General features: G+C 60.4%; 49 protein-coding genes, 1 other RNA gene and 6 pseudogenes (1 of these 56 only partly in view). 21 read left to right on the top strand and 35 right to left on the bottom strand.

Going from position 1 to position 56,109, the window contains the following annotated elements; translation table 11 throughout:
- Nucleotides 1-622: the 5' portion of a benzoate/H(+) symporter BenE family transporter gene (locus tag M1B34_RS14395; protein ID WP_268263069.1), read on the bottom strand. 569 nt of this gene lie to the left of the window's left edge; the window shows 622 of its 1,191 coding nt (coding positions 1-622); the start codon lies at nucleotides 620-622; the stop codon falls past the left edge of the window.
- Between the two features lie 316 nt (nucleotides 623-938).
- Here M1B34_RS14395 and M1B34_RS14390 point away from each other — a divergent pair, with 316 nt between their 5' ends.
- The 3 genes and pseudogenes from M1B34_RS14390 to M1B34_RS14380 all read left to right on the top strand — a co-directional run bounded on the left by M1B34_RS14390 (nucleotide 939) and on the right by M1B34_RS14380 (nucleotide 3,924).
- A complete protein-coding gene (locus tag M1B34_RS14390; RefSeq protein ID WP_268265488.1) occupies nucleotides 939-1,703 on the top strand; it encodes a GntR family transcriptional regulator in 765 nt (254 codons plus the stop codon).
- A 288-nt stretch (nucleotides 1,704-1,991) separates the two neighbouring features.
- The gene (locus tag M1B34_RS14385) at nucleotides 1,992-2,942 is read left to right on the top strand and encodes a LysR family transcriptional regulator (RefSeq protein ID WP_123330566.1); all 951 of its coding nucleotides are present in this window, start codon (nucleotides 1,992-1,994) and stop codon (nucleotides 2,940-2,942) included.
- A 147-nt stretch (nucleotides 2,943-3,089) separates the two neighbouring features.
- Nucleotides 3,090-3,924: pseudogene (locus M1B34_RS14380) on the top strand (nucleoside-binding protein).
- A gap of 94 nt (nucleotides 3,925-4,018) precedes the next feature.
- On the opposite strand, the gene guaD reads toward M1B34_RS14380, so the two are convergent.
- From guaD to xdhA, 4 genes are all read right to left on the bottom strand, one after another.
- Complete coding sequence (guaD, locus tag M1B34_RS14375) at nucleotides 4,019-5,323, bottom strand: guanine deaminase (RefSeq protein WP_123330570.1); 1,305 nt, start codon at nucleotides 5,321-5,323, stop codon at nucleotides 4,019-4,021.
- Between the two features lie 9 nt (nucleotides 5,324-5,332).
- Nucleotides 5,333-6,175, bottom strand: coding sequence for a xanthine dehydrogenase accessory protein XdhC (xdhC, locus tag M1B34_RS14370; protein ID WP_268263072.1), 843 nt, complete (start codon nucleotides 6,173-6,175; stop codon nucleotides 5,333-5,335).
- A gap of 81 nt (nucleotides 6,176-6,256) precedes the next feature.
- Entirely contained in the window at nucleotides 6,257-8,656 is a 2,400-nt protein-coding gene (gene xdhB / locus M1B34_RS14365) for a xanthine dehydrogenase molybdopterin binding subunit (RefSeq protein ID WP_123330574.1), read from the bottom strand.
- Nucleotides 8,649-10,103 carry a xanthine dehydrogenase small subunit gene (gene xdhA, locus M1B34_RS14360; protein WP_123330576.1) on the bottom strand — a complete coding sequence of 485 codons (1,455 nt, stop codon included), beginning with the start codon at nucleotides 10,101-10,103 and terminating at the stop codon, nucleotides 8,649-8,651. The genes xdhB and xdhA overlap by 8 nt, the downstream gene beginning before the upstream one ends.
- 267 nt (nucleotides 10,104-10,370) lie before the next feature.
- Here xdhA and M1B34_RS14355 point away from each other — a divergent pair, with 267 nt between their 5' ends.
- The 5 genes from M1B34_RS14355 to M1B34_RS14335 all read left to right on the top strand — a co-directional run bounded on the left by M1B34_RS14355 (nucleotide 10,371) and on the right by M1B34_RS14335 (nucleotide 19,380).
- Entirely contained in the window at nucleotides 10,371-11,030 is a 660-nt protein-coding gene (locus M1B34_RS14355; protein ID WP_268265487.1) for a GntR family transcriptional regulator, read from the top strand.
- Between the two features lie 2 nt (nucleotides 11,031-11,032).
- Nucleotides 11,033-14,521 (top strand): chromosome segregation protein SMC, encoded by a 3,489-nt coding sequence (gene smc, locus M1B34_RS14350; RefSeq protein WP_268265486.1) that lies wholly within the window; start codon nucleotides 11,033-11,035, stop codon nucleotides 14,519-14,521.
- Nucleotides 14,522-14,780: 259 nt separating this feature from the next.
- The gene (gene zipA / locus M1B34_RS14345) at nucleotides 14,781-15,629 is read left to right on the top strand and encodes a cell division protein ZipA (protein WP_123330582.1); all 849 of its coding nucleotides are present in this window, start codon (nucleotides 14,781-14,783) and stop codon (nucleotides 15,627-15,629) included.
- Nucleotides 15,630-15,736: 107 nt separating this feature from the next.
- Nucleotides 15,737-18,109 (top strand): NAD-dependent DNA ligase LigA, encoded by a 2,373-nt coding sequence (gene ligA, locus M1B34_RS14340; RefSeq protein WP_123330584.1) that lies wholly within the window; start codon nucleotides 15,737-15,739, stop codon nucleotides 18,107-18,109.
- A gap of 104 nt (nucleotides 18,110-18,213) precedes the next feature.
- Complete coding sequence (locus M1B34_RS14335) at nucleotides 18,214-19,380, top strand: zinc-binding metallopeptidase family protein (RefSeq protein WP_268265485.1); 1,167 nt, start codon at nucleotides 18,214-18,216, stop codon at nucleotides 19,378-19,380.
- 63 nt (nucleotides 19,381-19,443) lie between these two features.
- Here M1B34_RS14335 and M1B34_RS14330 read toward each other — a convergent pair whose 3' ends face one another.
- Nucleotides 19,444-19,797: a DUF6124 family protein gene (locus M1B34_RS14330; protein ID WP_268265484.1), complete on the bottom strand. Its 354-nt coding sequence runs from the start codon at nucleotides 19,795-19,797 to the stop codon at nucleotides 19,444-19,446.
- A 533-nt stretch (nucleotides 19,798-20,330) separates the two neighbouring features.
- On the opposite strand from M1B34_RS14330, the gene ffs reads away from it, so the two are divergent.
- The 3 genes from ffs to M1B34_RS14315 all read left to right on the top strand — a co-directional run bounded on the left by ffs (nucleotide 20,331) and on the right by M1B34_RS14315 (nucleotide 21,914).
- An RNA gene (gene ffs, locus M1B34_RS14325) (signal recognition particle sRNA small type) lies at nucleotides 20,331-20,427 on the top strand.
- Nucleotides 20,428-20,507: 80 nt separating this feature from the next.
- Complete coding sequence (locus M1B34_RS14320; protein WP_268265483.1) at nucleotides 20,508-21,539, top strand: DUF6538 domain-containing protein; 1,032 nt, start codon at nucleotides 20,508-20,510, stop codon at nucleotides 21,537-21,539.
- A gap of 150 nt (nucleotides 21,540-21,689) precedes the next feature.
- Nucleotides 21,690-21,914 (top strand): site-specific integrase, encoded by a 225-nt coding sequence (locus tag M1B34_RS14315; protein ID WP_425273516.1) that lies wholly within the window; start codon nucleotides 21,690-21,692, stop codon nucleotides 21,912-21,914.
- Nucleotides 21,915-21,983: 69 nt separating this feature from the next.
- Here M1B34_RS14315 and M1B34_RS14310 read toward each other — a convergent pair.
- Nucleotides 21,984-22,564 (bottom strand): annotated as a pseudogene (locus M1B34_RS14310) (IS5 family transposase); the annotation flags it as partial.
- 82 nt (nucleotides 22,565-22,646) lie between these two features.
- Between M1B34_RS14310 and tnpB (M1B34_RS14305) the strand changes: the two are divergent.
- Both tnpB (M1B34_RS14305) and tnpC (M1B34_RS14300) read left to right on the top strand, forming a co-directional pair.
- A complete protein-coding gene (gene tnpB, locus M1B34_RS14305) occupies nucleotides 22,647-23,006 on the top strand; it encodes an IS66 family insertion sequence element accessory protein TnpB (protein WP_268265481.1) in 360 nt (119 codons plus the stop codon).
- 18 nt (nucleotides 23,007-23,024) lie between these two features.
- Nucleotides 23,025-24,524, top strand: a pseudogene (tnpC, locus tag M1B34_RS14300) (IS66 family transposase).
- A gap of 160 nt (nucleotides 24,525-24,684) precedes the next feature.
- On the opposite strand, the gene M1B34_RS14295 reads toward tnpC (M1B34_RS14300), so the two are convergent.
- The 7 genes from M1B34_RS14295 to M1B34_RS14265 all read right to left on the bottom strand — a co-directional run bounded on the left by M1B34_RS14295 (nucleotide 24,685) and on the right by M1B34_RS14265 (nucleotide 29,529).
- The gene (locus M1B34_RS14295) at nucleotides 24,685-24,960 is read right to left on the bottom strand and encodes a hypothetical protein (protein ID WP_268265480.1); all 276 of its coding nucleotides are present in this window, start codon (nucleotides 24,958-24,960) and stop codon (nucleotides 24,685-24,687) included.
- 91 nt (nucleotides 24,961-25,051) lie between these two features.
- Entirely contained in the window at nucleotides 25,052-25,291 is a 240-nt protein-coding gene (locus M1B34_RS14290; RefSeq protein WP_268265479.1) for a DUF2164 domain-containing protein, read from the bottom strand.
- Nucleotides 25,284-26,195 (bottom strand): JmjC domain-containing protein, encoded by a 912-nt coding sequence (locus tag M1B34_RS14285; RefSeq protein WP_268265478.1) that lies wholly within the window; start codon nucleotides 26,193-26,195, stop codon nucleotides 25,284-25,286. Before M1B34_RS14285 ends, M1B34_RS14290 begins: the two co-directional genes overlap by 8 nt.
- Nucleotides 26,192-27,184, bottom strand: coding sequence for an ATP-binding cassette domain-containing protein (locus M1B34_RS14280; RefSeq protein ID WP_268265477.1), 993 nt, complete (start codon nucleotides 27,182-27,184; stop codon nucleotides 26,192-26,194). Before M1B34_RS14280 ends, M1B34_RS14285 begins: the two co-directional genes overlap by 4 nt.
- A 72-nt stretch (nucleotides 27,185-27,256) precedes the next feature.
- Nucleotides 27,257-27,853 carry a 6TM ABC transporter family protein gene (locus M1B34_RS14275; RefSeq protein WP_268265476.1) on the bottom strand — a complete coding sequence of 199 codons (597 nt, stop codon included), beginning with the start codon at nucleotides 27,851-27,853 and terminating at the stop codon, nucleotides 27,257-27,259.
- Between the two features lie 57 nt (nucleotides 27,854-27,910).
- Nucleotides 27,911-28,615, bottom strand: coding sequence for a glycine-rich domain-containing protein (locus M1B34_RS14270; RefSeq protein WP_268265475.1), 705 nt, complete (start codon nucleotides 28,613-28,615; stop codon nucleotides 27,911-27,913).
- 776 nt (nucleotides 28,616-29,391) lie between these two features.
- Entirely contained in the window at nucleotides 29,392-29,529 is a 138-nt protein-coding gene (locus M1B34_RS14265) for a P2 family phage major capsid protein (RefSeq protein ID WP_268265474.1), read from the bottom strand.
- Nucleotides 29,530-29,671: 142 nt separating this feature from the next.
- Here M1B34_RS14265 and M1B34_RS14260 point away from each other — a divergent pair.
- Nucleotides 29,672-30,219: pseudogene (locus M1B34_RS14260) on the top strand (IS5 family transposase); the annotation flags it as partial.
- A 48-nt stretch (nucleotides 30,220-30,267) separates the two neighbouring features.
- Here M1B34_RS14260 and tnpC (M1B34_RS14255) read toward each other — a convergent pair.
- The 5 genes and pseudogenes from tnpC (M1B34_RS14255) to M1B34_RS14235 form a co-directional block, all read right to left on the bottom strand.
- Nucleotides 30,268-31,644, bottom strand: a pseudogene (gene tnpC, locus M1B34_RS14255) (IS66 family transposase).
- Between the two features lie 18 nt (nucleotides 31,645-31,662).
- On the bottom strand, nucleotides 31,663-31,914 hold the full coding sequence (gene tnpB / locus M1B34_RS14250) for an IS66 family insertion sequence element accessory protein TnpB (protein WP_268265473.1): 252 nt from the start codon (nucleotides 31,912-31,914) through the stop codon (nucleotides 31,663-31,665).
- A 215-nt stretch (nucleotides 31,915-32,129) separates the two neighbouring features.
- Entirely contained in the window at nucleotides 32,130-32,951 is an 822-nt protein-coding gene (locus M1B34_RS14245) for a helix-turn-helix transcriptional regulator (RefSeq protein WP_268265472.1), read from the bottom strand.
- 4 nt (nucleotides 32,952-32,955) lie between these two features.
- On the bottom strand, nucleotides 32,956-33,507 hold the full coding sequence (locus tag M1B34_RS14240; RefSeq protein ID WP_268265471.1) for a kinase inhibitor: 552 nt from the start codon (nucleotides 33,505-33,507) through the stop codon (nucleotides 32,956-32,958).
- 127 nt (nucleotides 33,508-33,634) lie between these two features.
- Nucleotides 33,635-34,501, bottom strand: coding sequence for a LysR family transcriptional regulator (locus M1B34_RS14235; RefSeq protein WP_268265470.1), 867 nt, complete (start codon nucleotides 34,499-34,501; stop codon nucleotides 33,635-33,637).
- Nucleotides 34,502-34,603: 102 nt separating this feature from the next.
- Here M1B34_RS14235 and M1B34_RS14230 point away from each other — a divergent pair, with 102 nt between their 5' ends.
- Nucleotides 34,604-35,566 carry a DMT family transporter gene (locus tag M1B34_RS14230; RefSeq protein WP_268265469.1) on the top strand — a complete coding sequence of 321 codons (963 nt, stop codon included), beginning with the start codon at nucleotides 34,604-34,606 and terminating at the stop codon, nucleotides 35,564-35,566.
- 62 nt (nucleotides 35,567-35,628) lie between these two features.
- Here the strand turns inward: M1B34_RS14230 and M1B34_RS14225 are convergent, their stop codons facing one another.
- From M1B34_RS14225 to M1B34_RS14215, 3 genes are all read right to left on the bottom strand, one after another.
- Nucleotides 35,629-36,522: a DUF2167 domain-containing protein gene (locus M1B34_RS14225; protein WP_268265468.1), complete on the bottom strand. Its 894-nt coding sequence runs from the start codon at nucleotides 36,520-36,522 to the stop codon at nucleotides 35,629-35,631.
- 200 nt (nucleotides 36,523-36,722) lie between these two features.
- Nucleotides 36,723-37,094, bottom strand: coding sequence for a VOC family protein (locus M1B34_RS14220; protein WP_268265467.1), 372 nt, complete (start codon nucleotides 37,092-37,094; stop codon nucleotides 36,723-36,725).
- 99 nt (nucleotides 37,095-37,193) lie between these two features.
- Entirely contained in the window at nucleotides 37,194-37,952 is a 759-nt protein-coding gene (locus tag M1B34_RS14215; protein ID WP_268265466.1) for a substrate-binding periplasmic protein, read from the bottom strand.
- A gap of 138 nt (nucleotides 37,953-38,090) precedes the next feature.
- Here M1B34_RS14215 and dnaX point away from each other — a divergent pair, with 138 nt between their 5' ends.
- The 5 genes from dnaX to M1B34_RS14190 all read left to right on the top strand — a co-directional run bounded on the left by dnaX (nucleotide 38,091) and on the right by M1B34_RS14190 (nucleotide 43,724).
- Nucleotides 38,091-40,202, top strand: a complete 2,112-nt coding sequence (gene dnaX / locus M1B34_RS14210) for a DNA polymerase III subunit gamma/tau (RefSeq protein WP_268265465.1) — start codon at nucleotides 38,091-38,093, stop codon at nucleotides 40,200-40,202.
- A gap of 66 nt (nucleotides 40,203-40,268) precedes the next feature.
- Nucleotides 40,269-40,607, top strand: a complete 339-nt coding sequence (locus M1B34_RS14205) for a YbaB/EbfC family nucleoid-associated protein (RefSeq protein ID WP_009047931.1) — start codon at nucleotides 40,269-40,271, stop codon at nucleotides 40,605-40,607.
- A gap of 158 nt (nucleotides 40,608-40,765) precedes the next feature.
- A complete protein-coding gene (locus M1B34_RS14200; protein WP_268265464.1) occupies nucleotides 40,766-41,800 on the top strand; it encodes an NADP-dependent oxidoreductase in 1,035 nt (344 codons plus the stop codon).
- A 65-nt stretch (nucleotides 41,801-41,865) separates the two neighbouring features.
- Nucleotides 41,866-42,468 (top strand): recombination mediator RecR, encoded by a 603-nt coding sequence (gene recR, locus M1B34_RS14195; protein ID WP_268263096.1) that lies wholly within the window; start codon nucleotides 41,866-41,868, stop codon nucleotides 42,466-42,468.
- A 107-nt stretch (nucleotides 42,469-42,575) separates the two neighbouring features.
- Nucleotides 42,576-43,724 carry an acyl-CoA dehydrogenase family protein gene (locus M1B34_RS14190; protein ID WP_268265463.1) on the top strand — a complete coding sequence of 383 codons (1,149 nt, stop codon included), beginning with the start codon at nucleotides 42,576-42,578 and terminating at the stop codon, nucleotides 43,722-43,724.
- 58 nt (nucleotides 43,725-43,782) lie between these two features.
- Here the strand turns inward: M1B34_RS14190 and M1B34_RS14185 are convergent, their stop codons facing one another.
- Complete coding sequence (locus tag M1B34_RS14185; protein ID WP_123330611.1) at nucleotides 43,783-44,331, bottom strand: adenine phosphoribosyltransferase; 549 nt, start codon at nucleotides 44,329-44,331, stop codon at nucleotides 43,783-43,785.
- 82 nt (nucleotides 44,332-44,413) lie between these two features.
- The gene (gene fnr, locus M1B34_RS14180; protein WP_123330613.1) at nucleotides 44,414-45,148 is read right to left on the bottom strand and encodes a fumarate/nitrate reduction transcriptional regulator Fnr; all 735 of its coding nucleotides are present in this window, start codon (nucleotides 45,146-45,148) and stop codon (nucleotides 44,414-44,416) included.
- A gap of 153 nt (nucleotides 45,149-45,301) precedes the next feature.
- Between fnr and M1B34_RS14175 the strand changes: the two genes are divergently transcribed.
- On the top strand, nucleotides 45,302-45,781 hold the full coding sequence (locus M1B34_RS14175) for a hypothetical protein (RefSeq protein WP_268265462.1): 480 nt from the start codon (nucleotides 45,302-45,304) through the stop codon (nucleotides 45,779-45,781).
- Here the strand turns inward: M1B34_RS14175 and hemN are convergent.
- From hemN to M1B34_RS14120, 11 genes and pseudogenes are all read right to left on the bottom strand, one after another.
- Nucleotides 45,778-47,159: pseudogene (hemN, locus tag M1B34_RS14170) on the bottom strand (oxygen-independent coproporphyrinogen III oxidase). The gene M1B34_RS14175 and the pseudogene hemN overlap by 4 nt on opposite strands.
- 138 nt (nucleotides 47,160-47,297) lie before the next feature.
- Nucleotides 47,298-47,981, bottom strand: coding sequence for a sulfite exporter TauE/SafE family protein (locus M1B34_RS14165; protein ID WP_123330619.1), 684 nt, complete (start codon nucleotides 47,979-47,981; stop codon nucleotides 47,298-47,300).
- Nucleotides 47,974-48,204, bottom strand: coding sequence for a cbb3-type cytochrome oxidase assembly protein CcoS (ccoS, locus tag M1B34_RS14160; RefSeq protein WP_123330621.1), 231 nt, complete (start codon nucleotides 48,202-48,204; stop codon nucleotides 47,974-47,976). Before ccoS ends, M1B34_RS14165 begins: the two co-directional genes overlap by 8 nt.
- A gap of 61 nt (nucleotides 48,205-48,265) precedes the next feature.
- Entirely contained in the window at nucleotides 48,266-50,677 is a 2,412-nt protein-coding gene (locus M1B34_RS14155) for a heavy metal translocating P-type ATPase (RefSeq protein WP_268265461.1), read from the bottom strand.
- An 86-nt stretch (nucleotides 50,678-50,763) separates the two neighbouring features.
- Entirely contained in the window at nucleotides 50,764-51,303 is a 540-nt protein-coding gene (locus M1B34_RS14150) for a FixH family protein (RefSeq protein ID WP_123330625.1), read from the bottom strand.
- A gap of 12 nt (nucleotides 51,304-51,315) precedes the next feature.
- Nucleotides 51,316-52,731: a cytochrome c oxidase accessory protein CcoG gene (ccoG, locus tag M1B34_RS14145; protein WP_123334317.1), complete on the bottom strand. Its 1,416-nt coding sequence runs from the start codon at nucleotides 52,729-52,731 to the stop codon at nucleotides 51,316-51,318.
- Between the two features lie 205 nt (nucleotides 52,732-52,936).
- Nucleotides 52,937-53,347 carry a type II toxin-antitoxin system VapC family toxin gene (locus tag M1B34_RS14140; protein ID WP_123330627.1) on the bottom strand — a complete coding sequence of 137 codons (411 nt, stop codon included), beginning with the start codon at nucleotides 53,345-53,347 and terminating at the stop codon, nucleotides 52,937-52,939.
- Nucleotides 53,348-53,662: 315 nt separating this feature from the next.
- Complete coding sequence (gene ccoP, locus M1B34_RS14135) at nucleotides 53,663-54,640, bottom strand: cytochrome-c oxidase, cbb3-type subunit III (RefSeq protein ID WP_123330629.1); 978 nt, start codon at nucleotides 54,638-54,640, stop codon at nucleotides 53,663-53,665.
- Nucleotides 54,637-54,822 carry a CcoQ/FixQ family Cbb3-type cytochrome c oxidase assembly chaperone gene (locus M1B34_RS14130; RefSeq protein ID WP_003175465.1) on the bottom strand — a complete coding sequence of 62 codons (186 nt, stop codon included), beginning with the start codon at nucleotides 54,820-54,822 and terminating at the stop codon, nucleotides 54,637-54,639. The genes ccoP and M1B34_RS14130 overlap by 4 nt, the downstream gene beginning before the upstream one ends.
- 5 nt (nucleotides 54,823-54,827) lie before the next feature.
- Nucleotides 54,828-55,436: a cytochrome-c oxidase, cbb3-type subunit II gene (ccoO, locus tag M1B34_RS14125; protein WP_011060240.1), complete on the bottom strand. Its 609-nt coding sequence runs from the start codon at nucleotides 55,434-55,436 to the stop codon at nucleotides 54,828-54,830.
- Nucleotides 55,436-56,109, bottom strand: a 674-nt coding sequence (locus tag M1B34_RS14120) for a cbb3-type cytochrome c oxidase subunit I (protein ID WP_268265460.1), incomplete at its 5' end; no start/stop codon positions are given. The genes ccoO and M1B34_RS14120, both read right to left, overlap by 1 nt.

The following is a 56,109-nucleotide window of genomic DNA, read 5'->3' as shown; positions in this document are numbered from 1 at the left end:
GGGTCGCCACTTCCAGGTGGAAGCCGCTGAAGTCCAGCAGGCCCATCAACCCCGACAGCGCCGTGCCGATCAGCAGCGCCGCCAGCACCGCGTAACGGGGCGACAGGCGCTTGACCAGCAGGTAGGTGAAAAACATCCCCAGTACCAGGCCAGTGCGGTGTTGGGCGGCGACGAAAATCTCACTGCCGATCTTGAACAGGATCCCCGCCAGCAACGCCGCCGCCAGGGATGCCGGGATGCGCTTGACCAGGCGTTCGAAACTTCCGGTGAGCCCGCAAATCGTCACCAGCACGGCGCAGGTGATGTAGGCGCCGATGGCTTCGCCGTAACTCACGCCGGAGAGGCTGGTAATCAACAGCGCCGCGCCCGGGGTCGACCAGGCAATGGTGATGGGGGTGCGGTAACGCAGCGACAGGCCGATGCTGCAGATGGCCATGCCGATCGAAATGGCCCAGATCCACGAAGAAATCTGACCGTTGGTCAGCCCGGCGGACTGGCCGGCCTGGAACATCAGCACCAGCGAACTGGTGTAGCCGGTCATCATGGCAATGAAGCCGGCAACGATGGCGGACGGTGAGGTGTCGGCCAAGGGGCGTAACGGCAAAGGTGTAGCGTCGGACATCGGAGCGGATCCTTGTTCTTGATCAAGCGCCAGCGGGTGGCTAGCCGGTGTTGCGGGGCGGGAAAAGGCGCTGCGGTCTGCCACGGTCTTTCCCGCGCAAGCCTAAACTCAAATGGCGCTGTGCATTGCAATACAGCCAGGGCTCCATGTAGCCGTACAGTCGTTAAATAAGTGCCGGGCCATGCACACTTATTGCGAATGATCCCCAGGGGTTGTGTACAATGTGCCATTGTTTTAACGCGATACTTGCCAGCGACCTACCCGTGCGTATTAAAGTCTCCGTGAATTCGCTGCAGTCCTCCCGACCCGAGTGCCCATGAACGAACAGTTGCAACCTCTCAAGAAACAACCGCGAGCAGGCAAAGCCGGTCGCAGCGGAACCCAGGACGATATTGTCTACGCGCACATCTTTGAGGCCATCCTCGAGCAGCGTCTGGCGCCCGGCACCAAGTTGAGTGAAGAGGCGCTGGGGGAGATATTCGGAGTCAGTCGGACCATCATTCGTCGCGCCTTGTCGCGCCTGGCCCATGAAGGCGTGGTGCTGTTGCGCCCCAATCGTGGCGCTGTGGTTGCCAGCCCGAGTGTCGAGGACGCCCGCCAGGTCTTTCTCGCCCGCCGTCTGGTGGAGCGGGCGATCACCGAGTTGGCCGTCCAGCACGCAACAGCCGAGCAATTGCTCGAATTGCGGCAGATGGTCAATGAGGAGCGCGACAGCTTTTCCCGGGGCGATCGGGGCGCCGGGATTCGCTTGTCCGGGGAGTTCCACTTGAAGCTGGCCGAAGCCGCGAAAAATGCACCCTTGATCAGTTTCCAGCGCAGCCTGGTGTCCCAGACTTCGCTGATCATCGCCCAGTATGAAAGTGGCAACCGTTCCCACTGTTCCTACGACGAGCACACCCAGCTGATCGATGCCATCGAAGCCCGTGACGGCGACCTGGCAGTGACCCTGATGATGCATCACATGGATCACATCGACAGCAAGCTCAACCTCGACGAAGAAAGCGCTTCCGATGACCTGCATGCGGTGTTCTCCCACCTGCTGCAAACCAAGAAGCCGGGTCGTCCTACCCTCAAGCTGTAAGGCCGCGCCGGCGGCGTTTGCTGCCAGTTCTCCCCTTGAACATCCCCCGCCATGGCGTTTGCTGTCGCGGGGGATTGTGTTTTCAGGGGGCTGATAACGTGCCCCGCCCAGGTCGTCAGCCCCCTGAAACCCAGGCCGGCTGGGCTGTTCGGTAGGTTGTATGCATTGGCTTGCGGTTTGGTGCGGTGGATTGTATACAGTTGTCGCTTCCGGGCGCTTGACCACTCACCGGTGCTGCTCTTCAGGGCGCACCACCCTGCAGTGCGCCCTGTGCAAGGAGCGTGCGGCATGTCTAACAGAAAATTACGCATCCATTCTTCGGCCATTCATTACTTCGATATGGTTCAGCGCTGCCATTCCATTCGTGAGGCGGCGCGGCGGTTGAACGTCGCCTCTTCGGCAGTGAACCGGCAGATCCTCAAGATCGAAGACGAAATCGGCTCCTCGCTGTTCGAGCGCTTGCCCGGCGGTTTGCGCTTGACCTTGGCCGGGGAGATTTTCAGCCGCCATGTCAGCCTGGTGCTGCAGGACCTGGAGCGGGTGCGCCTGGAGTTCGATGCCTTGCAGGGGCTCAAGAGCGGGCATGTGGAGATCGCTGCCGTGGAGGGCGCGACGGTGGACCTTTTGCCATCGGTGCTCAAGCGCATGCGCGATCTCTACCCGCACGTGACCATCGGCGTCACGGTGCAGGGGTCGCAGTCGATTCCCGAGGCATTGATCAACAGCCGGGCGGACCTGGGGCTGGCCTTTGCCTTGCCGCGAGCAGTGGAGATTCGCCAGCTCAGCGTCGGTCATTTCTGCCTGGGGGCCCTGGTCAGCCCCGACCACCCGTTGGCGCAGCGAGGCAGTGTCAGCTTCGCCACCTGTGCCGAGCACGGCCTGATCCTGGCCAAGAGCGAGTTGTCGATCCATCACCTGCTGGCGCCGCTGCACCCGCGTTCGAGCCTGGTGGGCAAGCCCCCGTTGCAAAGCAACTCCCTGGAACTGGCCCGGCAAATGGCCCGGCACAACATGGGGGTGGCGTTCCAGACGCGGATCGGTGTGGAGTCCGACCTGGCCCGTGGCGAACTGGTGCACATCCCCTTGAGCGACCGGGGCGGCATCTACAGCGACCTGGGGTTATATGCCCGCAGTGGTCGAGACTTGCCCAGCGCGGTAGCGGCGCTGGCGCACTTGCTGGGTGAGGAAATCACCCTGCGTGAGCGTGCGCAACGAGGCGCCAGCCAGCCTGTGGTGTGAGTGGCTGCGCCCTTTACCCGCTGCCGTTTCGGCAGCGCCCTGGTCGATATTCTGTTCTTTGGGGCCGGTGGCGCTTGTGCCGATACTGCGTCCGGTCGGCAGCCAGCGAAGCTGCCATAAGCCACACCGCCACAGGACATAATAAAAATGAAAAAGGCATTACAAGGCGCAGCCCTGCTGATGACACTCGTGGGCGCAGGGGAGGCGGCCGCCGTGGAATGGATGAGCAACAGCGTGGGCTTCAGGTACGGCAAGGAGTTCACCAACCCGAACAACCCGGAGTTCATCAGCAAGCGCATCTACAGCTTCACCCACGCCAGTGGTTACCAGTACGGCAGCAACTACCTGCACCTCGACGTCCTGCTGTCCGACAGCGACGACCCGCGCAAAGGCACCGACCGTGGCAGCAGCGAAGTGTATGGCGTGTATCGCCATCAACTCTTCGCTTCCCGGGTGTTCGACACGCCCCTGGGCACCGGGCTGGTCAAGGATTACGCCCTGACCCTGGGGTTCGATGCCAGCCGCAACAACAACCTGGGCTCGGCAAAAAAAACGTGCTCTGGTGGTGGGGCCGACCCTGAAGTTCAACACCGTCGGCGTGCTCGACTTGAGCCTGTTGTACTACAAGGAAAGCAACCATTCCGGCATCCCCGGTGCCAAGGACCCCGACCATACCTTCGACGGCAGCTACTTGATCAACCTGGCCTGGATGCGACCGTTCGAGGTGGGCAGCCACGGTGCCAAGTTCCAGGGTTTCATCAACTACACCGGTGAAAAAGGCCACGATTACAACGACCGTGACACCGCCGCCGAAACCCTGGTGCGCACCGCGTTGATGGTTGCCGTGATGCCGGGGAAAAACGTCAAGCCCAACCTCTACCTCGGCGTGGGCTACGAGTATTGGCACAACAAGTTCGGGGTCGATGGCGGGCGAGGCACCCGTACGTCGGCGCCCACGTTGAACATGGAAGTGACCTTCTAGGCACTCGGTAGCGGCCAACGCGTTTAAACCTTGGCCCATAAAAAATCCCCCGCCCCGGGTTATCCACAGGGCGGGGGATTTTTCGTTTCAGGGCCTAGCGCTGGTGCACTTTCACGCCGGCGGCGTAGGTTTGCAGAACGCTGCGGTCGTCGCCCAGGGTCATTAGCACGAACAGGGTCTCGTCGATGCTCTTGGCCTGTTGCAGGCGGTAGCTGAGCAGCGGCGTGGCGTGGTAGTCGAGCACCAGGAAGTCGGCGTCGGTGCCCGGCTGCAGGGTGCCGACCTTGTCTTCCAGGCGCAGTGCCCGGGCGCCGCCGAGGGTGGCCAGGTACAGCGACTTGAACGGGCTCAGGCGCACGCCTTGCAACTGCATGACCTTGTACGCCTCGTTCAGGGTTTGCAGCAGCGAGAAGCTGGTGCCGCCGCCGACATCGGTGCCCAGGCCCACATTGACCTTGTGCTTTTCGGCCATGGGCAGGTTGAACAGGCCGCTGCCCAGGAAGAAGTTCGAGGTGGGGCAAAAGGCGATGGCCGAACCGGTCTCGGCGAGGCGCGCGCACTCGTCGTCACACAGGTGCACACCGTGGGCGAACACCGAGCGCTCGCCCAGCAGTTGGTAGTGGTCGTACACGTCCAGGTAGCCCTTGCGCTCCGGGAACAGCTCCTTGACCCATTCCACTTCCTGGAGGTTCTCGCTGATGTGGGTCTGCATGTACAGGTCGGGGTATTCCCCCAGCAACTGGCCGGCCAGGGTCAGTTGCTCCGGGGTGCTGGTGGGGGCGAAGCGTGGGGTCACGGCGTAATGCAGGCGGCCCTTGCCGTGCCAGCGTTCAATCAGCGCCTTGCTGTCGCGGTAGCTGGTTTCAGCGGTGTCGGTCAGGTAGTCCGGAGCGTTGCGATCCATCATCACCTTGCCGGCGATCATGCGCAGGTCGAGCTTCTCGGCGGCTTCGAAGAAGGCGTTGACCGACTGCGGGTGCACGCTGCCGAACACCAGGGCGGTGGTGGTGCCATTGCGCAGCAGTTCCTTGATGAAGATGTCTGCCACCTGCTCGGCGTGTGCCGAGTCGGCGAACTGGCTTTCGCAGGGGAAGGTGTAAGTGTTGAGCCAATCCAGCAATTGCTCGCCGTAGGCGCCGACCATGCCGGTTTGCGGCAGGTGGATATGGGTGTCGATAAAGCCCGGGGTAATCAGTGCGTCCGGGTAGTGGGTGATGTCGATGTCTGCCGGCAGGCTGGCCAGCAGTTCGCTGGCGTGGCCGAGGGCGCTGATCCGGCCGTTTTCGACCACCAGCAAGCCGTCCTCGAAATACTCATAGGAGGCGTCGATGCCCACCTCGGCGGGGTCGGCGATGCTGTGCAGAATGGCGGCGCGGTAGGCTTTGCGAGTCAAAGGCATGGGGTGTTCTCAGAGGGTGGCTTGGCTGCGGCGCGACACTGGCAGCAGCTTGGCAATGGGTTCGGCGCGGGTGCTGTTTTGGCCGAAATGGGCGTTGTAGGTGGCGATGATTTCGCCAGCGATGGAGATGGCGATTTCCACAGGCAGCTTGCCTTTGACCTCGCTCAGACCCATCGGGCAGCGCATGCGTTGCAAGGTGGCGCTGTCGAAGCCGCGATCGCGCAGGCGGTGTTCGAACTTCACCCGTTTGGTCTTGGAACCGATCAGGCCGAAGTAGGCGAAGTCGTTGCGCTTGAGGATCGCCGCGGTGAGTTCCAGGTCCAGTTGGTGATTGTGGGTCATGACGATGCAGTAGCTGCCGGGGGGCAAGTCGTCGATTTCATCCAGCGGGTCTTCGCTGACCCGCTTGCTGACGCCGTGGGGTATCTGCTCGGGGAACTCCTGCTCCCGCGAGTCGATCCAGCGCACCCGGCAGGGCAGGCTGGCCAGCAGCGGCACCAGGGCGCGGCCGACATGGCCGGCGCCGAACACGGCGATTTGCGCCTGTACCTGGCCCATGGGTTCGAACAGCAGCACCGTGGCCCCGCCGCAGCACTGGCCGAGGCTGGCGCCCAGGCTGAAGCGCTCCAGGTGAGTGTCTTGCCGGCCACTGGCGAGCATCTCGCGGGCCAGTTGCATGGCTTTGTATTCCAGGTGGCCGCCGCCGATGGTGTCGAAGGCCTGGGTGGCGCTGATGACCATCTTCGAGCCGGCGTTGCGTGGCGTGGAGCCCAGCTCTTCGATGATGGTCACCAATACGCAGGGTTCACCGCGGGTCTGCAGGTCGGCGAGGGCACTGATCCAGTTGTACATGTTCACCTCGGGATCTTGGGTGTTGATGACGGCCTGTTCGCCGGCAAGCCGGCTCCTACAGGTAGGAGCCGGCGATAGCCGTTACAGCGAAGCCAGCTCGACTTGCGTATCTGCAACCTTGGCCACCTGCAGGCGGCGCATCTGCTCACAGCCCCACAACACCCGTTCCGGTGTCGCCGGTGCATCGATCTGTGGTTGATGTCGGTAGTCGCCCAGGCTGGCCACCGCGTCCTTGATCGCACACCAGGCGGCGATGCCGAGCATAAAGGGCGGCTCACCCACGGCCTTGGAATGGAACACCGTGTCTTCCGGGTTCTTGCGGTTTTCCACCAGCTTGACGCGCAGGTCCAGGGGCATGTCCGCCACGGCCGGGATTTTGTAGCTGGCCGGACCGTTGGTCATCAGCTTGCCCTTGGCGTTCCACACCAGCTCTTCGGTGGTCAGCCAGCCCATGCCCTGGATAAACCCGCCCTCTACCTGGCCGATGTCGATGGCCGGGTTCAGCGAGGCGCCGACGTCATGCAGGATGTCGGTGCGGAGCATTTTGTATTCGCCGGTCAGGGTGTCGACGACGACCTCGGCACAGGCTGCGCCGTAGGCGAAGTAGTAGAACGGCCGACCACGGGCCTGGGAGCGGTCGTAGTAGATTTTCGGGGTTTTGTAGAAGCCGGTGCTGGACAGCGACACCTGGGCGAAATACGCCTGCTGGATCAGCGCCTCGAAGGTCAGGATCTGCTCGCGCACCCGCACATGGCCGTTGTGGAATTCGACGTCTGCCTCGCTGACGTCGTATTTGCGCGCGGCAAATTCCACCAGGCGCTGCTTGATGATTTCGGCAGCATTCTGCGCGGCCTTGCCGTTCAGGTCGGCACCGCTGGACGCCGCCGTAGGCGAGGTGTTGGGCACCTTGTCGGTGTTGGTGGCGGTGATCTGCACCCGCTCGATATCCACCTGGAACACCTCGGCCACCACCTGCGCGACCTTGACGTTCAGGCCCTGGCCCATCTCGGTGCCGCCGTGGTTCAGGTGGATGCTGCCGTCGGTGTAGATGTGGATCAGCGCCCCGGCCTGGTTGAGGAAGCTGGCGGTGAAGGAAATCCCGAACTTGACCGGCGTCAGCGCCAGGCCCTTTTTCAGGATCGGGCTGTGGGCGTTGTACAGGCGGATCGCCTCTCGGCGTTCGGCGTACTGGCTGCTGGCCTCCAGCTCGGCGGTCATTTCCTCGAGCATGTTGTGCTCCACCGTCTGGTAGTAGTGGGTAACGTTGCGCTCGGTCTTGCCGTAGTAGTTGGCCTTGCGCACCGCCAGTGGGTCGAGGTGCAGATGCCGGGCGATGGCGTCCATGACTTCCTCGATGGCGACCATGCCCTGGGGCCCGCCGAAGCCGCGATAGGCGGTGTTGGATGCGGTGTTGGTCTTGCAGCGATGGCCGTTGATGGTGGCGTCGCCCAGGTAGTAGGCGTTGTCGGCGTGAAACATCGCCCGGTCGACGATGGAGGCCGACAGGTCCGGCGAGCACCCACAGTTGCCGGCCAGTTCCAGCTGGATCCCGTGCAGGCGCCCGTTGCTGTCGAAGCCCACGTCGTACTCGATGTAGAAGGGGTGGCGCTTGCCGGTCATCAGCATGTCTTCGACCCGCGGCAGGCGCATTTTGGTCGGTTGGCCGGTGAGGCGGGCAATCACCGCGCACAGGCAGGCCGGGCTGGCGGCCTGGGTTTCCTTGCCGCCGAAACCGCCGCCCATGCGCCGCATGTCGACCACGATTTTGTTCATCGACACGTCCAGCACTTCCGCCACCAGCTTCTGCACTTCGGTGGGGTTCTGGGTCGAGCAGTAGACGATCATGCCCCCGTCTTCGGTGGGCATCACCGAGGAGATCTGCGTCTCCAGGTAGAAGTGCTCCTGGCCGCCGATGTGCAGCGTGCCCTGGAGGCGGTGTGCAGCGTTGGCCAGGGCGTTGGTGGAGTCGCCGCGCTGGTGGGTGTGGCTGTCGAGCACGAAGTGGCGCTTGCGCAGCGCTTCGACCACATCCAGCACGGGCTCCAGGTCTTCGTATTCGATGACCGCGGCCATGGCGGCCTGGCGTGCGGTGTCCAGGTCCCTGGCGGCGACGGCCAGCACCGGTTGGCCGACGAACTGCACCGTGTCGATGGCCAGCAGCGGGTCGCCGGGCAACAGCGGGCCGATGTCCTTCAGGCCGGGAATGTCCTCGTGGGTGATGACGATACGCACACCGTCGAAGGCGTAGCAGGGCGCGGTGTCGATGCTGAGGATTTTCGCGTGGGCCCGGTCCGACAAGCGCGCATACACGTGCAACTGGTTGGGGAATTCCAGGCGGTCATCGATGTACACCGCTTCGCCGGACACGTGTTTGTCGGCGCTGTCGTGCTTGACGCTGCGGCCCACGCCGGTGGTCAGGTCCTGGTGAAACAGCGCGGTCAGCTCGGCCTGGGTCTTTTCGACCTTGTGATGATTAGACATAAGCGGTCACCCGGGTCTCGATGTGCGGAGTCTGCAGTTCGATGAAGTATTTGCGCAGCAGGTTCTGGGCGCTGAGCAGGCGGTATTCCTTGCTGGCGCGGAAGTCCGACAGCGGTGTGAAGTCCTCGGCCAGGGCGGCACAGGCGCGCTCCACCGTGGCGTGGTTCCAGGGCGCGCCACGCAGCACGGCTTCGCAGGCCTGGGCACGTTTGGGGGTGGCCGCCATGCCGCCGAACGCCACCCGGGCATCGGCGATCACGCCGTCTTCGAGGCGCAGGTTAAAGGCCGCGCAGACCGCCGAAATATCATCATCCAGGCGCTTGGACACTTTGTAGGCGCGGAACAGCTGCTCGGCGCTGGCCCGGGGCACGATGATCTTCTCGATAAACTCGCTGTCTTGGCGCGCGGTCACCCGGTAGTCGATGAAATAGTCTTCCAGGGCCAGGGTGCGGCGGGTCTCGCCCTTGCACAAGACGATCTGCGCGCCGAGGGCGATCAGCAGGGGCGGCGAGTCACCGATGGGGGACGCGTTGCCGATATTGCCGCCCAGGGTGCCCTGGTTGCGGATTTGCAGCGAGGCAAAGCGTTGCAGCAGTTCGCCGAAGTCCGGGTACTCGGCCTTGAGGGCTTCGTAGCAGTCGGACAGGGCCGTGGCGGCGCCGATTTCCAGGCGGTCGTCAAAGCGTTCGACGCGCTTCATTTCTTCGATATTGCCGACGTAGATCATCACCGGCAGGGTGCGGTGGAACTGGGTGACTTCCAGGGCCAGGTCGGTGCCGCCGGCCAGCAGGCGGGCTTGGGGATAGGCGTCATACAGGTCGGCCAAGTCGGCCACGGTCAGCGGCACCAGGCAGCGCTTGTCGCCGCTGTTGAGCTCGCCGGTATCCTTGGGCGCGATGGCTTTGAGGCGGGCGATGGTCTGGGCTTCGCGGGCGTCGAACTGGTCCGGTTGCCGGCCGCAGCAGGCCTGCTCGGCGGCGTCGAGAATCGGCCGGTAGCCCGTACAACGGCAGAGGTTGCCGGCCAGGGCCTCGTGGGCTTTGTGGCGGTCCGGGGCCTCGCTGTTTTTCTGCAGGGCGAACAGCGACATGACAAAGCCCGGGGTGCAGAAGCCGCACTGCGAGCCGTGGCACTCCACCATGGCCTGCTGCACGCTGTGCAGTTGGCCCTGGTGCTTGAGGTCTTCGACACTGATCAGTTGCTTGCCATGCAAGGCCGAGACAAAGGTCAGGCATGAGTTGAGGCTGCGGTAGCGGATGTGCTCGGCGCCGTCGGCGTCCGTTTGCAGTTCGCCCACCACCACGGTGCAGGCGCCACAGTCACCGCTGGCGCAGCCTTCTTTGGTGCCGGATTTTCCCAAGTGCTCGCGCAGGTAATTGAGCACGGTCAGGTTGGGGTCCAGGGCGTGCTCGCTACGGAGTTCCTGGTTGAGTAAAAACTGGATCACGGAAGGCCTCGCAGACTCATTATTGTTGTTAACCGACTGGGGCCGAATTTAGTCAGGTCTGACTTTTCGGTCAATTGTTTTCTGACCCAAAGGTCAGGAAATTTGATTTTGTCGGTCAACGGTTCCATGCAAAGAGTATTGACCCTCTCGGGATGGAATGTTTTTGCTTATTCCATGCCAATTTACGCGCTTCGGGCACTCCGCCATCAGGTATCAATTGCGCTACACTGCGCCGCTTGTGTTGATCGAAGATTTTCAAGGAAAACCATGACGTTCAAGGCGCCGGACAGTCTCGCCGAGCAAATTGCCCACCACCTCGCCGAACGTATCATTCGTGGCGATCTCAAGCCCGGGGAGCGCATCCAGGAACAGAAGGTCACCCTGGCACTCAATGTCAGCCGCGGCTCGGTGCGTGAAGCCTTGCTGATCCTCGAGCGCCGCCATCTGATCGCCATCCTGCCGCGCCGTGGCGCCCACGTGACCGAACTCACCGAGCACAAGGTGCGCAGCCTGTGCGCGCTGATGAGCGAGCTGTACATCCTGCTGGGCAATTCGGTGGCCAGCGGCTGGGTGCAGCAGGCGGACATGACGCCGTTCCTGCAGATCCAGCAGCGCCTGATCGCGGCCTACGAGCGCCAGGATATCCGGGGGTTCGTTGAAGACAGCTTCAACGTCATGCGCGCCGCCTATCCTTTCGCCAACAACCCTTATCTGCAGGAAACCGTCGAGAACCTGCAGCCGGCCATGAGCCGTGCCTATTACCTGGCACTGGAGCAGCGCAAGGCGTCGATGAGCGAGTACCTGGCGTTGTTCGAACAGCTGCTGGCCGCGGTGATGGCCCGTGATTTGCCGCAGATCCGCCAGGTGCTCACGGCCTACGCCCAGCGCAGCTGCGACCTGGTGGTGTCTGCGTTGACGGGCGCCTAAACGTGCGGCTCAAGTGCATCAAGCTGGCGGGGTTCAAGTCCTTCGTCGACCCGACTACGGTGAACTTCCCCAGTAACATGGCGGCGGTGGTCGGGCCCAATGGTTGCGGCAAGTCGAACATCATCGACGCCGTCCGTTGGGTGATGGGCGAGAGCTCGGCCAAGAATTTGCGCGGCGAGTCGATGACCGACGTCATCTTCAATGGCTCCACCAGCCGCAAGCCGGTGAGCCAGGCCAGCATCGAGCTGGTGTTCGACAACTCCGACGGTACCCTGATCGGCGAGTACGCGGCCTACGCGGAAATCTCCATCCGCCGCAAGGTCACCCGCGACAGCCAGAACAGCTACTTCCTCAACGGCACCAAGTGCCGGCGTCGCGACATTACCGATATTTTCCTCGGCACCGGCCTGGGGCCGCGCAGCTACTCGATCATCGAGCAGGGCATGATCTCCAAGCTGATCGAAGCCAAGCCCGAGGACCTGCGCAACTTTATCGAGGAAGCCGCGGGCATCTCCAAGTACAAGGAGCGCCGCCGCGAAACCGAGAACCGTATTCGCCGCACCCATGAAAACCTGGCGCGCCTGACTGACCTGCGTGAAGAGCTGGAACGTCAGCTCGAGCGCCTGCATCGCCAGGCCCAGGCCGCCGAGAAGTACCAGGAATACAAGGGCGAGGAGCGTCAGCTCAAGGCCCAACTGTCGGCGCTGCGCTGGCAGGCGTTGAATGAACAGGTGGGGCAGCGCGAGTCGATCATCGGCAACCAGGAAGTCAGTTTCGAAGCCCTGGTGGCCGAGCAGCGCAACGCCGATGCCGCCATCGAACGCTTTCGTGACGGGCACCATGAACTGTCCGAACGCTTCAATCTGGTGCAGGGGCGCTTCTATTCGGTGGGCGGTGATATCGCCCGGGTCGAACAGAGCATCCAGCACGGCCAGCAGCGTTTGCGCCAGTTGCAGGACGACCTGCGCGAAGCCGAGCGCGCGCGCCAGGAAACCGAATCCCACCTGGGCCATGACCGTACCTTGCTGGCGACCCTGGGCGAAGAGCTGGAAATGCTCGAGCCGGAACAGGAAGTCACCAGCGCCGCAGCCGAAGAAGCCGCAGCCGCCCTGGAAGAAGCCGAAACCACCATGCACGGCTGGCAGGAGCAGTGGGACAGTTTCAACCTCAGCTCTGCCGAGCCGCAGCGCCAGGCCCAGGTACAGCAATCGCGCATCCAGCAACTGGAAGGCAGCATGGAGCGCCTGGCCGAACGCCAGCGACGTCTCGCCGAGGAGCGTGACCTACTGTCCGCCGACCCGGAAGATGCGGCGATCCTCGAACTCAATGAAGAACTGGCCGCCAGCGAGGTGACCCTGGAAGACCTGCAAGCCAGTGAAGAAGCCCAGGTCGAGCGGCTGGAACAGCTGCGTCAGGAACTGCAGCGGGCCACCCAGGCCCAGCAGCAGGCCCAGGGCGAACTGCAACGCCTCAACGGTCGCTTGGCCTCCCTTGAAGCGTTGCAGCAGGCGGCGCTCGATCCGGGCACCGGCACTGCCCAATGGTTGAAGGACCAGCAGTTGTCCGAGCGCCCGCGCCTGGCCGATGGCATGCAGGTCGAAGCCGGCTGGGAGCTGGCGGTGGAAACCGTGCTCGGTGCCGATCTGCAAGCGGTGCTGGTGGATGACTTTGCCGGGATCGACCTGGCCGGTTTCGAGCAGGGCGATCTGCGCTTGCTGACGCTGGCCGGGGAGGGCGCGCGCATCCCCGGTAGCCTGCTGGACAAGGTCGATGCGCCGGTGGACCTGGCGCCCTGGCTGGGCCAGGTCAAACCGGTGGACAGTTTGGAACAGGCCCTGGCCTTGCGCGGGCAACTGGCGGCGGGCGAGAGCCTGATCAGCCGTGATGGCTTCTGGGTCGGCCGGCACTTTTTGCGAGTGCGCCGCGCCAGTGAAGCGGAAAGCGGCGTGCTGGCCCGTGGTCAGGAAATCCAGCAACTGGGCCTGGAGCGCGATGAGCGCGAAGCCAGCGTCGAAGCCCTGGAAAGCCAATTGCAAAACCTGCGGGCGCAGCAGCGCCAGCAGGAAAATGGCCGCGAACATTTGCGCCGCCTGCTGCAGGACGAAGCCCGTCAGCAGGGTGAATTGAAGGCCAAGCTGTCCGCCGGCAAGGCCAAGGCTGAGCAACTGAGTTTGCGTCGTACCCGCCTGGATGAAGAACTCACCGAGTTGGGCGAACAGCGGGCCCTGGAACACGAACAAATAGGCGAGGCTCGGCTGCAGTTGCAGGAAGCCTTGGACAGCATGGCCCTGGACACCGAGCAGCGCGAACTGCTACTGGCCCAGCGCGACAGCCTGCGCGAGCGCCTGGACCGGGTGCGCCAGGAAGCCCGGCAACACAAGGATCACGCCCATCAACTGGCGGTGCGTTTGGGTTCGCTCAAAGCCCAGCACGACTCCACGCGCCAGGCCCTGGAACGCCTTGAACTGCAATCCGAACGCCTGACCGAGAAGCGCGAGCAGCTCAGCCTCAACCTGGAAGAGGGCGAAGCGCCCCTGGAAGAGCTGCGCCTTAAGCTGGAAGAACTGCTGGAAAAGCGCATGACGGTGGACGTCGAGCTCAAGACCGCGCAAATCGCCCTGGAAGACGCCGACCGCGAACTGCGCGACGCCGAGAAGCGCCGCAATCAGGCCGAGCAGCAGTCGCAACTGATCCGTGGCCAGCTCGAACAGCAGCGCATGGAATGGCAAGCCCTGAGCGTGCGTCGCAAGACCTTGCAGGACCAGTTGCTGGAAGACGGCTATGACCTTGAAGGCGTGCTTGCGACCCTGACCGCCGAGGCCAATGAAAAGGCCGCCGAGGAAGAACTGGAACGCATCGCTGCACGCATCCAGCGCCTGGGCGCGATCAACCTGGCGGCCATCGACGAGTATCAGCAGCAGTCCGAGCGCAAGCGCTACCTGGATGCGCAGAACGCTGACCTGGTGGAAGCCCTGGAGACCCTGGAAAACGTTATCCGCAAGATCGACAAGGAAACCCGTAATCGTTTCAAAGATACCTTTGATCAGATTAACGGCGGTTTGCAGGCGCTCTTTCCAAAAGTTTTCGGTGGTGGCAGCGCTTATTTGGAACTGACGGGCGAAGATTTACTCGATACAGGGGTAACAATCATGGCGCGTCCTCCAGGCAAGAAGAACAGCACCATTCATTTGCTCTCGGGTGGTGAAAAGGCCCTGACCGCATTGGCCCTGGTATTTGCCATCTTCAAATTGAACCCGGCGCCGTTCTGTATGCTCGACGAAGTTGACGCGCCGCTGGATGACGCTAACGTTGGACGTTATGCCCGACTGGTCAAAGAAATGTCGCAAACGGTGCAGTTCATCTATATCACCCACAACAAGATCGCCATGGAAATGGCCGATCAGTTGATGGGGGTCACGATGCACGAGCCCGGTTGTTCGCGCCTTGTAGCAGTGGATGTCGAGGAGGCGATGGCGATGGTGGACGCTTGAGTCCAAAGGGCCGGGGGAGCGAGGGGACGGTCAGCCTGGAGTTTTTACCCGCCCGGATTGCTGGCCAATCGACATATTGGCCTTAACCGTTGTGACAGACGGTGTAAAGTTGCCTTTGGTCGTGCTAGTTTAATGTCAATTTTTCCTATGCGTGGGCAAAATGCCATTCAGAACATAGAGTTGGCGCCACGTTTTAAAGCGGTTTGCAGTTTGCTAAGCCCCTTATTTATCAGCATTTTTTATAGAGGCACGGGATTACATGGAAATCGGTCTGCGCGAGTGGCTGATCGTCATCGGCATTATTGTCATTGCCGGTATTCTTTTTGATGGCTGGCGCCGTATGCGCGGCGGCAAAGGCAAGTTGAAATTCCGTCTTGACCGAAGCCTGTCCAACCTGCCGGACGAGGACACCAGCGCTGAATTGCTGGGGCCGCCTCGCGTGCTGGATACCCACAAGGAACCGCAACTCGACGAGCATGACTTGCCGTCGGTGAGCATGCCGGCCCGCGAGCCGCGTGAGTCTTCGTCCAAGCGCGGCAAGCGGGGTGGCGAGCCGCATCAGGGCGACCTGAACCTGGACCTGGATCTGGACAACGGCCCGAGCTTCAGCAGCCGTGACGATGACTTCCCGGACGAAGGCAAGGCGTCGAGCCACGCCGAGAAAGATCAGCCGCAAGCCGAAGAAGTGTTGGTGATCAGTGTGATCTGCCGCGACGCCGCCGGTTTCAAAGGCCCGGCGTTGTTGCAGAACATCCTCGAAAGCGGCCTGCGTTTTGGCGAGATGGACATCTTCCACCGTCACGAAAGCATGGCAGGCAATGGCGAAGTCCTGTTCTCCATGGCCAACGCGGTCAAGCCGGGCGTCTTCGACCTGGATGACATCGACCACTTCAGCACCCCGGCCGTGAGTTTCTTTCTCGGCCTGCCGGGCCCGCGTCACCCGAAGCAAGCCTTCGACGTGATGGTGGCCGCAGCGCGCAAGCTGTCCCAGGAACTCAATGGCGAGCTCAAGGACGACCAGCGCAGCGTGCTGACTGCGCAGACCATCGAGCATTACCGCCAGCGCATCGTCGAATTCGAGCGCCGCGCCCTGACCCAGAAGCGCTAAGCTTCCACAGCCAGCTCCTCCTGTAGGAGCTGGCTCGCCAGCGAAGCCTTTGCCCCATCTTCAAATCGAGCAGCCATGGCTGCTCTTTTGCTTTATGAGAGAACCCCATGACCGCCGCTGAAACCCGCATTCTTGAGCTGCGCGCTGAGCTGGACCAACACAACTACCGCTACCACGTGCTGGACGAGCCGAGCATTCCGGACGCCGAGTACGACCGGTTGTTCCATGAGCTCAAGGCCTTGGAGGCCGAGCACCCCGAGTTGGTCAGTAGCGATTCGCCCACCCAGCGTGTCGGCAGCGCCGCGCTTTCGGCGTTCACTCAAGTGCGCCACGAAGTGCCCATGCTCAGCCTGGGCAACGCCTTCGAAGAAGTGGACATGCGCGAGTTCGATCGCCGGGTCAACGAAGGGCTGGACCTGCCGGCGGGCGACTTGTTTGGCGGTGGCGCGGCGGTGGAATACAGCTGTGAACCCAAGCTCGATGGCCTGGCCGTGAGCTTGCTCTACCAGGACGGCGCCCTGGTGCGCGGTGCCACCCGTGGCGACGGCACCACCGGCGAAGACATCAGCGTCAACGTGCGCACAGTGCGCAACATCCCCCTCAAGCTGCAAGGCAGCGGCTGGCCAGCCACCCTGGAAGTGCGCGGCGAAGTCTATATGTCCAAGGCCGGTTTTGAGCGCCTGAACGCCTCGCAACTGGAAGTGGGCGGCAAGACCTTCGCCAACCCGCGCAACGCTGCCGCCGGTAGCCTGCGCCAGCTGGATTCAAAGATCACCGCCAGCCGTCCCCTGGAGTTCTGCTGCTACGGCCTTGGCCAGGTGTCGGCAGACATTGCCGACACCCACATCGGCAACCTGGAGCAGTTAAAGGCCTGGGGCATGCCTGTCAGCCGCGAGCTGAAGCTGGCCAAGGGCGTGGACGAGTGCCTGGATTACTACCGCGACATCGGCGAGCGGCGTAACGCGTTGCCCTATGAAATCGACGGCGTGGTGTTCAAGGTCAACAGCCTGGCATCCCAGCGGGAACTAGGCTTCCGCGCCCGCGAGCCACGTTGGGCGATTGCCCACAAATTCCCGGCCATGGAAGAAATGACCGAGTTGCTGGACGTGGAATTCCAGGTCGGGCGTACCGGCGCGGTGACCCCGGTGGCGCGCTTGAAGCCGGTCAAGGTGGCCGGCGTCACCGTTTCCAACGCCACCCTGCACAACATGGATGAAGTGGCGCGCCTGGGCCTGATGATCGGCGACACGGTGATCATCCGCCGCGCCGGCGATGTGATTCCCAAGGTGGTGCAGGTGGTGCCCGAGCGTCGTCCTGCTGACGCCCGGCCGGTCCCGACCCCGGAAACCTGCCCGGTGTGCGGCTCCCACGTCGAACGCACCCAATTGGTGAAACGCAGCAAGGGCAAGGAAACCGTCAGCGAGGGCGCCGTGTACCGCTGCGTCGGGCGCCTGGCCTGTGGTGCCCAGTTGAAGCAGGCGATCATTCACTTTGTGTCCCGGCGTGCCATGGACATCGAAGGCCTGGGCGACAAGACCATCGAGCAACTGGTGGACGAGAAGCTTATCGCCTCGCCCGCAGACCTCTACCGGCTCAAGTACGAGCAAATCATCGATCTGGAGGGCTTCGCCGAGGTCTCCAGCAACAAGCTGCTCAAGGCCATTGCCGACAGCCGCAAGCCGACCCTGGCGCGCTTTATCTACGCCTTGGGCATTCCTGATGTGGGCGAAGAAACGGCCAAGGTCCTGGCGCGCTCCCTGGCTTCGCTGGAGCGTGTGCAGCAGGCGTTGCCGGAAGTATTGACCTACCTGCCGGACGTCGGCCTGGAAGTGGCTCATGAGATCCACAGCTTCTTCGAAGACAGCCACAACCAAGAAGTGATTGGGGCTTTGCTCGACAAGGAGCAGTGCGGGCTGGAGTTGCAGGACCAGGGTGAGCTGGGCGCCGATTTTGCGGCCAGCGCCACCCTGGGCGGCATGCTCGACAAGTTGAACATTCCGTCGGTGGGCCCGGGCGCCGCCCAGAAGCTGGCGGACAAGTTCGGCACCCTGCAAGGGGTGATCGCTGCCGACTGGCTGGACATGCGCCAGACCTTGCCCGAGAAGCAGGCCAAGGCCGTGCGTGACTACTTTGACGTCGAAGCCAATGCCACCCACGCCCTGGCCATCGAGGCGCAGTTGCAGGCGTTTGGCATGCACTGGCGCAGCGAGAAAAAGGTCGTCGAAGGACTGCCGTTGGCGGGCCAGACCTGGGTGCTGACCGGCTCCCTGGAACTGATGAGCCGCGACGTGGCCAAGGACAAGCTGGAGAGTCTGGGGGCCAAGGTTGCAGGTTCGGTGTCGGCAAAAACCCATTGCGTGGTGGCTGGCCCGGGTGCCGGCTCCAAGCTGGCCAAGGCCAATGAACTGGGCCTCAAGGTCCTGGATGAAGAGGCCTTTGTCGCCTTCCTCGGCGACCACGGGATCTCACTCTCGGCGTGATCTGCTGGCAGCGGCTTGCCGGCGAAAGCTTCGCCGGCAAGCGCGATGGAACGATGAGGCAGCCGGGATGATCTAGTCTTCGCAAGCCTCAGAGAGGGATCGCCATGTACCGTTTTTTCGAGCAGCTCAGTTCCCGTATCGCCGCGCCCTTCATGGGCGAAAGTTCGCGTAACAGCAAGGTCTGGCAGTGCCGTTGTGGGCAGTCGCTGTTCTTTCGCAACAGCCAATGCCTGGCCTGTTCGGCGCTGTTGGGCTATCAGCCGGAACAAAGCCGACTGTCATCGTTGCAGCCCGGGCCCGAGGTTGCCACCTGGTGGCTGGATGCCGACCCCGAGGCCGGCCTGTTTCGCCGTTGCGCCAATCTCGATACCCCAGCCGCCTGTAATTGGTTGTTGCCGGCCCATGGCAGCGACAGCTTGTGCGTGGCGTGCAGCCTGAATCGAACCATCCCCGACCTGTCAGTGGCGGAAAACCCCGAGCGCTGGCGCAAAGTGGAAATCGCCAAGCGGCGCCTGGTGGCGCAACTGGTCAGCCTCGGCCTGCAGGTGATCCCCAAGACTCTGGATGAAGACACCGGGCTGGCCTTCGACTTTGTCGGCATCGACCTGGAAGGCAAGGCGCCCATGACCGGGCACGCCAACGGCCTGATCACCCTGGACATCAAGGAAGCCGACGACGCCCATCGCGAGCAAGTGCGGGTGGCGATGCGTGAGCCTTACCGCACACTGCTGGGGCACTTCCGGCACGAGGTCGGGCATTACTACTGGGATCGGCTGATTGCCAACGGCTATTGGCTGGAGCCCTTTCGCAACCTGTTCGGCGATGAGCGACAAAGCTACGCCGAAGCCCTGGACCGGCATTACCAACAAGGCGCGCCGAGCGATTGGCAGCAGGGCTACGTCAGTGCCTACGCCACCATGCACCCCTGGGAAGACTGGGCGGAAACCTGGGCCCACTACCTGCACATGATGGATGCGGTGGACACCGCCCTGGGCTTTGGCATGAGCGCCCGGGAAATGGACTTCGACTATCAGCCCTTTCCCTTGAGCACCCTCTACGACCCGCAGCACCCAGGCGGGCCGGCGTTCCTGTCGTTCGTCAACGCCTGGATCGAGCTGGCCGGGATGCTCAACGAGCTGTCCCGCAGCATGGGCCAGCCGGACTTTTACCCCTTTGTGCTGCCGTCGGCGGTGATCGCCAAACTGCACTTTATTCACCTGGTGATCCAGGGCGAAGGCGGCAAGGCCGATGAGGTATTGGCCCAGGTCTGAAGGTGCAGCAAAGGGGCCGGTCTGCCGGAAAGGGCAAGCCGGCCCCTGTACTGAGCGCTGCGCTTAGCAGTTGGGGCGGTTGCTGTCCAGCAAGGCATCCACCACGGCGCGGGCCATTTCCACGGAATGCACCATGGACCAGATCAGGCCGCGCTCGATGCCGCTGGCCTGCTCGGTGATTTCATCGGACACCTCCTCGGCGCACTTGAGCAGCAGCGACACGTGGGCCAAGGCATCTTCGGCACTTATGCCCGGCTGCACCGTGTACAACGCCTGGCCGTGGGCGTCACGCAGGCCAAAAGGGCGCTCGCGGGTGGCTTTGAGGGTGTGCAGCAAGATGGCATTGGCGCTGTCCAGCTCGGGGTCGCGACGATGAGCAGGGAGGGAGAAGGGTGGGTCGGGGACAAGCTTTTTCATGTGTGTCACTCACTCAGTATTAAAGGACTGCCGAGCTCACTTCCACATGAGGGGTGGCAGTTGTGCGAGGGTGTGGAAGACCGGGACTGAGTAACCCAGCACACCCGAAGGTGTCCCGCGCACAACCGCCATAAAGCGACGCTGACCAGAAATCGTCAGAGAATGCTCAAGAGCGCTCATGCTTACTCAGTTCCGAACTTCCACATCCGGGCCGCTGATTGTGCAGCGGCCCAGGGAGACTGCCTGATCGAATAGAGGGGTTCAAGGCGCTCAAAGGCGGTTTGCATTCTCTCGGAAGCGCCCTACAAAACAAAGCGAAAACTCCACCGTGCCTCAGGTGCTTTCCCTACAAGGGGGGCTGTGTCGCTACCCCTTGTCCGCTGCCATCCCCTGCATCGCGGGGTGTTCCAAGGGAAGTGGCCAAGTGCTTGACCACCCTCGGATTTTTTAATCTGCAAGCAGCGGTTGTAACTTCAACTCAGATAGGTACAATGGCGCGGCTCGCCGTCAGGCGAGCGTCGTTATGGTGACCCCATCGGTCCCCCCGCAACGATTACCCGTGAACCTGGTCAGAGCCGGAAGGCAGCAGCCACAGCGGGAACATTGTGTGCCGGGGTGTGGCTGGTGGGGTTGCCTCCAATCATCTAAGTGATTGATTCTTAACGGTTTTTCACCCTTTGCCACGCGGTGGTACAAGGAGTGATACATCCGTGTCGACCATCCCGTCCTACCTTTTACTGTCCCGCCACTCGGTCTACTACTTCCGAGTCGTGGTGCCGGATGTCATTCGCCCGTTGTTGCCCCAAAGAGAAATTCGTCGCTCCCTGCAGACACGCTGCAAGCGGGAGGCGCTGATTCGTGGGCGGGACATTCTGGCCCAGGTCCAGGGGCTGTTTACGCAAGCGTTTCAGGGTATTAGGCCGTCGCTTGAGTTCATTCGCGGGGCCTGGGAAGTGGGAGGTAAGCGTCTTGCTAGTTGGGCGTCCTGGCTGCGGCAGCAGCAGTTGATAGGTGCGGCTATGCCTGTGCCTTCACTAGCGCCAGAACGGTCCGTAGGTGCTCTTCAGCTTCCTCCTGTGGCATCTGTCGTGACAGTGCCCGCAGTTGTTCAGCAATCCCCAAGCTTTCTCGCGGTGGTCGATGAGCAGTTAGTGCAGCAGCGCCGGGAGGGCGTCGCGGTCAAGTCCCTAGACGACAAGCGTGCGGTAGCCGTGCTGTTGACCCGAATCATCGGTGACATGCCCATCGACCAGATAACCCGCAAGGACGCCCACCTATTCCGAGAGACGGCGCTGAAGCTTCCCCCGCGCCTGCATCAGTTGCCGGACCAACCACTGGAGCAGTCCATCGCTGAGGCGACCAGTACCATCAGCGTCACGACCTTTAACAACTACGTGAAGAACCTGACGGCCTTCTTTTCGTATGCGGTCAGGGAGGGCTATTGCAGTCGTAATCCGTTCGATGGTCTGCGCGTGCGCCAGCGGCGTAAGGTGAGCGAGGAGCGTAGCGCTTTCAGTGCGGAAGCCCTCAAACTGTTGTTTAACCGGGCGACATATGCTCCGGCCCATGGCCAAAAGCCGAATCAATACTGGCTGCCCCTCCTGGAACTCTACACGGGCGCCAGGCTCAACGAGCTGTGCCAGCTGTACACCGACGACGTAGTGACTATCGACAGCCATACCTGCATCCACATACGAGCTACAAGGCCGGACCAGAAGCTAAAGACGGCGTCATCCGAATGACTTGCGCCAATACATTCCAAACTCTTGGCATTGGGTTTCCTAGAGTACGTGACGAAGGTTAAAGAGGCCGGGAATGAGCGTCTGTTTTCGGAGCTGACTTGCCATAAGAAGCATGGTTACAGTGCTGCGCCATCGAAGTGGTTTACTCGGGTGCGTGAACAACTGGGATTGAGGGATGATGTCGCCAAGAAGGACTTCCACAGTTTCGGACATACATTTGCTGACCACTTGAAACAGAAGGATGTTTCAGAGGCGTTGGTCGATGGCATCCTGGGCCACCAAACAGGTGGAATAACATTTGGTCGGTATGGGAAAGACTATAAGGCGGGAGTTTTGGTAGACGTAGTTGATTCAATTAGCTTATCTGTCTTTTAACCGTAGTTAACGCGAGTAAGCATGGAGTGCAAATGAGCAAAACCGTAGGGGAGTTGGTGGGCGCTTTAGCTAGGTTTTGTACGAAAAGTATTGCCGCATACAACGTAGGCTACATGCCAGCGTGACCATGGCTGCGAAGCTCTTGGCCAGCTTGTCGTACCGAGTGCTGATTCGGCGGTTTTCTTTTAGCCAGCCAAACATCCGCTCAATAATGTTCCGCTGCCGATACTTTGGACGATCAAATAGTCGGGGCAGACCAGGTTTAGGTTTGCGCGGCATGGCGCATAGCGGGATTACTGGCTGTATTCGGTAACGATCGCAGTAGTGACGCAGGTGTTCTGCGTCATAGCATTTGTCGGCCAGCAACCAGCGACTGCGTTTGCGCGGTCGCCCCGGTTTACTGGGAACGCTTTGATCCAGCAGCGGCTGGGTGTGGGCGATATCGCTGGCGTGCCTCGGCGAAAGCATGAAGCGTAATGGCACGCCATTGGCGTCGCAGACCATGTGAATCTTGGTTGTCAGACCGCCTCGACTGCGTCCCAAGTGATGGTCTAGCGGTTCTTCAGGCCCACTTTTTTTCCGACACCTGAAGAGGCTCGGGTTGCATGTACCGCAGTGGAATCGATCATCCAGATGTCCAGATCGATCGTAACCACTCCATGAGCCTCACATTCAAAGCGCTCAGCTAATACTGGATGCTGTGCTCCCGATTCCCTCGGGAGCCCGTTCGCCATGATGCGACTCGATGCAAAAGTCGAAAAAGTCTATCTCTACCCCAAGCCCGTCGATTTTCGAAAATCCATTGACGGCCTGGCTGCGTTGGTCGAGTTGGATATCAAGGTCGCCGTCTTTGACCCAGTGCTTTTTGTTTTCCTCAACAAGCCGCGCAACCGAGTGAAGATTTTGTACTGGGAACGCAACGGCTTCTGCCTTTGGCTCAAGCGCTTGGAGTCCGAACGTTTCAAAACGTCGCCCGACGTGACGGACGAAGCGATTGTCCTGACTGTCCAGGAACTCAACTGGATGCTCGACGGTTTTGACCTCTGGCGTAAGCGTCCTCATCAGGTTTTGACGCCGCGATTCGTGGCCTGATTCGGTATAATCCAAGGCATGAATTCTGTGCCCGAAAACCTCCCTGACGATCTTCAACTACTTAAGCAGATGCTTGCGAAGATGCAGTCGCGGATCGGTTTTCTTGAAGAGGAAAATGCGCTGCTGCGTCAGCGCTTGCTCGGACGTAAGTCCGAGCAGACAGCTGATCCTACTACGCCTCAGCTAGCCCTTTTCAATGAAGCAGAAAGCATCGCCGACGTTGCCGACGAAGACACGGAAGAAGAGGTCGTCGCACCCACCAAGCGCCGTGGCAAGTGCAAGCCACTGCCTGCTGCTCTACCGCGCATCGAAGTCATCCACGAACTGCCCGAGCATGAGCTGACCTGCGTCTGCGGTTGCCGCAAACACGCCATTGGCGAGGAAATCAGCGAGCAACTTGAAATCGTCCCGATGCAGATACGGGTGATCAAACACATTCGTAAAGTTTACAGTTGCCGCGACCGCGAAACGGCACCCGTCACAGCAGGCAAGCCAGCTCAACTGATTGAAAAGAGCATGGCCAGCCCCAGCGTTCTTACAATGCTGCTGACCACTAAATATGTGGACGGTTTACCGCTACACCGCTTTGAAAAAGTGCTGGGTCGCCACGGCGTTGATATCTTGCGCCAAACCTTGGCTCGCTGGGTTATCCAGTGCGGCGAGCACTTTCAGCCGTTGTTGAATTTAATGCGTTACATCCTATTGGTCAGCCGGGTCATCCATTGCGATGAAACGCGGATGCAGGTGTTGAAAGAGCCTGACCGTGAGCCGAGCAGCCAGTCATTGATGTGGGTGCAAACCGGCGCCCGCCGGATAAGCCGGTGATCTTTTTGACTACTCCACCAGCCGAGCGCAGGAGGTGTCTACGCGCCTGCTCGATGGCTATCGCGGTTACGTCATGACCGATGATTATGCTGGTTACAACGCACTGGGCGCCCAGGCTGGAGTTGAGCGTTTAGGATGCTGGGCCCATGCGCGTCGCAAATTCGTTGAAGCATAGAAAGTGCAGCCCAAAGGTAAAACGGGGCGCGCGGATATCGCGCTGAATCTGATCAACAAGCTTTACGGCATCGAACGCGATCTAAAAGCTTGCGGCGACGCTGAATGTAAGATCGGTCGTCACGAACAAAGTCTGCCCGTACTGGCTCAGTTGAAAAGCTGGATTGAAAAGACGCAGCCACAGGTCACTGCTCAGAATGCCCTGAGCAAAGCCATCAGTTACCTCGCAAGTAACTGGAGCAATACGTGGAGGAAGGCTACCTGCCGCTCGGCAACAACGCCGCTGAACGCGCGATCGGCCCCTTCGTGATCGGAAGAAAGAACTGGCTGTTCAGCGACACGCCCAAGGGCGCGACGGCCAGTGCTCAACTTTACAGACTGGTCGAGACTGCCAAAGCCAACGGCCAAGAGCCCTATGCGTGGCTGCGCCACGCACTCGAACGCCTGCCAACGGCGACATCGGTTGAAGATTCCGAAGCCCTGCTGCCGTGGAACTGCTCACCCGCATCGCCTAGCTGAGCGCGTCGCCCATTTAAAGCTGGTGGGGTTTATGGAGCGTTTACGATATTTTGAACAAGATACAGCGAGTCCGAGAGGCAATGGCCTCACAGGCCTGATGAACTTTATGTGTGAGACAGAACACTAGCGGCGAGCGGAGTACATTTCTGTGGAAAGCAATTTACTCCTCACCATCGAAAGTCAGAAACTGCAACTTCCAGAAATCATTGATTTTGATCCAGCTTTCTATGAAATTTATATATTTTTCGCCTTCTGGACTGGTAATGCTCGCTGATCCGGAGACTGACGCAAGATTCCCGAGTTCTCGGACTTCTAAGCCCGTTTCAGTTCGCCGGTAAGCAGAAAAGGCACTACGATTTTTAGCTCGCAACACAGAAAGCTTATGGAGTTGTTTTTCTTGTACATAAACTTTATGCCATTGGTAGAGAAAAACCACTCCGTCTCTAGGAAATCGAGCTGCTCAATATTCAAAGTATAAAAAGCGCTATGCCACTCTTTACGCATCAACGAAAGATTTGATGAGATTTTCAAATTATCCTCTTTGGTTCCATTTCTTCCTGAACACGCTCACTATAACTTGCGTAAGTTTTGATGGCTTCATCAATACCGTTATTATAAAGTGCTGGGCCGCAGGTTTTTTCGATAAAGTCCAGGAGAAACTCTACCTCAAACTGCCCAAGGTGCAAGTCGAAGTTGGTCAGAAAATATTGTTTGAGCTGATCGGTGATAGCCTTTCTTTCTGGCTGGGGAATTTCTGCTTTAGGCATCTCGAGTTCTTATCTCTGGTAAGTTGAAGGTGATATTTCTTGTATTCATGCAGTCTTCTATAATGGCAGATTCCCATTGATCAATATCAACATTGGCAAGATAGGAATACAAAATACCACTTAACTTTGCATTCTCAGCAATATCCTTAGAGTAGGCGATAGGATGGCGCATCTCTGGCGAATCTTCCAGATGGCTTAGGATGGAGCGTATTACATCGATCTTACGCGGCCTAACCAAGGGAAAAGAGAGATGCATGGAGCGCTCGGACTCGGTAAACACGTTATGCCAGTATCCGGCTGGAAGGTAGATAGCTTGACCTGGACTTACCGTGTAAGTCGCGATGGGGCTTCCGGTCGGAGGCGTGTGGTCAAAGCTTTTTTCGGACAGCAGCGGATAATGGCGGGTGGGTGCGTAAATATCCCATTTTTTGACCCCTTCGATTTGAACAGCGATCACATCATTATTGTCAAAATGGACGCCAAAACTGGGTGTGGCGCTCCATGCGCAGTAAAGGTTTGCACTTGATCGACAGCGCAATCTCTCATTGAGATATTGCGTAGCATGGAGGGCACCTTCAAAAAAAGCCTGGCAGCGGTCGACGATCAGTGTGCTTCCGCCTTGAAGGCTTTTGAGTAAGTTATACCTATTTATATGGGGAGATGTCTCGCCTGTCACCGTCAGCGAATAATTAACAAAACCTTTGTATCCCCGGATTGATGGATTGTTGTCGTTGGCCAAACGAACTCTAGGAAAATCGAGAATATCCTTCTCTAACAGCCGATTAATCGCTTGCCAGTCCACCATCTCATAGCCATCTATCGACTGAAACATAAAAGGTTTCTTCTGGAAGAAGTCTTGGATAAAAATATCTATTTCTGGCAGGCGAAAGCTGATATTTTTCATTGAAATTCCTTTTGAATGGTATGAAATTTCACGACTCTGCCCTCAGTTACGTCGTAAATTGGTGCGTCTTCGAACTGGTCGAGAAATCCCTTGTCGTGAGTGATGATAAGAACTTTAATAAGTGTTGAATACTCCTCTATAAGGCGCTTAAGTTGCTCACCACTGAAGGAGTCTAGGTTGACAGTAGGCTCATCCAGAATGAGCAGTTGCGGACGCTTTAGAAGCGCCAAGAGAATGCAGAGCTTCTGACGCTCACCAGCCGAAAGGTTTCGCCCTTGATCGCCAACTTCGTAGTGCAGTGGTTTTTCGAATGACAGTCGATGCGCGAACTGATGGTAACCTTCCAAGTCGACATCTTTCAGAAAGAGTTCGAGGTTTTCCCCGATCGTACCGTTGATGAATACAATCGATTGGCTGGAGAGCGCCACCCACTCGGGCAGCAAACCGTAGCTGTCCAGCGAGCGGGCGGTGTTATTGTAGTAAAGTGCACCTTGGTCTGGCTTATCGATCCCGCTGATCAGTCTTGCGAGTGTACTTTTCCCACTGCCGTTGTTTCCAGTGATCAAGGTAGGCAGACCTGGGGCAAACTCGATGACGGCCTGTAGGTTTTCGAAAATGCACTTATCGTATTTTTTCTTGTAAACTCCATCTAAACTGATGGCTAGACGCGCAAAGTCGAAAGGTGGTGGCGAAGCGAGCACTGTATAGCGTTCATACTTCTCCAGAGCCTCTTCTAGCAGGGCGAAATCAATGCGCAATTTGTTAAGCGTGCGCCATAGCATTCCTATTCGATTTAACGGGAGAAATACCTGAAAAAGGAAGGTGGCGAGCATGATCAGGCTGCCTAATGTCATGTTGTCTTTTGTGAAATCAAAGGTGGCACAGGCCAACACCAGCATGCTGCCAATAACGGAGATAACGGTAGTAAGCACTCCAAACTTGAAGAACACAAGACGCACGCTTTGCTGGGCTCGCAGGTAAAGATTCACAATGTTTTGATACTTCTATTGAACCTTCCGGCTGAAGCGTATGCTTTTTCTGTGAAGCCTGCCGCTAACAGGCTATGGACCATGCCATTCATTTTTTTTTTGAGATTGCGCTACGCGTTTCATCAACGGGAAACGGGCATTCGTCATGATAATAACAAAAAATATGTAAACCACGATCGTAATTGAAAAGACCACCGCCACATCCCAGCTCAGATATACCGAAACCGAACCTAGAATAAACAGAGTCTGAAATATAACCGGCAGCGTCTCAGCCCAGACTGTTCTCACATAGCTGCCGACTGAGGACATGGCGGATTCGTAAATAGCAACAAACTCGTTCTTCCAAGCGCCCTCCAATCGCTCAATGTAAATACGATTAATCTGGTCAAAGTAGAAAGATCGTAGTGCAGACTCGAGCGTCATGTAGTGATCGTGAGTGAGTGACTCGATCACCGAATAGGAGAGGGGCATTGCCAACCTGATTCCTATAAAAATAGTACAGAAGATAGTGACGCCAGTCATACTTTTAACAAAGTCTGGATGATCGACGACATAACGTACAAGCAGGCCGAAGGATACAAACAGCAAAGATGCTATCAACGTTAACGACACGATGCTTAGCTGTCTAGTCAAGCCGCTTTTGAATATAAATACTTCAATTTTGCTCACGGCAACGTTCCCTTAATTGAGCAAAATAAAAGGCCCGCCCTAAAGCGGGCGCGTAATCTACATATGTGGCGAGTTGCAATAGCAACCTGCACCACAGCCTTTTCCAGAACACCCGCAAACGGAGTTAAAAATAGGTTTTCTGTCCAGAATGAATTGAAGTACTTTTTCTTTAGGCAATGCCAGTATTTCAGGGGTTACCAGGCTCTCAATATTGAGTTGGGTGCTATCGAACTCAATCGGCTTGCGCAATGCATTAAGCTGGCTGACGTTGTATCGATGAGCGTACTCGCCATACCACTTTATGAGGGTATCATCACCCAGCAAATCCTTGGTTTTCGCAAGTTGCCGAGCAAAGGTTTCTTGTTTGTAGGATGCAAACGTCTGCTGGGTGCGTGCCAGAAGCTTCATTTGCTCTCTGAGCAGGCTTCGAGAAAACGGGAAGTGGTGGAGAAATCCGCCCAGATAAGCTTCACAGAAATCAGCATACTGGTCAGTAAACTGAAGGAACGAGTGCCACATTTCGTCTATGATCTGGAATTGATGGTAGATCGAGGCACTGAAACAATCAGCTTTGCAGTGCGCCGCGAGGTAAAGAAATTTCTTTGTATCTTCGAAAATATCTTCAGCTTCAGTTTGACTAACGTCCCACTCCTTGCAAAACTTCAGCACCACATCTTCATTTTTATATTTTAATAGTGCCGGCAATTCGGCAATACGTGGCGTTGTCGAGATATCGCCGCTTCTAATCCTCACCTGTTGCATACGCCTTCCCTTGTCGTAAAAAATTAATAGATTTTAAATGCACACTTGCTCGTGCTGATCGCCATCAGTTTATGTACCTTCCATCGCTGGGGAATACAGTGGCTAGTTATGTGGATTCCGATTTTTCACTTGAATGTATAATGAGCATAAACTATCCAACTATACTTCTCGGGACGCTCATGCCTTACAACTACAGCCGGGGAATAGGCTGGCAATTTCTTCCTACTAAGAAAACCTTTGGTAGAAGCTAAAAGATAATGAAGCAAGAGCATTACTTGTAACGCTCAATCCAATCTATGCGTCATCCACCTAACGACACCCTGCTACAACAAGATAAATAAAAGATAATTGCAAATTCAACTATCGACGCAGCCTTGAGATCATCCTTCACTTACTATCGCCGATCCAAGCCTGAATTATTTAATTTTTACCGCGCACAAATTTATATTTTTCCGAGCTCCCTCCTCAATACTTCCTCCGCCCGCTATCAGCGGCTATTGCTGGTAACTTATTTTGACATGCTTCCCCAAGCTTTCAGTGTATTTGCAACTGCTAGGAAATTTGGCGTCTTCACATGTAAGCTAACCCGCAGGATTGCAATCTGCAACCGCCTTTCGCTAGATTGAGAATAATCTGAAGTAGTCATATATTTCTATCTAACTTCGGTCACCAACGTTTTTGAAAGTACTGAGTAAATCCAAAACACTGAGATCACTCACTCATCCCAATTTTTTTAGCCACCGCGAGAACATCGTGAACACCACGGAAGCGCGTCTTTACCTAGCTTCTTGCCAGTAGATCGACAGGTCATCGAGGCGGGTCACCAACAGGCCATTGGCCGTGAAGCACAGGACCCAAACAGCCTGCAGGTTGCTCAGGCGTTTCTGGCTGGTGACGATGTTGGTCCTTAGCATCTCAGTCGGTGCCCGCTTCTTGTTGATAACTTGTCGACCAGCAAATGGCGATCGCAGATCACCGCCAGCTCAGTGTCTTCCTAGGTTTTGTACGAAAAGTCGGTACGGGTAGAATTGCCGCCATGATTGGCTGGAGGTCCGCATGGCAAAGCGTTATGAACATCTCCGATGTATCGTGGGAATTGATCAAAGATCTGGTTTCTCCCGAGCAGAAAATGGGTCGACCACGCAGTGATGATCGTCTGGTACTTCATGGAATCTTTTGGATCCTGTGTTCGGGCGCTGCCTTGCGTGACCTGCCTGAACGATTTGGGCCTTGGTCGACGGTGTACCAGCGTTTTTGTGACTGGCGCGATGACGGTACGTTCGACCAGATACTTGAGTGCTTGCACATCAGATTGAATCAGGAAGGACTGATCGATCTGGGCACTTGGATGATCGATTCCACTGCGGTACGTGCAATCCGAGCCTCTTCAGGTGTCGGAAAAAAGGGGGCCTGAAGAACCGCTAGACCATGCCTTGGGACGCAGTCGAGGCGGTCTGACAACCAAGATTCACATGGTCTGCGACGCCAATGGTGTGCCATTACGCTTCATGCTTTCGCCGGGGCACGCCAGCGATATCGCCCACGCCCAGCCGCTGCTGGATCAGGTACGCGTTCCTGGTAAACCGGGGCGACCTCGCAAACGCAGTGTATGCGATCCATAAACCCCACCTACCCAGTGGTGGGGCAACGGTCTACCGTGGCATCTGCGGCGAGCAGTTCCACGGCAGTAACGCTTCGTAGTCTTCGGCCGACGAAGCATGCGGCAACCGCTCCAGTACGTGGCGCAGCCACGTATAGGGCTCTTGGCTGTTGACCTTGGCGGTCTCGACCAGACTGTAGATCTTTGCGTTGGCAGTGGCGCCGTTGACGGTATCGCTGAACAACCAGGCCTTGAGTCCGATGACAAACGGCTTGATCGCTCTTTCGGCCGCGTTGTTGTCGATGGGCAAATAACCCGCTTCGAGATAGCGCTCCAGTCGGCTCCAGTTATTCGCCAGATAATGCACCGCCTTGCCTAATGCACTTTGCGGCGTAACCTAGGATTGGGTTTTATCCACCCAGACTTTCAGCTGCCCCAAGATCGGCAGGCTCTTTTCCTGGCAAGCGATAAACCGCTGTTCATCGTCGGCTTCCTTAAGTTCACGCTCGATCCCGTACAGCTTGTTGATCATCGTCAGTGCAATATCGGCCCGCCCGGTCTTGCCCTTGGGCTGAACCTTCTGCGCGTCCACAAATTTGCGGCGCGCATGGGCCATGCACGCCAGGCGCTCCACACCCGATTGCAACGCCAAGGCGTTATAGCCGGCGTAATCATCGGTCATGACATAACCGCGATAACTTTCCAGCAGGCGTAACGGCACCTCCTGCGCACGGCTGGTCGGGTCTCGATCCGGTTCCTTGAGGACCTGAACGCGAGTTTCATCGCAGTGGATCACCGCACTTTCTAGCAGCCGGTCACGCATCAAATTCAGCAGCGGCTGAAAGTGTTCGCAGCACTGGATGATCCAGCGCGCCAGCGTCTGACGAGGAATATCAACGCCATGTCGGCTCAGTACCGTTTCAAACCGGTGTAACGGCAAGCCATCGACGTACTTGATGGTCAGCAGCATGGCAAGAACACTCGGGCTGGCCATACTCTTTTCGATCAATTACGCCGGTTTGTCAGCGGTGACCGGTGCACTTTCACAAGCACGGCAACCGCAGGCATAGGTCAGTTCGTGTTCGGGCAGTTCGTGGATGACTTCGATACGCGGCAGATCAGCCGACAGTGGCTTGCGTTTGCCTCGGCGCGGTATCGCGGCAAAAACTTCTTCATCAGCGTCGCCAACCAACGGCATGGGTTCGCTTTCAGGCTCGTTGAACAAGGCCTATTGTGGCGTGTTGGGCTCGATGGTTTGCTCGGACTTACGCCCGAACAGACAGTCGCGCAACAGCTTGATCTGTTCTTTCAGGTCGACGATGTGGGTCTGATAAGCCTGGGCCGATTCCTCTTGGCGACTAAGTGCCTCAAGCAGCAGTTGCTTGAGCAAAACAGGATCATCAGGAAGGTCATCGGGAAGAGAAATCATGGCCCGGATTATACCGGGTCACGCCACGTAGCGCGGCGTCAAAATCTGATGAGGGCGGTTGCGCCAGAGGTCGAAACCGTCGAGCAGCCAGTTCAGTTCCTGGACGCTCAACACAATGGCCTCGTCGGTGACATCTGGAGATGTTTTGAAGCGCTCGGACTCCAGGCGCTTGAGCCAAAGACAGAAGCTGTTGCGCTCCCAATACAAAATCTTCACCCGGTTGCGGGACTTGTTGAAAAAAACAAAAAGCACCGGATCAAATACCGCCACCTTTATATCTAGCTCGACCAACGCGGCGAGACCGTCGATGGGTTTCGGAAGTCCACGGGTTTGGGGTAGAGGTACACTTTTTCGACTTTAGCATCGGGTCGCATCATGGCGGGCAAGCTCCTGAGAAAATCGGGAGCACAGCATCCGGGGTTAGCTAAGTACTTTGAATGTGAGGTTCATGGAGCGCTTACGTTCGAACCTCGCAGCCCACCGCCTTAAAGCGCTGCCCGCAACTCCCGTGGCGACAGTCCGTAATGCTTGCGAAAACGCACGGCAAACCTCGACGCCGAGGCGTAGCCACTGGCGGCGGCGATGTCGCCGATGGGGCGTGGTGTGGTTTGTAGCCAGTGCAGTGCCATGCCGAGTCTGACGTTCTCCAGGATGCTGCTGAAGCTGGCGTGTTCGTGGGTCAGTTGGCGGCGCAGGGTCGAGGCGCCGAGGTTGAGGCGTTCGGCGACGTTGGCCACGGTCCAGTCTCGGGCGGGGTTGCTCAGGATGATGTGCTGCACGCGTTCACACAGCGGGTCGTGGCGGTCCAGCAGCAGTGGCCCGGCGTAGCCGCCAAGGGCCAGGGCCAGCAGCACCGCTTCGCCGTAGTGGCTGCGCAGGGCGTCCGGTGCATCGGCGGCGATGCTGTGCAGGAGGTTTTCCCAGGCCTGGGTGGTGTGCCGATCCAGCGGCACGCACAGGTCCGCACTGGCGGTTTGCCCGGGCCGCGGGACGAGATGCTGGCTGTAGCGCGTGCTGAATGCCCGTAAGGCTGCGGTGGGAAAGACCACCACATCGGCGATGTAGTGGCCTTGCGGCCCCGGGTAATTGCTGATGCCCACTTCGCGCCCCGCCGGTAGCAGGATCAGGTGCTGGTGGCCGACCCGCATTTCGCGGTCGTCCCAATTCATGCATTTTTCACCTTGGCGGACGCGGCACAGGGCGCTGGAGAAAATCGGCACCCGCAGCAGTGCATGGGGCTGTCGGGCCCGTATGACACAGGCATCGATGCGGCTTTCACGATGCAGCAGTCCGACCGGGGCGTTCATGGGGTTAGCGTCCGTAAGTGGCGGTGAGGGTGGCCTTGGCCAGTGCGTTGGCGTTGAGCATGTAGCCCACCAGCGCGCCGCTGGCGTTGGCGTCGAGGGGCAGTTTATCGACCTTCAAGGCCCAGACGGTGAACTGATAGCGGTGGGGCTTATCGCCCACGGGCGGGCAGGCGCCGCCAAAGCCCGGCTGGCCGTAATCGGTGCGCCCTTGCACGGCTCCGGCCGGCAGGTGTTCGCCGCGCAGATTGCCGGCACCGCTGGGCAGTTGCGAGGTGCTGGCGGGCAGGTTGACCACAGTCCAGTGCCACCAGCCGCTGCCGGTGGGGGCGTCAGGGTCGTAGGCGGTGATCGCGAAGCTTTGGGTGCCGGGCGGCGGGTTGCTCCACGACAGTTGCGGGGAGGTGTTGGCGCCGTCGCAGCCGAACCCCTGGAACACTTCACGGCTGCTCAAGGGCTGGCCATCGCGGATGTCGCGGCTGCTCAGGGTGAAGTCGGCCGCATGAGCGCTGAGGCTCAAAACCATGGGAAGCGCGCTGAGCAAAAGGCGGTTTTTCATAAGGAACTCGTCTTGCGGGGTAGGAGGAAAGGCGAGTGTATGGAGAGGGCAAACCCTGCGTTGTGCCGGCACGCTCGACCATTGTGCCGAAACGCTCAGTTGCTTCTGATGGCAGGCGGGGGCTGGATCAGGCCCCGAGCTTTTCCCGCAATAACTGGGCAAAGGCATCCCGGGCGCGGTGCCCTTGCACGTCGCGATGCCAGACAAAACGGTTATCCACCGGCAGTAAGTCGTTGAAACGTTGCACGGTCAGGGTCGCCGATTGCGAGTAGCGCTCCAGCACGCCTTCGGGGATCAGCGAAACCCCGGCCCCCGCGCTGACGCAGCCGATGATGGTGCCCCAACTGGCATAGCCGGTGATCGGCAGGTTCAGGTCGTGCTTGCCCAGCCACTGCTCCAGGGCGCGGCGATAGGGGCAGCCCGCCGGCCACATGAATAGGTGTTGCCCTTGCAGGTCGCTGGGGGTGCGGATCGGCGCAGCGTTGGCGCTGGAGATCAGCACCAGCGGCTCGCGGTACAGCACCGTCTGTTGCAGCTTCGCCGGCAAGCTGTCGATGGCGACCAGGGCGCCATCGATGCGCTGGTGTTGCAGTTCTTCAAAGAGTTGCGACCAGGTGCCGGTGACCAGTTCCACAGTTACCTGCGGGTAGCGCCGGTGAAATTCGGCCAACAAGGGCGGCAGGCGCCCCCCCGCGCAGGATTCGATGGAGCCCAGGCGCAGCGGACCACTGGGTTTGGCCTGGCTGTCGACGGCGCGTTTGGCTTCATCCACCAGGGCCAGGATGCGTTCGCTGTAGCCGAGGAAGATTTCCCCGGTGGGGCTGATTTTCAGCCCACGGCCCACCCGGGTGAACAGCGGGGTGCCCAGTTCGCTTTCCAACTGCTTGAGGCGGTTGGTGATGTTGGAGGGGACGCAATGCAGGTGTTCTGCCGCGCGGGCGATGCTGCCGGTGCGGGCAACGGCTTTCACCATTTTCAGTTGGGTCAGTTCCATTGCTCATTTCTCGTGATCAATGGCCGCAGTATCCGTTAATTGTGGTGAGCTGTGGAGGGCGGGACACTGCAGTTCTTCTCCTGCCCTGTGGATACCTGTGTCGTGAAGATCTCGCCCCTGTTCAAGCTGTTGCTGGCCACCGCTGCGGTGATCCTGTGTTGGGCCTATTCGCCGGTGGGCATCCATATCGGCCTTGAGGGCTACAGCCCCGGGCACCTGGCGCTGCTGCGCTTTCTGATTGCCTCGCTGTTGATGGGCGGCATTGCACTGCTGTCGGACATCTCGCTGCCCGCTTGGCGCGACCTGCCTTGGCTGCTGGTGCTGGGGTTCTTTGCCATTGCCTTGCACCACGTCAGCCTCAACTACGGCCAGCAGGGCTTGAGTGCCGGGGCCTCCAGCGTGTTGGCCCAGTCGGCGCCGATCTTCAGCACGGTGATTGCTTTTTTCTGGCTCAGGGAGTCAGTCAGCGTATGGCGCTGGGTATGCGTGGGGGTTGGGCTGTTGGGCGCCGTGGTGGTGGTCGCCGGGGATCAGGGCCTGGGCTCGATTGAACCCCGTGGCTTGCTGGTGTTGGTGGCGGCGTTTTCCTGGGGGCTGTACTTCGTCTTGCAGCGGCGTTTTTCCGGGCGCTATGGGCTGCTGACCACGGTCTGCTACATGGTCTGGTCCGGCACGCTGTTGTTGAGCGTGTATGCGCCGGGCTTGACCCAGGCGGTGGCCCAGGCGTCCTGGCGGGTGAACCTGGCGGTGCTGTTGCTGGGGGTGTTTCCCAGTGCGCTGGCGTACCTCGCCTGGGCCTATGTGTTGGCGCGGGTCGAGGTCAGCCGGGCATCGATTGCCATGTACCTGATTCCGCCCATGGCGATGGCGCTGGCGTCGACGGTGCTCGGAGAGCGGGTGTCATCCAGCGTGCTGCTGGGGGCGGCGGTGGTGCTGGGCAGTGTGATGGCGCTGCAGTTGGAGGGGCGCTGGCGGCGGAGCCGGTTCGGGCGGCCGCGGGCGGCAGGTGTCTCGAGCACCTTGCCGGGGGCCATTCGCGAGGCCGAGGTGTTGGAGGGGCGTTAGCACCAGGGCCTGAATGAACAACGCCCCGCATAGGCGGGGCGTTGTCGTTGCGGCGGGGCGGTTCAGCTCTTTTTCTTGAACAGCCGGCCGACGAAGGCGGCGATGGCGACCACGCCGATGATGATGAACTTCTTGCCGGCCAGCAGCAGGACACCCAGCTTGGCAAACAACCCCGCCTTACTGGCGATGCCGCCGGCTACGAGGGCCGCCAGGCCGTAGGAGGCGAGCTTGTCGGTGCTGGGGTTGTAGTCGGCGTAGCGGTTGCCGTCGGTGAAGTTGGTGAAGGCCAGGACCTTGGGAATTTCCCGCTTGATGGTGGCCAGGTCGTCCATGGACGCCACGGCGTTGAGCTCCAGCACGCCCTCGCGACCCAGCACGCGGATGCTGTAGTTCAAGGTGTTGTTCTCGGCGCCTTCGGCCTTGAGTTCGCGGGCCCAGTACATCTTGTGGGACTGCGCGTCATAGCTCGGCTGTTCGGCCCAGCCCAGCAGGTGGATGGCGCCGTAGCCCTGTTCCTGACGCTGTTTGTTGTCTTCCTCGTCCTCTTCCTGCATCTGCTTGAGCAGGTCGTTGTAGTCGATCTTGGCGGCGTCGTCGTCCGAAATATGGCCGTCATTCTTGTAGCTGATGATCACGCCCCAGCCTTCTGCCGACAGTGGGCTGACGCCGCTGGGCACGATCATGCCCAGGGTGGTGAAGCCCGGCGGGTTGCCCCAGCCTTCGGTCAGCAGGCGTTCTGTGTCTTTGGGGGCGAGGTAGTAGAACTCTTTGCTCAGCTCGAGGCTGGCAATATCGCCGGGCAGTTTGACGCTGCCGTGGCGGGGGGAGAGTGAGGCCAAAAACTGTTCTTCAGTCTGGGTCTCGGTGGTGTCGCTCTCGGCTGGCTTGGCAGCGTGGGCAAAAAACGGCGCGCAGAACAGGGCCGCCATCACCATAAGAAGGCGTAGGTATTTCATCGTATTCCCTTACATTTTGTGACAAGTCGACGGGAAGGATAACGATGACGTCGCCGGGGCTCAATGATGTGTTTCCATTTATTGCATGCAGGAGGGTGTGGTGCAGGGCCTTTTTGGCCCTGTGCGCGGTCGTTGGGGGAGGGGCCAGCGCAGTGTTGTCCGGGGCAACACTGCGTTCTCCATGGGCCTGTGCAGGCGCTTCAGTCGAGGGTGAGGAACATGGCACGCAAGCGATGGCCGTCGGGGTCGAGGGCGACCAGGCTGTAGCCGAAGTCCTGGGTGTTGGGTGGCTGGGTGATGGTCATGCCCAGGGCTTTCCATTGCTGATACAGGGTGTCGACCGCTTCGCGGCTGTCCAATGCCAACGCCAGTTCGCCCCCGCCCCCGGCGGCCTGGGCGGCAGGTTGCACGGTATGGCGTGACCACAACCCAAGCTTGAGCCCGGAGTCGAGGATGAACAGGGCAAAGGTCGGCGACAAGTCCACCGGCGGCCGATCCAGCAGGCGGCTATAGAAGTGGGCGCTGGTGGCCGGGCTGTCGACGTAGAGCAAGAGGTGAGTGAGGTTGAGCATGGTGGCTGCCTGTTCCAGGTGGCTGGTGGGTAGGTCGGCAGCTTAAGGGGCGGACCTGTCAGTTCCTGTCAGGAGTCGCAAGTCATCAGCGGCCCGGGCTCAAGGGGCGAAATGGGGAGGCTCGCGATGGCCGGTGTAGCGCTGGACGATGTCGTCGATTTCCCCGGACATTTTCATTCGCAGCAGCGTGCGCAACAGGCGTTGCACGGGCAGCGCCGGGTCATTGCGCACATAGCAGCCCACCGCCTGTTCCTGAAGCAGGGCCACGCCGCGCAGTTGTTTGTCAGGGGCGCGCCCGCGGTTGTACCACTCCAGGGTCCAGAGGCTGCTGACCGCATAGGCGTAGCGGCCTATCTCGAGTTTTTGCAGCACCTGCTCCTCGTTGCGCGCGTCGTCGCGGATCAATTGGTCGCGGTCGAACAACGGCTGCAGGGTGGTGTAGGTGTAGCTGAGCACGGTGCCGATACGCTGTCGTTCCAGTTCGGCGAGGCTTACCTTTTGCGGGTGTAGGCCTTGGCTGACCAGCAGGTTGCGCTGCATGAACAGCGGAATGCTCCAGATGTAGTCGCCGGACTGGTTCGGCAGCCAGGACTGCGCGGCATAGCAGCGCACATCGACCTCACCCTGCTCCATGGCGTTTTGCACCCGGGCGCGGGCCAGGACGTGGAACTGCGCCGACATGCCGACTTGGCGAGCTAGGCTGATCATCATGTCGTGCAGGATGCCCCGGGTCGGTTGGCCCTGCTCGATCTGCACCACCGGCATGGCCCAGCTGTCCGAGATCACGAAACGCAGGGGCATTTCGTCGGCCGAGGTCCAGGCACTGATCAGTAAAAGAGCCCCCCAAGTCAAACGCATACACGCTCCGTGGTTAAAAGCACCGATCCTTGCCGTGCAAAGTGCAGCTTAGTCAGATTAGACGAGCGCGCCGGATGCAATTTGCCCCTTGCTCCGCTAGCATTACCGGCTTCCGCTTCCCAGTTGCGACGGTTTTCGATGAGTTATCAGGTTCTTGCACGTAAATGGCGTCCGCGCTCGTTCCGCGAAATGGTCGGCCAGACCCATGTGCTCAAGGCTCTGATCAATGCCTTGGACAGCCAGCGGCTGCACCACGCCTATCTGTTTACCGGCACCCGCGGGGTGGGCAAGACCACCATTGCGCGGATCATTGCCAAATGCCTGAACTGTGAAACAGGTATTACGTCCACCCCTTGTGGCACGTGCTCGGTGTGTCGCGAGATCGATGAAGGGCGCTTTGTCGACCTGATCGAGATCGACGCCGCGAGCCGGACCAAGGTCGAGGACACCCGCGAGCTGCTGGACAACGTGCAGTACGCCCCCAGCCGCGGGCGCTTCAAGGTCTACCTGATCGACGAAGTGCACATGCTGTCCAGCCACTCGTTCAACGCCCTGTTGAAGACCCTGGAAGAGCCGCCGCCCTACGTTAAATTCATCCTGGCGACCACCGACCCGCAAAAGCTGCCGGCGACCATTCTGTCGCGTTGCCTGCAATTTTCCCTGAAGAACATGACGCCCGAGCGCGTGGTCGAGCATTTGACCCACGTGCTGGGGGTGGAGAACGTGCCGTTCGAAGACGACGCCCTGTGGTTGCTGGGGCGCGCAGCAGACGGTTCGATGCGCGACGCCATGAGCCTCACCGACCAGGCGATTGCCTTCGGTGAGGGCAAGGTCATGGCGGCCGATGTACGGGCCATGCTCGGGACCCTGGACCACGGTCAGGTCTTCGATGTGTTGCACGCGCTGATCAACGGCGACGCCAAAGCCCTGCTGGAGGCCGTGCGCCACCTGGCGGAGCAGGGGCCGGACTGGAATGGCGTGCTTTCAGAAATTCTCAATGTGCTGCACCGGGTGGCCATTGCCCAGGCGCTGCCTGAAGGCGTGGATAACGGTCATGGCGATCGTGATCGGGTATTGGCCCTGGCCCAGGCGTTGCCGGCCGAGGATGTGCAGTTCTATTACCAGATGGGTTTGATCGGGCGTCGCGACTTGCCGTTGGCACCCGACCCCCGTGGCGGTTTCGAGATGGTCCTGTTGCGCATGCTGGCGTTCCGCCCGGCAGATGCCACGGACGCGCCGAGGCAGCCGCTAAAGCCAGTGGGGATCAGCCAAGCCACAGTTGATTCCGCCCAAGCCGTGGCGGGGGCAGCGTCCGCTGCGCCAGTAGTGGCGGCCGCAGCGCCGGTTGCCGCGCCTGCTGTTCCTGTGGCTCCTGTTGCCGCTGAGCCGGTACCCGCACCTGTGCCCGAGCCTCGGCCGCAGGTTGCGGTGGCCCCTGAGCTTCCGGTCGAGCCAGAGCGGGTCGAGCCGGCCCCGGTGGTCGAAGCCGTGGTCGACCTGCCTTGGAACGACCCGGTCGAGCCAGTGGTTGAGCAGCAGCCGGCGGTCGAGCCAGTGCTGGAGACCACCGCTGAGCAGCCCGAGTTGACGCCGATGCCGACGCCGACCCCGGACAGCGTGGTGCCGGACGCGCCGGAGTGGGTCAATGCGCCGGTGCCTGAGCCGAGCGTTGCCGACGTCGATGCCGCCACCCCGGGCATCGACCTGGACGACGAGCCGCCTCTGGACGAGGACTACATCGAGCCCGACATGGACTCGGCCTACAGCTACCTGGACGAACTGGCCAGCGAGCATGCGGCGGATCCGGAGCCCGAGCCTGAACCCTTGCCTGCTGCGCAGCCTGCAACCGGCCTGGCCCTGGAGTGGCTGGAGCTGTTCCCGAAGTTGCCGATTTCCGGCATGACCGGCAGCATCGCCGCCAACTGCACCCTGATGGCCGTGGACGGCGACAGCTGGTTGCTGCACCTGGACCCGGCCCACAGCGCCCTGTTCAACGCCACACAGCAGCGCCGCCTCAACGATGCCCTGAACCAGCACCTGCAGCGGACCCTGACCCTGAGCATCGAGCTGATCAAGCCCGAGCAGGAAACCCCGGCCCAGGCGGCGTCGCGTCGCCGGGCCAATCGCCAGCGCGAAGCCGAGGAGTCGATCCACGGCGATCCGTTCATCCAGCAGATGGTGCAGGAGTTCGGCGCGGTGGTGCGTCACGATACTATTGAACCTGTCGAGGCCCTGGCCAGTCAGGGCTAATAACTGAAGGGCGCCGGGCTGTAATCGCCGGGCGCTGTTTTTATCCAAGTACTTGAGGTGATTCCCATGATGAAAGGTGGCATGGCCGGCCTGATGAAGCAGGCGCAGCAGATGCAGGAAAAAATGGCCAAGATGCAGGAAGAACTGGCCAACGCTGAAGTCACCGGCAAGGCCGGCGGCGACATGGTCACCGTGGTCATGACCGGTCGTCACGACATCAAGCGCGTGAGCATCGATCCAAGCCTGCTCGAAGGCGTCAGCGAAGACGACCGTGAAGTGCTGGAAGACCTGTTTGCCGCCGCCGTCAACGACGCGGTGCGCAAGATCGAAGCCAACAGCCAGGACAAGATGTCCGGCATGACCGCGGGCATGCAACTGCCACCGGGCATGAAGCTGCCCTTCTGATTCGCCCAGGCGTATTGGATGGATGACATGAAATGCCAGGCCTTGAGCCTGGCATTTTTGTTTGCGGCCGCGGTGGCTGAAAACATCGAACGCCCTCAGCCAATCATGGTCTGCACCCTGTAGCAGCTGATTTCTTCATCCACAAAGGAGCCTCCCCGATGCCCCAAGCATTGACCCTCAACCAGCGTATCGTCCTGGTGTCCCGCCCCCAGGGCGCGCCGGTCCCGGAGAACTTTCGCCTGGAACGCGAGGCGCTGCCGGACCTGGCAGACGGCCAGGTCTTGCTCAAGACCCTGTACCTGTCCCTGGACCCTTACATGCGTGGACGCATGAGTGACGCGCCGTCCTACGCGGCCCCGGTCGAACTCAATGAGGTCATGACCGGCGGCGCCGTGAGCCGGGTCGAGCGTTCCCTCAACCCGAAATTCCAGGAAGGCGATCTGGTGGTGGGTGCCACCGGCTGGCAAAGCCACAGCATCTCTGACGGCCGCAACCTGGTACCCGTGCCCTCCGGGCTGCCCAGCCCGTCCATGGCCCTGGGGGTGCTGGGCATGCCCGGCATGACCGCTTACATGGGTCTGATGGACATCGGCCAGCCCAAAGCCGGGGAAACCCTGGTGGTCGCGGCAGCCTCGGGCGCCGTTGGCTCGGTGGTCGGGCAGGTGGCCAAGCTCAAGGGGCTGCGTGTGGTGGGCGTTGCAGGAGGGGCGGACAAGTGCCGCTACGTGGTTGAGGAGTTGGGGTTCGATGCGTGCATCGATCACAAGAGCCCGGACTTCAGCGATGAGTTGGCCCAGGCCTGCCCCAAAGGCGTGGACATCTACTTTGAAAACGTCGGCGGCAAGGTCTTCGACGCAGTGCTACCGCTGCTCAATGCCAAGGCGCGGATTCCTCTGTGCGGCCTGATCGCCCAGTACAACGCCCAGGATGTGCCCGCCGGGCCGGACCACTTGCCCCTGCTGCAGCGTGCGTTGCTGACCAAGCGTGTGCGCATCCAAGGGTTTATCGTGTTCGACGATTACGGTGATCGCCAGCCCGAATTCATCAGCGCCATGGCGCCCTGGGTACGGGACGGCAAGATCAAGTTCAAGGAAGACGTGGTGGAGGGGCTCGAGCAAGCGCCGGAGGCCTTTATCGGTCTGCTGGAAGGACGCAACTTCGGCAAGTTGGTGGTGCGGGTCGCCGAAGCCTGAGCATTTGACGCTGGTCAGAGGCGCGGGTATAAACCGCGTCTCGTTGTTTAGTCGGACCTTTGCCCATGAGCTTCAGCCCCCTGATTCGCCAACTGATCGACGCCTTGCGCACCTTGCCGGGCGTGGGTCAGAAAACCGCCCAGCGCATGGCCCTGCAACTGCTGGAGCGTGACCGCAGCGGCGGCTCCCGACTGGCGCAAGCCTTGAGCCAGGCCATGGAAGGGGTCGGGCACTGCCGGTTGTGCCGCACCCTGACGGAAGACGACCTGTGCCCGCAATGTGCCGACACCCGTCGCGATGACACCCTGCTGTGCGTGGTGGAGGGGCCGATGGATGTGTATGCCGTGGAGCAGACCGGTTATCGCGGTCGTTACTTCGTGCTTAAGGGCCACCTGTCGCCGCTCGACGGCCTGGGGCCGGAGGCGATTGGCATTCCGCAATTGCTGGCGCGGATCGAGGAGCAAGGCAGCTTCACCGAAGTGATCCTGGCCACCAACCCCACCGTCGAAGGTGAAGCAACGGCCCATTACATCGCCCAATTGCTCCACCACAAAGGCCTGGTGGCCTCGCGCATCGCCCATGGCGTGCCTTTGGGTGGCGAGCTGGAGCTGGTGGATGGCGGGACCCTCGCGCATTCCTTTGCCGGGCGTAAACCCATCGCCCTGTAACGCGGTTGGTAGGCGCCGGCTGGCCGGCAAACGCGAACAACGCAGAGTATCTTGATAACCAAGCAAGCGCTTGGTAAGTTCCCTCGACCCTTCAGAGGAGCTTGCCGATGTCTGCCTGCCAGGAATACTTCGACCCTAGCCATCAGTTGGTCCGCGACAGCGTTCGCCGTTTCGTCGAGCGTGAAATTCTTCCCGAGATCGATCAATGGGAAGAGGCGGCGAGCTTCCCTCGGGAGCTGTACCTCAAGGCCGGTGCCGCCGGAATTCTCGGTATCGGCTATCCCGAATCGCTGGGGGGCAGCCATGAAGGCGACCTGTTCGCCAAGATTGCCGCCAGCGAAGAGCTGATGCGCAGTGGCTCCGGTGGTTTGGTGGCAGGCTTGGGGTCTTTGGATATCGGCCTCCCGCCGATCGTCAAATGGGCCCGCCCCGAGGTGCGTGAGCGTGTGGTGCCCCAGGTGCTCTCCGGGGCCTGCATCAGCGCCTTGGCGGTCACTGAGCCCAGCGGTGGTTCGGATGTGGCCAACCTGCAAACCCGCGCTGTGCGCGAGGGCGACGTTTACCGTGTCAGCGGCAGCAAGACTTTTATCACCAGTGGCGTGCGCGCGGATTTCTACACCGTCGCGGTGCGCACTGGCGAGCCGGGTTTCGGCGGCATCAGCCTGCTGTTGATCGAGAAGGGCACCCCGGGATTCACCGTCGGTCAGCCCCTGAAGAAGATGGGCTGGTGGGCGTCGGACACCGCCGAGCTGTTCTTTGATAACTGCCGGGTGCCGGTGGGCAACTTGATTGGGGCGGAAAACATGGGCTTCGCCTGCATCATGGGCAACTTCCAGAGCGAGCGTTTGGCCTTGGCGCTGATGGCCAACATGACCGCGCAACTGGCACTGGAAGAAAGCCTGAAGTGGGCACGGCAGCGCGAAGCCTTCGGCAAGCCCATTGGCAAATTCCAGGTGCTCAAGCATCGCTTGGCGGAAATGGCCACGGCGCTGGAGGTATCGCGGGAATTCACCTATCGCCAGGCGGCGAAGATGGCGGCGGGCAAGAGCGTGATCAAGGAAATTTCCATGGCCAAGAACGTTGCCACCGATACCGCCGATCGCATCACCCATGACGCCGTGCAGATCCTCGGGGGCATGGGTTACATGCGTGACAGCCTGGTGGAGCGCCTGTACCGCGACAACCGGATCCTCTCCATCGGAGGTGGGACCCGTGAAGTGATGAATGAAATCATCAGCAAGCAGATGGGGCTCTGACTGCGCAGGTTCGCCCGTCTTCGGCTGAAGCGGGCTGCCTGCGAGTGGGGTAGGGCGTTTAGCGTTCGGTCAGGGAAAACTGGGTCAGGCAAAAGGTCGGGATGCCCATGTCTTCCAGCTTTTGCGAGCCGCCCAGTTCCGGCAGGTCGATGATGGCCGCGGCTTCGAAGATTTTCGCCCCCATGCGTCGCACCAGGTTGGCGGCAGCGATCAGGGTGCCACCGGTGGCGATCAGGTCATCGAACATCAACACCGAGTCGCCTTCGCACAGGCTGTCGGCATGGACTTCGAGATAGGCTTCGCCGTACTCGGTCTGATAGCCCTCGGCGAGCACATCGGCCGGCAGCTTGCCTTGCTTGCGGAACAGGATCAGCGGTTTGTTCAACTGGTAGGCAATGATCGAACCGATCAGGAAGCCACGGGCGTCCATGGCGCCGATGTGGCTGAAGTCTTCTTCGACATAACGCTGGGCGAAACTGTCGGCCACCAGGCGCAAGGCCTTGGGCGATTGGAACAGCGGGGTGATGTCGCGGAAGATCACGCCCGGCTTGGGAAAGTCGATGACGGGGCGGATCAGGGATTTGATATCGAAGGGGTCGAAGGCCATTTTCGGAGTGTCCTGGCGGGCAAATGAGCCGCGCCAGTATAACCGCGGCTGGGCCACTTGGCTCAGCCGCAAACCGCCAGGGTCAGCCTTCCAGGGAGCCGCCAGCCAGGGCGCAGAGCTGGATCGGGTCGAGGATGTGCACTTCCTTGCCCTCGGCCGCCAGCAACTCGTTCTGCTGGAAGCGCGTGAACACACGGGACACGGTCTCGACCGCCAGGCCCAGGTAGTTGCCGATTTCGTTGCGCGACATGCTCAGGCGGAACTGGTTGGCCGAGAACCCACGGGCCCGGAAACGCGCCGACAGGTTGACCAGGAAGGTGGCAATGCGTTCGTCGGCGGTCTTTTTTGACAGCAGCAGCATCATTTGTTGATCGTCGCGAATTTCGCGGCTCATTACACGCATCAGTTGCCGGCGCAGTTGAGGCAACTGCAGGGCCAGTTCATCGAGGCGTTCAAAGGGGATTTCACAGACAGAGGTGGTTTCCAGTGCCTGGGCCGACACCGGGTGGCTTTCGGTGTCGACGCCGGACAGGCCCACCAGTTCGCTGGGAAGGTGGAAGCCGGTGATTTGCTCTTCGCCGCTGTCGCTCAGGCTGAAGGTTTTCAGTGCTCCGGAACGAACGGCATACACGGAATCGAATTTATCGCCTTGGCGGAAAAGGAACTCGCCTTTCTTGAGCGGGCGGCCACGTTTGACGATGTCGTCCAGCGCATCCATGTCTTCCAGATTCAAAGAAAGTGGCAGGCAGAGGGGGGCCAGGCTGCAATCCTTGCAATGGGCCTGGTTGTGAGCGCGCAGTTTAACTGGCTCGGACATTCTAGAATCCTTGTGGGAAAACACACATAAGCCGTAAGGGTAACTCACGGGAGGAGGTTCCGGCCAGTCCATGGCGTATTGGCGCTTAGTCGTAAAGCAATACCTTTTGGGGTCGATAACCCGGTATCTGAAACAACATCGAGTGCCTCCTTTATGCCCCCAATTGGCGGTATTACCAATGGCAACAGTCACTTGCAGGCGACCGGCGACGCCTTGGCGGACTCGGCCAGTTCACCCTTGGAGCTATCGCCCCTGGCTGAGCATGCCCAGTCGGCGCAGAGCGTCAAAGTGTCGCTGTCCGGTGTAGGCCTGCAGCGGGCAGCGGCGTCCAGTGCCGATGACCGCGATATCGAAGAGAGCGGTCTGCCCGAGAATATTCAGAACATTCTCAAAATGATTCGCAAACTGAAGCAGCAAATCGCCGAAAAACTCGCCGAGCTGCAAGCCGTGATGGCCAATCGGCGCCTGTCGCCCGAAGAGTCCCAGGCCAAGGTGGCCGCCCTGCAATCGGCAATGGCCGGTCTCAACGCTGGTTTGATGACCGCCAACATGGCGCTGGCCAAAGCCTTGAAAGAGGCCGGGCTGAGCCCTGAACTGCTGATGAAAGCGGCATCCCTGGCGATGAAGTCCTAGATCACCCGGGAAAACCGCTGGCGGTTCTGCTGCCCCAAGTAGGCATCGAACACCATGCACACCGAGCGCACCAACAAGCGCCCGGCCGGCAGGACCTGGATCTGCTGAGGGCCCAGTTCGATCAGGCCGTCGCTGGCCATGGCTTGCAACTGCGGCCATAGCTCATTGAAGTACCCGCGAAAGTCGATGTTGAAGGCCCGCTCGATGTCCTCGAAGCGCAGACTGAAGTTGCAGATCAGTTGCTGAATCACCTCGCGGCGCAGGCGGTCATCGGTGTTGCACACCAGGCCCCGGCTGGTGGCCAGTTGCGCGCCGGCCAGGGCGTTCTGGTATTGAGTCAGGTCGCTGCTGTTCTGGCAGTACAGATCGCCAATCTGGCTGATGGCCGACACCCCAAGCCCGATCAGGTCGCAATGGCCGTGGGTGGTGTAGCCCTGGAAGTTGCGTTGCAGGGTCGACTCTTCCTGAGCGATGGCCAGCTCGTCGTCCGGCAGGGCGAAATGGTCCATGCCGATGTAGCGATAGCCGGCAGCAGTCAGTTGTTCGATGGTGCGTTGCAGCATCTGCAGTTTGTCGGCAGCGGCTGGCAAATCGTTGCTGTTGATCCGCCGCTGGGGCATGAAGCGCTCCGGCAGGTGGGCATAGTTGAACACCGAGAGTCGGTCCGGTTGCAGGCTGATGACTTCTTCCACGGTGCGCGCAAAGTTGTCGGGCGTCTGTTTTGGCAGGCCGTAGATCAGGTCGATGTTGATCGAGCGAAACTGCAAGGTCCGTGCGGCCTCGATCACTGCGCGGGTTTCCTCCAGGCTCTGCAGGCGATTGACTGCCCGCTGCACGGCTGGGTCGAGGTCCTGCAGGCCGATACTCACACGGTTGAAGCCCAGTTCCCGCAGCAGGCCCATGGTCGACCAGTCGGCCTCTCGTGGGTCGATCTCGATGCCGTAGTCGCCCGAGTCGTCGTCCAGCAGGTTGAAGTGCTTGCGCAGGTGTGTCATCAACTGACGCAGTTCGTCGTGGCTGAGAAAGGTCGGGGTGCCGCCGCCAAAGTGCAGTTGCTCCACCTTCTGTGACGGGTCCAGGTGGCAGGCGATCAGTTGGATCTCCTGCTCCAGGCGCTGCAGATAGGGCTGGGCGCGGCCGCGGTCCTTGGTGATGACTTTATTGCAGGCGCAGTAGTAGCAAATGTTCGCGCAAAACGGCACGTGGACATACAGCGACAGTGGGCGCAAGACTTTGCGGCTGTCGCGCAGGCGTGCAGCAGGTCGAAGCTGCCGACCTGGCTGTTGAATTGAACGGCGGTCGGATAGGAGGTGTAGCGTGGTCCCGCCAGGTCATAACGGCGGATCAGATCTGAGTCCCAACGAATGGCGTCGAGCATGCGGGAATTCCCCCGGATAGGCTGGCAGTGTTCGCGAGTCTATGAGCTTCATGGGGAGGCCATCTTGATTTGTATCAAGGGTGTTCAGAGGCTGGAAAGCCCGTTGGGCCCTGATGCATCGGGCGGCTGGCGCTGAGTTTAATGCCCCATCAACCAGTGCTGGTGGGGCCCAGGCAAGGTCCAGAGGCCGAACAACATCACTAGCAGGCCGCCGGCCATGCGCACACTGCGTTTGCGCAGCAGGGCCGTGACTCGTTCGGCGGCCAGGCCCGTGGCCAGCAGCACCGGCCAGGTACCTAGGCCGAACGCCAGCATCAGCAGGGCGCTATCGATGGCATTGCCCTGGCTGGCGGCCCACAGCAGGGTGCTGTAGACCAGCCCGCAAGGCAGCCAGCCCCACAGGGCACCGAGCAGCAGGGCGCGGGGCAGGCTGGAGACTGGCAGCAGCCGGTTGGCCACGGGTTGAATGTGCCGCCACAGGCCGCGTCCAAGGCTTTCAATCCGGGTCAGGCCGCTCCACCAGCCCGCCAGGTACAAGCCCATGGTGATCAACAGCAGCCCGGCCAGGTAGCGCAAGAACAACGCCGCGGGGCTGCTGGCCACCGCCCAGCCGGCCAGGCCGATCAACAGGCCGGCGCTGGCGTAACTGAGGATACGCCCCAGGTTGTAAGCCAGCAGCAGGCGAAACCGCCGGCTGCGTTGCTCCTTGGGAATGGCCAGGGTCAGGGCGCCCATCAGGCCACCGCACATGCCCAGGCAATGCCCACCCCCCAGCAGGCCGAGGATCAGGGCTGACACCAGCAGCGGCGCCAGCTCAAGCACGGGGCGGCGCCTGGTCGTTGTCGGTTGGGCGTTCTGCTTTGGACGGGTTGTTGGCCTGGTCCACGGCAGCGGTGTGGTTGGGATCTTGGTCGTCAAACAGAATGCTGTGGGCCGGGCCGTCGAGGTCGTCGTACTGGCCGCTGTCCACCGCCCAGAAGAAGATGTACACGGCGATGGCCACGATCAGCAGGGCGGCGGGAATCATCACGTAGAGGGCGGGCATCTGGACTCCAGGCGCGTGCGGCTCAGGCCGGCAACGGGCGGGTTTCTGACAAGGTGGCAGGCTACGGCACGCGAGGCATGCGGGTCAGGCGCAACGCATTGAGTACCACGGTCAAGGAGCTGACGGACATACCGATTGCCGCCCAGATGGGGGTGATCCAGCCGAGGGCGGCGAACGGCAACATGAGGCCATTGTACAGGCCTGCCCACAGCAGGTTCTCGATGATCACTCGACGGGTGCGTCGCGCCAGACCGAAGGCCTGTACCAAGGCGTCCAGGCGGTTGGACAAGAGCACCGCGTCCGCGCTGGTTTTCGCCAGGTCAGTGGCCGATCCCATGGCCACGCTGATGTCCGCCGCCGCCAGCACGGGTACGTCGTTGACCCCGTCGCCGAGCATCAGCACCTTGCGCCCTTGCCGATGCAGGTCTTGCAGTACCTGCAACTTGTCATCGGGGCGCAGGCCGCCACGGGCCTGGTCAATCCCAAGCTCTGCCGCAACACTGGCGACCATCGGCGAGCTGTCGCCGGACAGCAGCAGGGTCTGCCAGCCTCGGGCCTTGCAGGCCGCCAGCAGGGCCGGGGCGTCGGCCCGCAGGCGGTCGTCGAGGACCAGCCAGGCCAGGGCGCCTTGAGCGTCACCGAGCAGCAGCCATTGGCCGGCTTCTTCAGGCATCGGCGGGACCGCGCAGCCGCTGAGCTCACAGACAAACGCCGGTTGGCCGATCCGCAGGCGTTGCTCGCCGACCTGGCCTTCGAGGCCAAGCCCGGGCGCGCTGGTGACGTCTTCGGCAGCCTGCGGCGCTCGACCGAAAGCACGGGCAATTGGGTGTTCGGAACGATTTTCCAGGGCCGCAGCCAGGCCCAGGCACTGGTCGCTGTCCAGGTCGCGCAACGGGCGGATGGCGCGCAAGGCCAGGCGCCCCTCGGTGAGGGTCCCGGTCTTGTCGAAAATCACCGTGTCGATCTGGTTCAAGCCTTCCAGCACATGGCCGCGGGTCAGCAGCAGGCCGAGTTTGTGCAAGGTGCCGGTGGCCGCGGTCAAGGCGGTCGGCGTTGCCAGGGACAGCGCGCAAGGGCAGGTGGCGACCAGCATCGCCAGGACAATCCAGAAGGCTCGGGACGGATCCAGCTCCCACCACAACAGGCCGATGGCGGCCGCAGCAATCAGCGACAGCAGGAGAAACCACTGGGCGGCGCGATCGGCGATTTCCGCCAGCCGGGGTTTTTCCGCCTGGGCGCGATCCAGCAGGCGCACGATGGCCGAGAGGCGAGTGTCCTGGCCCAGGGCCAGGACTTCCACGGTCAGCGCGCCTTCGACGTTCAGCGTGCCGGCGGTGACCGCATCGCCCTGGTTGCGCGGTTGTGGCAGGTATTCGCCGGTGAGCAGGGATTCGTCAATGCTCGACTGGCCGTCGAGGATCTTGCCGTCCGCCGGCAGGATGGCGCCGGGGTGCACCAACACCCGATCCCCCAGGCGCAGCTCACTGAGCAGGATGCGTTCGCTCTGGCCGTCGTCGCTCAAGCGCAGGCATGAAGCCGGCAGCAGGTTGACCAGTTGCGCGGTGGCCGCGGCAGTGCGCTCCCGGGCCCGGCGCTCCAGGTAACGGCCGGCCAGCAGGAATAGGGCGAACATGCCTACGGCATCGAAATACAGCTCGCCGACGCCGGTGATGGCACTCCAGATTCCGGCCAAGTAAGCCGCGCCGATGGCCAGGGACACCGACACGTCCATGGTCAGGTGGCGGGTTCGCAGGTCGCGCATGGCGCCCTTGAAGAACGGCGCACAGCTATAGAAGACGATGGGGGTGGTGAGGAACAGCGCGACCCAGCGCAGGATGGTGTGCAGCTCCGGGCTCAGGTCGATATTGAATTCTGGCCATGTGGCCATGGTTGCCATCATCGCCTGGAACCACAGCAGGCCCGCTACGCCCAGTTGGCGCAGCGCCAGGCGGTTTTCGCTGGCCAGTTGTTCGCTGGCGCGGTCGGCTTGGTAGGGGTGGGCGGCGTAACCGATCTGGCGCAGCTCGCTGAGCACCTGGCTCAAGGGCAGGTCACTGTCGGCCCAGCGCACGTGCAGGCGGTGGTTGGACAGATTCAGCCGCGCCTCGGCCACGGCTGGCAGGCTGCGCAGGTGTTTTTCGATTAGCCAGCCACAGGCGGCGCAACTGATGCCTTCCATCAACAGGGTGGTTTCTGCCAGTTCACCGTCATGACGCACAAAGGGCTGCTGCACGTCGGGGCGGTCATAGAGCGCCAGCTCGTCCACCAGTTGCACCGGCAGGGCTTGGGGGTTGGCGGAAGCTTCACTGCGATGGCTGTAGTAGCTCTCCAGGCCGCCGGCGACGATCGCCTCGGCCACGGCCTGGCAGCCTGGGCAGCAGAATTCACGGTTGGCGCCAAGAACGACGGCGGTGAACCGGCTGCCGGCAGGGACCGGCAGGGCGCAGTGGTAACAGGGCAGGGGCTCGGTCATCGGGATTCTATATCGTCTGGAAGGGCGTCATCGCCGACAAGCCGACCCCTGCACAGAGGGGCGGCTTGCCGGCGATGGTCAGGCGCTTACTTCTTCAGGTCTTCCGCGCCTTGCAGCGGCTCGTCGCCCAGCAGCAGGTCCTTGTCGTGGCTGACCTGCTCTTCTTCGAACATGCGCCAGGTTTTTTCACCTTCCACTCCCAGCAATTCGACAAAGCGCCGGCCTTCGATCCGGTCGGTCAGTTGGCCAATGTAGCGGCCTTGCTCGGTTTCACTGCGGGTCAGGCTGATCTTGCGATCTTTCTCGGGCTGGGTTGGGGAAATCAGATTCAGCTCCAGGGTCTTGGGCTGGCTGTTGCCACTCAAGCGCAACTCGACTTCGCCGGTCACTTCGTCCAGGTGCACGCTGGCGCGCATCTGCAGGGTCTGGGCCAGCAGTTCACGGTCGAGGGAGCGGTTGATGCCTTTTCCGGCTTCGTAATAGTTGTCGTTGACCAGGTTGTCCGGGTTGTTCACGGCGATGGTCACCATGGACAGGGTCAAGGTCACCGAGCAGGCGAGGATACCGATGATGATCCAGGGCCAGAGGTGCTTGTACCAGGGGCTTGTGGCGGTGGCTGTGGGCATGATCACTTCTCTTTAACGAACTTGTGGGCCGATGAAGCGGCTTTTGGCTTCAACGTGGACGCTGTCATCGTCGGCGTCCTTGAGGATGAACTTCACTTCGTTGGCGCTCGAGGGCAGTTGCTCAGGGGCGCTGGAGAGCTCCACCGGCATGCTGACGATATCGCCGGCGGCCACGTGGATCTCGCGCTTGCCTTGCAGCTTGAGGTCCGGCAGGCCCGAGGCGTCCAGCACATAGGTGTGGTCGCGCTGGTCCTTGTTCATGATCTTCAGGCTGTAGACGTTCTCGATCCGGCCTTCGGCGTTCTCGCGGTACAGGACCCGGTCCTTGCTGACGTCGAAACCCACCAGCGAGCGCATGAAGAACGCCGTCACCAGCAGGCTGATCATGGCCAGCAGCACCAAGGCATAGCCGATCAGGCGCGGACGCAGTTTATGGGTTTTCTGCCCGGAGAGGTTGTGCTCGGTGGTGTAGCTGATGAGGCCGCGGGGGTACTCCATCTTGTCCATGATGCTGTCGCAGGCGTCGATGCAGGCGGCGCAGCCAATGCACTCGATTTGCAGGCCGTCCCGAATGTCGATACCCGTAGGGCAGACCTGGACGCACATGGTGCAGTCGATGCAGTCACCCAGGCCCTGCGCCTTGTAGTCGGCGCCTTTCTTGCGGGGGCCACGGGTCTCGCCGCGGCGTGGGTCGTAGGAAACGATCAGGGTGTCTTTGTCGAACATCACGCTCTGGAAGCGCGCATAGGGGCACATGTAGATGCACACTTGCTCGCGCAGCCAGCCGGCGTTGCCGTAGGTGGCGAGGGTGAAGAAGCCCACCCAGAAGTACGACCAGCCATCGGCCTGGCCGGTGAAGAACTCGATGACCAGTTCACGAATGGGTGAGAAGTAGCCGACAAAGGTCATGCCGGTGACAAAGCCGATCAGCAGCCACAGGCTATGTTTGCCCAGTTTGCGCAGGAACTTGTTAGCGCTCATGGGCGCTTTGTCGAGTTTGATGCGTTGGTTGCGGTCGCCTTCAGTGACCTTTTCGCACCACATGAAAATCCACGTCCAGACGCTTTGCGGGCAGGTGTAGCCGCACCACACGCGGCCAGCGTAAACCGTGATGAAGAATAGGCCGAAGGCGGCGATGATCAGCAGCCCGGAGAGCAGGATGAAGTCCTGGGGCCAGAAGGTGGCGCCGAAGATGAAGAATTTTCGCTCCGGCAGGTTCCACCAGACGGCCTGGTGGCCACCCCAGTTGAGCCAGACGGTGCCGAAGTACAGGAGGAACAGACCGGCGCCACCCATCATCCGCAGGTTGCGGAAGAGACCGGTGAAGGCGCGTGTGTAGATTTTTTCCCGGGAGGCGTAGAGGTCGACGCTTTGAGTCGTGTTTTTGGCAGGCGGTGTAACGTCGTGTACAGGAATCTGATTGCTCATCATTGCATCCCACGGCAGTGGAAAAATGCCCCGATCAGTACGTGCCGATCGCGGTCAAAAAGAGGTCTTGCAGTGGCGCAATGATACGCCTGTCCCTCTGGCGCACGGGTGCGACCTTTGGTCGCGTTGGGGGAAATCAATTGATAGTGTAATGACTTGAATCAATTGACATGTGCAGTATGGACGGTTTTCAGCGCCCCACGCTTCAATCCTGCCACGGATTGAGCAGGCGTACGCCGCAATGTTCGAAGTCTGCCACGTTGCGCGTAACCACGGTCAGCCCGTGGACCAGAGCGGTCGCAGCAATTAATGCACCGCACTCGTTGCTGCGGTCCGCTATGTGCAATTGAGCGCAGCGCAACGCCACTTCATTGTCGATGGGCAGAATGCGCCCCGTGACAGCTAGCAGCACTCGGCGTTCCAGCCAAGAGCGTAGCAACGCACCTTGATCCGGGTCGCGGCGCTCCACCCGCAGTATTCCGGTTTCCAGTTCCAGCAAGGTGATGGCCGAGAGAAACAGCCGGTTCGGCGTTATGCCATGGGCCCAGACCTTGACCCCATGATTGGCGTTGGGCTTGCGCAGTTCGGAGATCAAGTTGGTGTCGAGCAGGAACATCAGGTCAGGTCCGTTTCGCGAGGAGAAATCGCTGCGCGCTCCGTGCTGAATTCGATGTCTGCCACCTCCGGCATGCTCAACATCTCGACGATGCTGACATTGAGGCCGCTTGTGTCCTGGTTGAACACGCGACTGGAAAGTGTGGTGATGGTCGGGGCCTGCCTGCTGGGTCAATGTAGAAACGTTACTGTCGCGCCTCTGATCAAACAATTATCCAGCGGGGCAGGGCGACATAAGGTTAGTTGTACCAGGTAAAAAAACGCCCCGCCAATGCTGATTGGCGGGGCCGTTCGGTGTTGCGTTCAGGCGTGTGCCTTACTTGGCTTCTTCCGCCTTGTCACCGTGGGACAGGCTATAGACGTAAGCCGCCAGCAGGTGAACCTTGTCGTTGCCTTGCAGTTGTTCCTGGGCAGGCATCTGGCCCTGGCGGCCGTAACGGATGGTCTGCTGCAGTTGCGCGAAGCTCGAACCGTAGATAAAGGCGCCCGGGTGAGTCAGGTTTGGGGCGCCCATTGCTGGGGTGCCTTTACCTTCCGGCCCGTGGCACACGGCGCAGTTAGCGGCGAACAGCTTCTGGCCGTTGGCTGGGTCGGCTTTTACGCCTTCAGGCAGTTTGCGGCCGTCGAGGTTGGTCAGGACAAACGCTGCGACATCGCTGACGCCTTGCTCTTTGATCACGTCCAGCCAGGCCGGCATAACTGCATGGCGACCGCCCATGATGGTGGTCTTGATGGTTTCCGGCTCACCACCCCAGCGCCAGTCGGCGTCGGTCAGGTTCGGGAAGCCATAGGCCCCCTTGGCGTCGGAACCGTGGCACACCGAGCAGTTGGAGGCGAACAGGCGACCGCCCATTTTCAGGGCTTGCGGGTCCTTGGCCACTTCTTCAATGGGCATCGATGCGAATTTGGCGAAAATCGGCCCAAACTTGGCGTCCGACTTGGCCATTTCCTTTTCCCACTCGTGCACACCGGTCCAGCCTGACTGGCCGTTGGCGAACTCGGTTTTCTTGTCGTTATCCAGGTAGGCGTAGCCCGGCAACAGGCCTTTCCAGTTACCCAGGCCCGGGTACAGCACCAGGTAACCCAGGGCGAAGATGATGGTGCCGACAAACAGCATGAACCACCATTTCGGCAGCGGGTTGTCGTACTCCTCGATCCCGTCGAACGAGTGGCCAACCGTCTCGTCGGTCTGCTCGGCGCGCTGGCCCTTGCGGGTCGACAGCAGCAGCCAGGTCAGGGCGAAGATGGTACCCAGACTGAGGACTGTGACGTACAGACTCCAGAACGTAGTCATTCTTTGTTACTCCTAGAAGCTTGCTCGACGTGCTTGATGGCTTCGGGATCATCCGCGAAGGGCAACAAGGTCGCGTCTTCAAACTCGGACTTGCGTTTGGGGCTGAACACCCACAGCGCCAGGCCGATGAAGGCCACCATCACTACAACGGTGCCCAGGCCTCGAATCATCCCGATATCCATCTAGATCACCGTTTGCTTTTGATGATGGTGCCCAGGCCTTGCAGATAGGCCACCAGCGCGTCCATTTCGGTTTTGCCCTTCACAGCATCCTTGGCGCCGGCGATGTCTTCGTCGGTGTAAGGGACGCCGAGCGTGCGCAAGACTTCCATTTTCTTCGCGGTGTCTTTGCCGTCGAGCTTGTTTTCCACGAGGAACGGGTAAGCCGGCATTTTCGACTCGGGCACCACGTTGCGCGGGTTGTACAAGTGCGCACGCTGCCAATCATCGGAGTAACGACCGCCTACGCGGGCCAGGTCCGGACCGGTACGTTTGGAACCCCAGAGGAACGGGTGATCCCAGACGCTTTCACCGGCCACCGAGTAGTGGCCATAACGTTCGGTTTCAGCACGGAACGGACGGATCATCTGCGAGTGGCAGCCGACACAGCCGTTGGCGATGTAGACGTCGCGGCCTTCCAGTTCCAGTGCGGTGCGCGGCTTCATGCCTTCCACCGGCTTGTTGGTGACGTCCTGGAAGAACAGCGGGACGATTTGTGTCAGGCCGCCGATGCTGACGGCGATGACCATGAAGAAGGCCAGCAGGCCGATATTCTTCTCGACTACTTCGTGCTTCATCAGTGAGCTCCAACTACAGCGATCTGAGCGGCGGCTTCGGCTTCAGCCGGGTTCGAGGCGCGAACGGTGCGGAACACGTTGTAGGCCATGAACAGCATGCCGGAGGCAAAGAACGCACCGCCCAGGGCACGAACGATAAAGCCCGGGTGGCTGGCTTGCAGCGCTTCGACGAAGGAATAGGTGAGGGTGCCGTCGTCGTTGATTGCACGCCACATCAGGCCTTGGGTGATGCCGTTGACCCACATCGAAGCGATGTAGAGCACGGTACCGATGGTCGCGAGCCAGAAGTGGGTGTTGATCAGGCCGATGCTGTGCATCTGCGCACGCCCGAAGAGTTTCGGGATCATGTGGTACAGGGCGCCGATGGAGATCATCGCGACCCAGCCCAGGGCGCCGGCGTGTACGTGGCCGATGGTCCAGTCGGTGTAGTGGGACAGGGAGTTGACGGTCTTGATCGCCATCATCGGACCTTCAAAGGTCGACATGCCGTAGAACGCCAAGGACACCACCAGGAAGCGCAAGATCGGGTCGGTGCGCAATTTATGCCAGGCGCCCGACAGGGTCATCATGCCGTTGATCATGCCGCCCCAGCTTGGCGCCAGCAGGATGATTGACATGGCCATGCCCAGGGACTGTGCCCAATCCGGCAATGCGGTGTAGTGCAGGTGGTGCG

The organism is Pseudomonas morbosilactucae, from assembly GCF_023241715.1.
In the GTDB taxonomy this organism is placed as follows: Bacteria; Pseudomonadota; Gammaproteobacteria; order Pseudomonadales; family Pseudomonadaceae; genus Aquipseudomonas; species Aquipseudomonas morbosilactucae.
This window is presented reverse-complemented; position numbering and strand designations above follow the sequence as displayed.

Excerpts from the sequence above, each read along its gene's own strand:
- M1B34_RS14335 (WP_268265485.1), top strand. The coding sequence starts at position 18,214 with ATGTACCGTTTTTTCGAGCAGCTCAGTTCCCGTATCGCCGCGCCCTTC.
- M1B34_RS14270 (WP_268265475.1), bottom strand. The coding sequence starts at position 28,615 with ATGCAACAGGTGAGGATTAGAAGCGGCGATATCTCGACAACGCCACGT.
- xdhC (WP_268263072.1), bottom strand. The coding sequence starts at position 6,175 with ATGTACAACTGGATCAGTGCCCTCGCCGACCTGCAGACCCGCGGTGAA.
- M1B34_RS14190 (WP_268265463.1), top strand. The coding sequence starts at position 42,576 with ATGTCTGCCTGCCAGGAATACTTCGACCCTAGCCATCAGTTGGTCCGC.
- M1B34_RS14140 (WP_123330627.1), bottom strand. The coding sequence starts at position 53,347 with ATGTTCCTGCTCGACACCAACTTGATCTCCGAACTGCGCAAGCCCAAC.
- ccoP (WP_123330629.1), bottom strand. The coding sequence starts at position 54,640 with ATGACTACGTTCTGGAGTCTGTACGTCACAGTCCTCAGTCTGGGTACC.
- ccoG (WP_123334317.1), bottom strand. The coding sequence starts at position 52,731 with ATGAGCAATCAGATTCCTGTACACGACGTTACACCGCCTGCCAAAAAC.
- M1B34_RS14215 (WP_268265466.1), bottom strand. The coding sequence starts at position 37,952 with ATGCGTTTGACTTGGGGGGCTCTTTTACTGATCAGTGCCTGGACCTCG.
- xdhB (WP_123330574.1), bottom strand. The coding sequence starts at position 8,656 with ATGTCTAATCATCACAAGGTCGAAAAGACCCAGGCCGAGCTGACCGCG.
- M1B34_RS14200 (WP_268265464.1), top strand. The coding sequence starts at position 40,766 with ATGCCCCAAGCATTGACCCTCAACCAGCGTATCGTCCTGGTGTCCCGC.
- ccoS (WP_123330621.1), bottom strand. The coding sequence starts at position 48,204 with ATGCCCGCCCTCTACGTGATGATTCCCGCCGCCCTGCTGATCGTGGCC.
- tnpB (WP_268265481.1), top strand. The coding sequence starts at position 22,647 with ATGATGCGACTCGATGCAAAAGTCGAAAAAGTCTATCTCTACCCCAAG.
- M1B34_RS14205 (WP_009047931.1), top strand. The coding sequence starts at position 40,269 with ATGATGAAAGGTGGCATGGCCGGCCTGATGAAGCAGGCGCAGCAGATG.
- M1B34_RS14240 (WP_268265471.1), bottom strand. The coding sequence starts at position 33,507 with ATGAAAAACCGCCTTTTGCTCAGCGCGCTTCCCATGGTTTTGAGCCTC.
- guaD (WP_123330570.1), bottom strand. The coding sequence starts at position 5,323 with ATGCCTTTGACTCGCAAAGCCTACCGCGCCGCCATTCTGCACAGCATC.
- ccoO (WP_011060240.1), bottom strand. The coding sequence starts at position 55,436 with ATGAAGCACGAAGTAGTCGAGAAGAATATCGGCCTGCTGGCCTTCTTC.
- M1B34_RS14385 (WP_123330566.1), top strand. The coding sequence starts at position 1,992 with ATGTCTAACAGAAAATTACGCATCCATTCTTCGGCCATTCATTACTTC.
- M1B34_RS14220 (WP_268265467.1), bottom strand. The coding sequence starts at position 37,094 with ATGCTCAACCTCACTCACCTCTTGCTCTACGTCGACAGCCCGGCCACC.
- M1B34_RS14290 (WP_268265479.1), bottom strand. The coding sequence starts at position 25,291 with ATGCCTAAAGCAGAAATTCCCCAGCCAGAAAGAAAGGCTATCACCGAT.
- recR (WP_268263096.1), top strand. The coding sequence starts at position 41,866 with ATGAGCTTCAGCCCCCTGATTCGCCAACTGATCGACGCCTTGCGCACC.
- M1B34_RS14175 (WP_268265462.1), top strand. The coding sequence starts at position 45,302 with ATGCCCCCAATTGGCGGTATTACCAATGGCAACAGTCACTTGCAGGCG.
- M1B34_RS14185 (WP_123330611.1), bottom strand. The coding sequence starts at position 44,331 with ATGGCCTTCGACCCCTTCGATATCAAATCCCTGATCCGCCCCGTCATC.
- M1B34_RS14285 (WP_268265478.1), bottom strand. The coding sequence starts at position 26,195 with ATGAAAAATATCAGCTTTCGCCTGCCAGAAATAGATATTTTTATCCAA.
- fnr (WP_123330613.1), bottom strand. The coding sequence starts at position 45,148 with ATGTCCGAGCCAGTTAAACTGCGCGCTCACAACCAGGCCCATTGCAAG.
- M1B34_RS14330 (WP_268265484.1), bottom strand. The coding sequence starts at position 19,797 with ATGAAAAAGCTTGTCCCCGACCCACCCTTCTCCCTCCCTGCTCATCGT.
- M1B34_RS14235 (WP_268265470.1), bottom strand. The coding sequence starts at position 34,501 with ATGGAACTGACCCAACTGAAAATGGTGAAAGCCGTTGCCCGCACCGGC.
- M1B34_RS14245 (WP_268265472.1), bottom strand. The coding sequence starts at position 32,951 with ATGAACGCCCCGGTCGGACTGCTGCATCGTGAAAGCCGCATCGATGCC.
- ligA (WP_123330584.1), top strand. The coding sequence starts at position 15,737 with ATGACCGCCGCTGAAACCCGCATTCTTGAGCTGCGCGCTGAGCTGGAC.
- M1B34_RS14265 (WP_268265474.1), bottom strand. The coding sequence starts at position 29,529 with ATGCTAAGGACCAACATCGTCACCAGCCAGAAACGCCTGAGCAACCTG.
- M1B34_RS14150 (WP_123330625.1), bottom strand. The coding sequence starts at position 51,303 with ATGCCCACAGCCACCGCCACAAGCCCCTGGTACAAGCACCTCTGGCCC.
- M1B34_RS14355 (WP_268265487.1), top strand. The coding sequence starts at position 10,371 with ATGACGTTCAAGGCGCCGGACAGTCTCGCCGAGCAAATTGCCCACCAC.
- dnaX (WP_268265465.1), top strand. The coding sequence starts at position 38,091 with ATGAGTTATCAGGTTCTTGCACGTAAATGGCGTCCGCGCTCGTTCCGC.
- M1B34_RS14155 (WP_268265461.1), bottom strand. The coding sequence starts at position 50,677 with ATGACCGAGCCCCTGCCCTGTTACCACTGCGCCCTGCCGGTCCCTGCC.
- M1B34_RS14225 (WP_268265468.1), bottom strand. The coding sequence starts at position 36,522 with ATGAAATACCTACGCCTTCTTATGGTGATGGCGGCCCTGTTCTGCGCG.
- M1B34_RS14390 (WP_268265488.1), top strand. The coding sequence starts at position 939 with ATGAACGAACAGTTGCAACCTCTCAAGAAACAACCGCGAGCAGGCAAA.
- M1B34_RS14130 (WP_003175465.1), bottom strand. The coding sequence starts at position 54,822 with ATGGATATCGGGATGATTCGAGGCCTGGGCACCGTTGTAGTGATGGTG.
- zipA (WP_123330582.1), top strand. The coding sequence starts at position 14,781 with ATGGAAATCGGTCTGCGCGAGTGGCTGATCGTCATCGGCATTATTGTC.